Origin of the sequence: Methanobrevibacter intestini, assembly GCF_047402955.1 — an archaeon.
Classification (GTDB): Archaea; Methanobacteriota; Methanobacteria; order Methanobacteriales; family Methanobacteriaceae; genus Methanocatella; species Methanocatella intestini.
Window position 1 is genome coordinate 461,371 of the sequence record NZ_CP187956.1, and the last position, 57,671, is coordinate 519,041.

Below are 57,671 nucleotides of genomic sequence, written 5' to 3' on the forward strand. Positions count from 1 at the left end.
TTTAATTCATCAAAAATAGAATCAATATAATCCCCATATCTTGTAGTTTCAACAACAAAATCTGGTTTAATTAATTTTAAGCTATTTTTAAGACTCTTATTAGAGGATATTACATTATATCCCCAGTAAATGTCATCTGGTTTATCAGGTGTGACTATTACTTCTTTCTTAGCAATTTTTGTAATCTTAAAGTTAAAAATTTTCTTAACAGTAAGTTGCTCTTTGCAGAATGCAAGTTTATCCATACCTATATCCACAAAAGTTCCTTTCTTATTTCTTTTAACAGTAAATCCCTGTCTATAGTCGCCCACGTCTGGTTGACTATTAACTGGATGATGAGGAGCTCTAAGTGGTGGAAGAATACCTACATGCTTAAGTTCTGGCCTTATAGGAAATGCACTTTTCCTCAAATACTGAGGAGTATTCATATAATTTAAAACTTCAGCAATAAATTCTCCATCTTCTTCCCCATTTTCATTTTTAATGTGGTCATCATTATAAATAACAACATTATCAATCTGAAATACTGCTAAAGCTCTACCTAAAACTCCCACTTTAAAAGTACGAACTTTAAGATCTTTAGATTCAGATAGAAAAGAATTCGGAATAAATACAGATAGCTCATCTTTATACATTATTTTAATATTAGTAAAATAAAGTATATAAAGATTTCCCTACATTTACATAGCTATCACTAATAGACTTATACATTTTATAAATATTATATCAATTATAATATCTGTAGCCATCTTATTATGCTACCAACTTTTATACTCATAAGGAATATATTAATATAATATATAGATTATGTAGTATATAAAGGTATTGTTTTTCTATTTAAAATAAGTAAAATTTAAAGTAAAGCTCGAATTACTATTATTTCAACATTTGCAGATTCCTTTGTATGAAATTCATAAATTTTAGGAATGGGAAAATTATATCTGAAAATATGGGTAATTTCCAAATCATTTTTTTCAAAATAGCTAATTAAAAACTCCTCAGTTGATGCCATATGAAAGGAATACAAAACTTTTGGAGACAGTTCAATAGCCTTACTGATAAATTTTAAATCAGACCCCTTTTTTGCATTTTTTTGTGATCCGAATGGTGGATTTTGAAAAATAGTATCAACATCAAAGTCATTTTCCAAATCACAAACATCACCACATATAAATTCAACATCACCACAGTAACTGCTGGCTAAATCAATGGATTCTTTATCAATATCAACACCAACAGCAGAAGTAGCACCTAATAACATAGATGCAATTGCAAATATTCCAGTTCCACAGCCCAAATCCATTACTTTTTTATCTACTATATCATCTAAAGAATATGCATTCCATAACAAATCTGATGCAATAACAGCAGGAGTAGAATACTGTTCAAGGTCTACTTTCGGATTTGGATGACTGGGAACATTTTGTATAGCCATTTCCAAATGTTTCTTTTTAGTAATTTTTTTCATCTAAACAACATATTTAATTATTATTTCTTATATAATTATATTATTAATAAAAATTAAAAAGAGGTTTCGAATGTTTGAAAAGATATTAATTGCAAATAGAGGAGAAATTGCAATAAGAGTTATGCGTGCCTGTCGTGAGCTTGATATCCAAAGCGTAGCTATATACTCTGATGCAGATACAACATCCCTTTATACAAACTATGCTGATGAAAGCTACCCTTTAGGTAATCCTTCCCCAGCCAAGTCTTATTTAAATATAGAAAAAATCATAGATATTGCACTTGAATCTGGAGCCGATGCTATTCACCCAGGATACGGATTTTTAGCTGAAAACCCTAAATTTGGTGAAGCATGTGAAAAAAATGGAATTAAACTTATAGGACCTACCGGTGACGTAATCCATCAAATGGGAGATAAAATAACTTCAAAAGCTCTTATGAAAAAAGCTGGAGTTCCTGTTATCGAAGGTACTCCTGAAGGAGTTACAGACATTGAAGAAGCTAAAGAAATAGCTAGACAAATTGGATATCCTGTAATTGTAAAAGCTTCTGCAGGTGGTGGAGGAATTGGTATGCGTGCTGTTTATGAAGAAGACGAATTAGTGCGTGCAATTGAATCTACACAATCTGTTGCTTCTACAAACTTTGGAGATTCAACTGTATTTATTGAAAAATACCTTGAAAAACCTAGACATATTGAATTCCAGTTATTAGCTGATGAACATGGAAATGTTATTCATGTAGCTGATAGGGAATGTTCTATCCAAAGAAGACATCAGAAATTACTTGAAGAAGCACCTTCCCCAATTATGACTGAAGAACTTAGAGCTGAAATGGGAGCAAGTGCAGTAAAAGCTGCTGAATATATCGGTTATACCAGTGCAGGTACTGTTGAATTCTTATATGACAATGGCCAATATTACTTCCTTGAAATGAACACCCGTATTCAAGTAGAACACCCAATTACCGAACTTGTTACAAATACCGATTTGATTAAAGAACAAATCAGAATAGCTAATGGTGATGAACTCAGTTACGAACAGAAAGATATACAAGTATCAGGTCATGCAATCGAATGTCGTATTAATGCAGAAGATCCGTTAAACGATTTTGCACCAAATCCTGGTAAAATTACCGGTTACAGATCTCCTGGAGGACCTGGTGTACGTTTAGATAGTGGAGTTTATATGAATTATACCATTCCTACTTTCTATGATTCCATGATTTCAAAACTAGTAACCTGGGGAAGAACTAGAGATGACTCCATAGCCAGAATGAAAAGAGCATTAAGCGAATACATTATTTTAGGAGTTAAAACTACAATTCCGTTCCATAAAGCTATTTTAAGAAATCCTAACTTTATTAGTGGTGACTTAAACACTCACTTTATTGACCAATACAAAAACGGTATTGAAAGTGAAATGGTTAATGTGATTGCAGAAGATTTGGAAAATGTAAATAAAATGAAATCCACTTTTATGCCAAGTAAAAAAATAGCTGCAATTTCTGCTGCTGTTGGATCTTATTTAAATACTGCTAAAAACCAACAAATGAATAAAAAATAAATTGGGGATTTAGAAATGCAAAATGAAATAGTAAAGCTATTGAAAAAAGAGGGAAAATTATCTGAAAAAACTATTGATGAAATAAGCAATATTGAGATTGGTGATTTTTCTGATTTAGTCAGAGAACTTGGAAAAGAAGAAACTGAACACATTAAAAGAGATGAAATCTCAAAAAACTTAAACACCAAATACATAGGTAAAGATATCTATATATTTAATGAAGTAATGTCTACAAACACAATAGCTAAATTTTTATCAATGAATGGTGTTGGAAACGGAGCAGTTGTAATTTCTGAAAAGCAAACAAAAGCTAGAGGCAGATCAGGTAAAAACTGGGAATCTCCTCTTGGTGGTGTCTGGTTATCAATTATATTAAATCCAAATGTAAACCACTCCAAAATCCCATTAATTACCCTTGCAACTGGTGTAGCTGTTGAAAATACCTTAAAAAGAATAGGCGTTAAAAATGCCGAAATAAAATGGCCTAATGACATTTTAATTCATGGAAAAAAAGTCTGCGGAATACTGACTGAAGCAATAACCAGCTTTAACACTATTGAAAGTGTTATTATTGGTGTTGGAATTGATGCAAACATAAGCATTGAAAACTTCCCTGAAGAATTACGGGAAAACATGACAACATTAAATGATGAAATTGGTGAAAAAGTCGATGAAAACCTTCTAATTAAATTATTCTTAGAAGAATTTGAAAAAATCAGCGAACAGTTCATAAATGAAGAATACGAAACTATCTTAAAAGAATGGAGAAAAAACTCCTACACTATTGGAAAAATCGTAGAAGTACACGAACCATTCAGCAAACCTTATGACGGTTATGTTTTAGGTATCAGCAGAGACGGATCATTAGTTGTGGAAAAAATTGATGGAACTTTAGAAAAAGTAATATCTGGAGAATGTATAATTAAGAAGTAAATACAATCTCCCTGCATTTATCTTCATTTGTAACTACTTCCTGTAGCTTATTAAATGAAGATTCTATTTTTTTATTTAAATCATTTAAATCTAAATTAAATGCATCTTTTGTAGATAAATCAAATCTTATTGTTGTAGATGCACCGGGCATTGAAACTGGAGGAATTGTAATAATTCCATGGTCTTTTAATAATATAAATGCAAAAATAAATGCCAAATCATTATCAGATAAATTATGTGAAACTTTAACTTCACTAGCCAAATCATGAGATGAAATCATGACTCCTGTTGGAGTTTCACTAAAAGCATTAAAATTCTTACTTAATAATTTAAACAGTTCTTCCTTTCTTGAAAATCCTTTAATTAAATTTTCACCCTTAAAATTTTTAATACCATTAATCATAGCTAAAATAGCTGGAGGCTGTGCTTCAAGACCAAATTGATTAGCTTTAACTTTGATTTTATCAACTAAATCTTCACGACCTGCCATTAATCCGCCTCTAGGACCCGGCATTAATTTATCAGTACTGGTAATTGCAATATCTGCACCTAAATCACAGGCTTTTTTCTGTTTAAATACAACAGTTCTAAGTCTGGCTCCTGATGCATCATCAACCATAACAGGAATATTCTGTTTGTGAGCCATTTCAATGACTTTTTTAAAAATATCTTCATCAATGACTTTATGATCCATTGTTGAACCTGTTACAACAACTAAAGAAGTATTTTCAGGTATTTCAAATTTATCAAAATCATCAGTTTCAAAATAATTAGCTCCAACCAATTCACAGCTTCTCGGAATGGAAGGATGGGCAGGTAATTGGGCAAGGTAATGCACAACATTAGACCCTTTATCAACTAATGAAAGAACAGTAGCTAAAATACCTGAAGAGGTTCTGTTAAGTGGAAGAATTTTTTCCCCACCTAAATGTCTTTTTCCAACTTCCTGAATTTCATCTTCAAAAATAGCTGGTCCTACATAAGTTTCAAGTAAACTTAATTGGGATGATGAAGCAATAAATCCTCCAGCCAAACCAGTTAAATCATATAATCCACTGCGACCTTCAGTTTCAATGATGTTTTTTATAATAGATAAAGCATTTTCTCTTTTTTTAACTTCATCTAAAGAATTGTTAACTATCATCTAATCAGAGTCAAATTCTAATTTAAAGTCTTTGAAAGCTTCAACAAATGCTTTTAAATCTTTTTCAGGTACTGGCATTTGAACAACTGTTCATTTTCAGGTTCTTCATAAGAATATTCTGCATCAGTAATTTTACCTTCAGGAGTTGTCCATAAAATTAAACTGTCACTTAATTCTTCAGGTTTTTTATTAGGGAAAAATATTTCCACAGAAGCTCCTAACTGTACAAAAAACTTTTCTTTTTCTTCATCACTTTTATTTACTTTTTTAATTTTTCTTACTCTGGATTTCAATTTTTTTTCAGCAAGTTCATTTATATCTGGCATTTATAACACATCCTGAAACTTTATTTATATATAATCTAAATTATAGTTAAAATTCACATATTATATAAGCATTCTTATTTGATTTAAAAATTAGTCGTATAAACTGTTACCATCACTGTCCATAGCTACTATAAGTGGTCCAAAATCTTTAACTTTTAAATTCCACATAGCTTCAGGCATTCCTAAATCCAGCCAGTCAACACTTTCAATTTCTTCAACTGCATCAACATAAAGTGCTGCGCATCCGCCAGTAGCTACAACATATAATGCATTGTTTTTAACTAAAGCTTTTCTTACTGTATCATCCATTCCTCCTTTACCTATTACTATTTTAGGACCCATATCAATAACATCACTTTGATAAGGATTCATTCTCATAGAAGTAGTCGGACCTACAGCTACCATTTTATATCCGTTTTCATCTTTGGATATAATTGGTCCTGCATGAAATATAGCTGCACCTTCAATATCTAATGGGGCACCCTGTTCTAAAATTCTTTTATGCGCCTGATCTCTTGCAGTTATAATGTTTCCAGTTAATGTAATTACATCTCCAATTTTCAAATCAGTCAAATCTTCGTTTTTAACCGGCACTTTAATATTTTTTTCCATTTGGTCACCTTGTAAATTATTATAAATATATAAAATTTTTAGCTTTTATAAATTTAATGGGTAGACACCTATGCTCTTTTCAAAAACTTTGTTGATTTAAAATTTTCTGATGAAAATTAGTTTAAAATTTTTAATTCTGTTTAAAAAACTTGAAATAATCAGAATTATTGGCATATTATGTTTCAAATCAATTTTTTAAGAAAAAATTTCCTAGTTTTTCTTCATTTATTTTATAATTATCAATAATTTTTCCGTCTTCCATATGCAAAACATGGGAACACACTTCCATTATTAATTCAAAATCATGAGTAATGATAAATGAAGTAATGCCTAATTTTTGAAGATAAACTAAATTTTCACTAACTTTCATCATATTCTTCAAATCAAGCCCACTTGTCGGTTCATCAAAAATCAGAAATTCCTTATCTGAAGCAATAGCTGATGCAATAGCAACTCTTTGTTTTTCACCGCCAGACAATGCCATAGGGTGCACTTCTTTTAGATGAATCAGATTTAAGTTTGTTAATATTTCCTCAGCACGACCTGTATTTTCATCATCCATACTCAGCAATACTTCATCAAGTACACTTTCAGTGAATAATTGATGATTAACATCCTGCATCACCATATATGTCTTTTTAAGCAAGTTTTTTCTTTTCAAATGATTATCTCCCCAAATAATTTCCCCTTTACAAGACTTTTTAAGTCCGCATAAGCAATTTGCAAAAGTAGATTTTCCAGCACCATTTTTTCCGATGACTGCAATTATTTCATTTTTTGGGATTTTAACTCCATCAATACTTAATACCTGATTTTTACCATATTTAAAATTAAAATTTTTAAGTTCAATCATTTCATGATTATTTGAATAATACTCACTATGATTAACATCCAATTTTTTCAAATTTATTTGTCTTAAACCGTAATCCCTATGGTCAATATGTCTGAACTGGTCAATAGACCATTCATTAGTAATTTGCCCTTTTTCCATAAATATAACTCTATCAACAACATTACTTAAAAAGAACAGTTTATGTTCAGCTATAATAACCGTTTTTCCGGATTCTTTCCATTTCTTAATAATGTCCTCCAAATCCCAGCTAGATTCCGAATCTAAATTTGATGAAGGTTCATCAAGAACAAATATGTCTGGGAAAACTGCAGATACTGATGCTCCTGCAATTTTTTGCTTTTCACCACCAGATAATTTAAAAATATTTTTATCAAGAAGATGCTGTAATCTAAAGTCGTTTACAACATGCCTCAATCTATTTTTTATTTCATCAGTATTCATTGCAAGATTTTCGCACCCAAAAACTATTTCACTTGTTGTATCCACATTGAAGAATTGTGTTTTTGGGTTTTGAAAAACGGAACCTATGTATCTTGATATTTCATAAATTGGCATTTCGCTTATTAAATTACCATTCAAATATACATTTCCATGTCTTGTTCCCTCGAAAAAGTTGGGAATAATTCCGTTTATTATGCGTGTTAATGTTGTTTTTCCACAACCTGATTCACCACAAAGCAGAATGACTTCACCTTTTTCAATATTCTGATTAATATCTTCCAGATTACAGTTATCCTTACTGTTGTCATATGAAAATGAAACATTATCTATTTTAAGCAATAAATACACCACCTAAAAAATAATACACATAAACTCCTAAACCGATTAATGAAACCGCCAGTAATGCATAATCTATTTTATTTAATTTAACTTCCATAAAATGAGTTCTGGCTTCAGGATTACTTAATCCCCTTGTTAAAGAAGCTGCAGATAGTTCATCTGCTGTTTTAATAGCACTGACCAGAATAGGAATCATATAAAATTCCACCAGTTTTAAAGGATTTTTCAATGATTTAACATTCAAACCAAAGCCTCTCATTTTCATTGCATTAGTTATTGATTTAATTTCTTCATAAACTGACGGAATATACCTAAAGATAACTGAAAGCGGAATAGTAACCTCTTTCGGAATATTGCTTTTTTCCATGGAAGCTATAAATTCACTTACTTTTGTTGTTGTGACTGTATAATATCCCATCATCAAAATAGGCAACATTCTAGTAGTTGTATAACTAAACATTATCATCAATATTGCAATTATGCCTGTTGCAGTTGGAAGAAGATAAATCTGAATATATTTTGCAACAATATAAATTAAAATATAACTTAAAGCAAGCTTCATACGATTTGAAAAAAATAAACAAATAAAGGGAATTAAAACTAAAATTCCACTAATGTATAATGGCACTTCATTAAAAACCATGAAACTTATCAAAATCAAAATTATAATTTTAGTTCTTGGATCCAATTTAAAATTTAGTTTTAATCCCATAATATCACCTTAGGCCACACCCGCTTTTTCAAAATGTTTTTTCAAAACAATTTTTCCAATATATGCACTGAATAAAGCGACAACAAATGTTGCAATTATCAAAATAATCAGCATTTCATTTGTTAAAAACGGTAAAATTACATTTACATAGTCAGTTCCCATTGATGCACGAATTGACTCAACAAAATAATCTCTTAAAATGTAAAACGGCAGCATATTACCAAATATTCCTAATGAGAAAAATCCATAACTGATAATTGAATTTTTAATAGAAGAATAATCTCCAATTTTTAAAACTACATCCGCCATCAATCCACAAAGTGTATAGACTACAATTGGAATCCATGTGTGACCGCTTAAAAACATTACAATTCCCAAAACCAAACCCAACAATGAAGTCATTCCAAATTTATCAACTCTTGTTAAAAACAGCATATATGGAATTCCTGCAATTAACGCTACAATGACCGGCAATGCAATCATCAGTATTGGGATATAACCCAGCATTCCAAAAATAAAAATTGAAACTGTCAATATCACTGCAAAAATACCTACAGTGATTAAATCTTTTACATTTAACATTTTACTCATTAATATTACCTCCTATTTTATATTATACTAATGAAAATAATTCGGAGAACCTAAATTTGCCATTCTCCACTTAAGTTCTGTAAATCAACCATCTTTTTAAACAAACCATCACCTGCAATTAGTTTTTCAGGCTTTCCCTGCTCCACAATTTTGCCGCCATCTAAAACGACAATTTTATTAGCATTGGCTATTGTTCTCATCCTATGGGCAATGATGATGACTGTTTTGTTTTTAATCAATTCAGACAATGCCTTTTGGATTTTAGATTCATTTTCAACATCTAAAAATGAAGTTGCTTCATCCAATAAAATTACATTTGCATCTTTTAGAAGTGCCCTTGCAATTGAAATTCTTTGTCTTTGACCGCCTGAGAGCAACTCACCGTTTTCACCAATTACAGTATCATATCCATTTGGAAGTTTAAAGACAAACTCTTCACATTCTGCAAGACGGGCTGCTTCAATCACTTCTTCATCAGTTGCATCTTTTCTTCCAACACGAATATTTTCCAAAATTGAATTGTTGAACAATATTACATCCTGAAAAACAATTGAAAAGTTTTCCAGAAGCTTTTCTGAGTCCAATTTGGATAAATCCTGACCTCCAAGTGATACTATACCTGATACAGGATCCCAAAATCTTGCTGCAAGCTTTGAAACTGTACTTTTACCTCCGCCGGACGGCCCTACAAGAGCTGTAACTTCACCCTGCTTTGCAGTAAATGAAATATCAGTTAAAACATCCTTCAAATCATCGTAATTGAAACTGACATTTTCAAATTCGACATCATAACCGTCCAAAGAATAATCATCCGAACCCCCTTCAACTACAAGACTTTCAATTTCCTGAGCCCTTGTGATTTTATTGTCCATCATAAATATTTCTGCCAAAAACATCAATCCGTTTTCCAGTGGAGAATAAACTGATGCAGAAGCTATCAAAAATATTAAAAAGGTAAAAATTGATATTTGAGAATTTATTATTAAATACGAACCTAAAATGATTACAGATACAATTCCTAAATTTAATACAACTTTTCCAACTATTACTCCTGAAGCGGCCATTAATTCAGCATTAATTCTTGATTTTTCAATTGTTGAAGTTAAACTGCTAATTTTTCCATAATATTCATCTTCACAATTGTAGGATTTCAAATCCTCAATTGATTCAATACATTCCTGCACTGCATCTCCACAATTAAGCAAATCAGCCATTACCCTATTTCCACCAGTATAAATAAGTCTTTTGGAAATAAATAAGATTATGAATGCAACAGGGACTACCCATAAAAGTGCAATAGCCAATCTCCAGTCAAATAGGAACATCCCCACTGAAACAATACATAGTGAAATGATTGAACCCAGCAATTGCGGAACCGCATGTGAGAAAACATGCTCCAAATCAGTACAATCATTCATTATTGTTGCAGTCAAATCAGCCAAATCCCTATTTTCAAAAAAGGATAATGGAAGTTTCCTTAAATTCTCACCAAGGTTGATTCTTCTGTTTCCACTTTCAACATATGTTGTATTGAATACAAAGTGATACTGCTTCCATGCAAAGGCAAAAATAATTCCTAAAACAATCAGTATCAATAAAATAAATATTCCAAGGTTTGGATCAATTATTTCACCACCTGTTAATTGTTCCACCCACAGATAAATAAGTAATGCATATAAAGAAACGGGAAACATAAATGATATATTCAAAAGTGCAGTATAGAAAATTCCTTTAATCAAATTGTCGGAACCCTCTTTTGTAAGTCCAAATCTTTTAGTAAAAAACTCAGATAACATCATATCACCTCACTTTTAACTTTCCACTGAATTGATTGGTTAAATTCAACCCACATTCTAGAGTAAATGCCTTCACTATCAACCAGTGTATGGTGGTTGCCCTCTTCAACAATTCTTCCATTTTCAACCACATAAATTTTGTCTACATTTTTAACTGAAGACAATCTGTGTGCAATCATAATGACTGTTTTGTCTTTAGTAATTTCTGAAATTGCTTTTTGAATCAGGTATTCATTTTCTGGATCTGCAAGTGCAGTTGCCTCATCCAAAATAATTATTGGAGCATCCTTAAGAACCGCTCTTGCAAGTGCAATCCTTTGCTGTTGACCTCCTGAAAGATATGTTCCTTCACTTCCTATTACAGTATCTATTCCATCTGGAAGCTCATCAATAATATCATCACATTGGGTTAAGCTCAATGCTTTTTTAACATCCTCTCTTGATGCTCCCTTACGACCAATTGCGACATTATTGTAAATTGAATCTTTAAATAATGTTGTATTCTGGAATACGAAAGAAATATTTTCCATCAATTCCTTTGTTGAAATATCTCTTACATCAACATCCCCAACTTTAATTGAACCCTGATTAACATCCCAAAATCTTGGAATTAATGATGCAATTGTGGTTTTGCCCCCTCCAGAAGGGCCAACTAATGCAACAGTTTCATTTTCATTAATTTTTAAATTCACATCATTTAAAATATGTTCATCACCATCAACATTTTCATAATCAAAATAAACCCCTTCAAACTCTATTGAATGATTTTTAGGTTTTTGAGGATTTATTGGGTCAACTAAAGGGCATTCATTTAGAATAGCTTCTATACTGTCTAAAGCACAACTTGCCAACATCCAATCCTGTGAAACTGTCATTATTTTCATCATCATTACAGCGCAGATTGGTGTGAAAATAATGTAAAACATGAAGTTTGCAAAGAATTTTACATCTACAACTGATCCTGCAAGCAGTATTCCTGCAGGAATTAACAATGCAAAAAATCCGTTGATGGATACTGTAAATGCAGTCATCGGAATGTGAGTTGACATAGAATATTCTGCCGAAAATTTCCCGTAGTTTTTAATGGCATTGATAAAGTTTTTAAATGAGTAAATACTTTGTTGAAATGCTTTTGTAACTGGAATTCCTCTTACATATTCTACTGCTTCCCCGTTCATTTCCTCCAAATATTTCTCGTATTTTTCCATACTATTTCGGGATTCTTTTGAAAACATAGGATACATAAATACAAAACACAATATGATTGGAATCAAACAGATTAACCCTAAAAGCCAATCAAAACTAAATAACAAAATTAAAAATACTATTGGAGTTACGATAGCTCCTGTTAAATCAAACAATTGATGGGCAAGGAATACTTCAGTTTTTGCAGTACTGTAATCAATTATCTTTCTAAGACCTCCACTTGTATGGTTTGAAAAATAACCTAAAGGTAGCTTAAGTAAATGGTTTATAGCTGCATCTTTCATGTTTTTCTCATTTTTAAATGCAGACAAGTGCGTACCCATCAGACCAAAAAAGTTTAAAGTTATCCCCAGTATTGCAAATGTAAATGCATTTATCGCATAAACATCCAAGTTTTGGGCTTTTGTAAAATCAGGGGCAACCGCCAATAGGGCATTGACCACATCCCATATATAAATAAACGGAACCAATAAACATATTGCACTTAAAGCTGATAAAAACATACCTATAATTGTCAAATATTTATAATTACCCGAGTAATTCAATAATCTAATAAATTTATTTTTATTTTGAGTTTCTGGCATTGTTATCGCCTCAAATAATAATTTAGGTTTACCTAAAAATTTAAAATTAATCTGAAAGGACAAAACACTAAAAATATTCTAAAAAAACAATTAAGAAATAATTTAATGTATTTTAATTAAAAATAACTAGATAACCTAATATTTACTATAAAGTATTATTTAATTAAATATATAAATATTTTTGAACTAAAAAGACAATAAATATACCAAAAAGACAAAATCTATTTTTTATACTCTGACGGAGTGCAACCGATATATTCTTTAAATGCCTGAGTGAATTTCGAAGGTGATGAATAACCCACCATTTTTGATATATCCGAAATTGTATATGAACCCTCTTCGATTAGTTTGCAGGCATATCCCAGTTTATATTCCTTTCTCCATTTAAAAATAGGTTTGCCGTGAACTTTTTTAAAACAATTTTTTAAAGTCGTTTTGCTGATGCCATAATTATCTGCAAGTTCATCTATAGTAATTTTACTTTCCAAATCATTAATCAGCTCATTTTTTACATCATCAACAATTTTAACCTGCTGCTTGGTAAGTGAAATATTTTCATGAACATCAAAGTTTGTAATCGAAAAAAACAATAACAATTCAAGACATTTTAATTTAAAATAAGATAATTTAATTCTATTGTCAACATGGTACAATTCACCGATAACATGGTCAATTTTATTATTTGAACGAAGCAATACATATCCATGAGATTTTTTCAGAATTTCATAAAATTCAATCAAGTCAAAATCAGGAATATACTGCTTAACATAATCATTAGCCATATCAACATCAATGAAAATCTCCAAACCATTATAAAATTCTAATGGAAAGTCAGAACATGTTTTTGTCATATCATAAACATTAATGCACAAATCTCCTTTTCCAAAATAAATTATTTCATTATCACCAACACTATAAGCATATCTACCGTCCAAACAATGATTTATCATAAGCAATCTTGAAGAAATTTTTTCTTCAACATATATTTTTTCATGATTTTGCAAATTAATGTCAATAAATGCTAAAACGATTCCTGGAAATAATGAATATGTTTCAAACTGCCCATATTCACCCAAATCAATGATTCTTTTATAGTCGTCTCCAGTTATAGAAAAGTCAGTGACAAACACATCACCAAATAATTCAAAAAGATTTTCATTCATGCCTTTAATTATATCTGCCCTGATATAAAACATTTCAACATACACCACATTAACTAATCAATGTTAAATTTAATATACTGCCGTAACAAAATTTTAATTAAATAAAATATGCTCTGGTCGATTAGTAAAATGTTTTCTATTTTGACAAATTTAATATATTTGTTAGGACCAACTTTTATATGAGTATAAAACAAAAAAAATAGGATAAATTACCATGTCAAGTATGAGTAGTGTTGCCGGACTATCTAAATATATTACAACCTTGCCCAAAACTGAAAAATCAATAATGGCTATGTTTATTATAAGCTTCATATCAGGAGCAGTCTACTTTATAATTAATCCAAGTCCAGAACTTGGTATAATAGAGAATATTATTTTAGGAGGATTATTCAGCTTAATAATACTTGGAATCAGTTCAATAATTGGTGGAGGAGTTAATCAGCAAATTGTAAGTGGCTTACATGGTATTAACTTAAAAATCAAACATTCCATGTTTTTATCAGCACTTTCTATGACTATTATCTGCATTCTTTTAATAATTGGTGGAATTCTTACACACTTTTTTGAAACAGACCTCTTTTTGAATTCATTATTATTCGGATGTGTTCTGATTTACGGAGTCAATACTTTAGTATTTTGGACAACGTCCAAAATCAGTTTTACAAAAGCAGCAACTGTCGGAATAATCCAACCATTGATTATATTGGCCATGTATGTTTTAATTACTTTTTTAGTAACTGACACTAGCTTTTTAGGTTCTGATTTAATTCAAATGACAATAAAAGTAATAATAGCAAGTATTATTTTCATATTAGCTATTTACTCATTTATTACAATAGCCGGATCTCCTTTAAAGAAAAATCTTGGTATTGGAATGCTGGATTTGCTTAGTCTGTTTATTGCTCATATGAATGAAGGATCCAACTCTCTTGAATCATTATTTGAAAACATGAGTGAAACTGTTGAAACAATGGTTACATTTATTAGTTTCAAAGGGAAAAATGGGATAAAATCATTATTTGTTTCACCGTTTGTTCATCCGGGACCTCTAGGAGATTTAGGTGGTTCAAATATGCCAACAATACTTGCAAATAAGTTTGACCATTTTACTATGGTAGCTCACGGACCTTCAACTCATGACTTCAATCCAGTTAGAACAACTGAAATTGACAAAATAGAAAATGCAATAAAAGAAGGATTGGAAGAAATTGAATACACAAAAGATGCAAGTATTTTTACCAGATACAACTCAGAAAAAGCAAACATCGGAGTGCAATTCTTTAATAAAGGTATGGTTATTTTAAGTACATTTGCACCAAATGACAGTGATGATATTGAATTTGGTGTAGGTCTTACAATGATGACTCAAAGTAAAAGCAAATGTAATGTTAAAGATTCTGTCATTGTAGACTGTCACAATTCCTTTGCTCCAGAAAGTGGAGAAGTTCTGCCTGGAAATGAAGAAGTATTCCAATTAATTGATGTTATTGATAAAATTCAATGTAATCAGCAAAGAGACAATCTGAAAATAGGATGTTATGAAGACACAATGAGTGATTTAAATAAAAATGAGGGTGTTGGTGAAAGCGGTATTAAAACCATGATTGTAGAAGTGGCTAATCAGAGAACTGCATATGTCCTATTTGATTCAAACAATATGGAAATTGGATTTAGACAAGAAATAATTGAAGCTACAAAAGATTTGGATATTGATGAAATAGAAGTAATGACAACTGATACCCATACAGTTAACACAATATCAAGAGGATATAATCCAATTGGAATTGTAAAAAGAGATGAAATTATTGAATATGTAAAAACCAGTATTAATGAAGCTATAAAAGATTTAGAAGAAGTTGAAGTTGGAACTGGAACAAAAAGAATTAAAAACCTTAATACATTCGGCCCCAATAATTCAACAGAGTTAATATCAACAATCAGTTCAATTGTTGCAGTTAGTAAAATTATAGCTCCAGTTTTATTAATTACTGCATTAGTAATTGTATTTATTTGGATATTTTATGGTGGTTTATAAATATGCCACCAATAAAGTATATGTCATAATCCATCCAACAAGGAAAGGCATTATTCCATCCCATAACCATTGGGAAAAACCGGAGATTTCATCTCCAAATTGTTTTTGAGCAAATTGCCCAACAAAATATAATATAATAAATGCAAGTGCTGTTGCAAAAACATCATTTTTAATTCCAAACCAGCTTAATGTAAATCCAGTAGAGATAATACCTGTAATGATACCAACTACTAAATGAAGACTTGTTATTTTAATTGTAGTGTCCATTTATTTCCTCCGAAAAAATTAAATAAATATAATTATTATTAATTATACTATATTAAACTATTGATATTTATAATAAAAGGTGTAAACAATGAAACCTATGTCTAATGTAGACATTTTTACAATAACTGATGAATTAAATAATTTATTAACCGGTGCAAGAGTAGACAAATCATTTCAACCAACTAAAGATATTGTTGTAATGAGATTTCATGTAGCAGGAACCGGAAGGATTGATCTTGTAATGGAATGCGGTAAAAGAATTCATACAAGTAAATATCCTCTTGAAAATCCTATCAATCCTCCTGTTTTCCCTATGCTTTTAAGAAAAAGGATAAAAGGAGCTAATGTAGTTAGTATAACTCAGCACAATTTTGATAGAATTATTGAAATTAAAGTTAAAAAAGACAAATATTATACAATTGTTGTTGAATTATTTGATAAAGGAAATATTATTCTTTTAGACGAAGATGCAAACATTATATTGCCTCTTAAAAGAAAACGTTTCAGTGATAGGGACATCAGTTCTAAAAAAGAATACCAGTTTCCTGAAAAAAGAGGAATTGACCCTATCCATACAAGTGAAAGTGAATTAAAAGAATTGTTTGCTAATTCTGACAAAGATTTAGTTAGAACATTAGCTATGAACAATTTAGGAAGCTTATATGCTGAAGAAATTATTAAAAGGGCTAATGAATTTGAGGAAATTGACAAACACACTCCTTCAGCTGATTTAAGTGAAAGTCAAATAGCTAACTTAAATAAAGCAATTCATTTATTGTTTGATAACCTGCAAGAAGAACATTTCAAACCCCAAATTGTTAAAAAAGACAATAACGAAGATGTAGTTGCTTTTGATTTGATAAACTATGACGGATTTGAAAAAACATACTTCGATAACTTTAATGAAGCCTGTGATGAATTTTATTCCAAAAAGGTAAATAATGATATTAAAAATATTAAAGAAGCTGCATGGAATAAAAAGGTAAACAAATTCGAAAAAAGGTTGAAGCTACAGGAAGAAACACTTGATAATTTCCATAAAACAATTGAAACTAGCCAACATAAAGGAGAAGTAATTTATTCTAATTATACTGCCATAGAAAATTTAGTAAAAGTAGTGAATGATGCTATAAGTAAAGATTATTCTTACAAAGAAATTGGAAAAACTCTGAAAGAAGCTAAAAAAAATGGTTTGAAAGAAGCAGAAATCTTTGAATCCATTGATAAAATGGGTGTTTTAACACTTAAACTAAATGAAACTTCAATAAACATTGATCCAAAATTAACTATTCCTGAAAATGCTGAAATTTACTATGAAAAAGCTAAAAAAGCTAAAAAGAAAACAAAAGGTGCTGAAATAGCTATTGAAAATACTAAAAAGCAACTTGAAAAAATCAAAGCTAAAAAAGAAGTAGCTATGGAACACATATCAATTCCTAAAAAGAGAGTTAAGAAAAATCTTAAATGGTATGAGAAATTAAGATGGTTTGTAACTTCAGACAATGTTTTAGTAATCGGAGGAAGAGATGCAGGCACTAATGAAGCTGTTGTAAAAAAATATATGGACAATAACGACATATATTTACATGCAGATATACATGGAGCAACATCAACAGTGATAAAACTAGATGGCAGTAAAATAAATGACAGTATCCTTAAAGAATCTGGAGAGTTTGCAGCATCATTTTCAACTGCTTGGTCAAAAGGTTTCACAACACAGGATGTATTTTGGGTTAACCCAGAGCAGGTTACAAAAACACCAGAAACCGGAGAATTTCTGCCTAAAGGATCATTTGTAATAAGAGGAAATCGTAATTATATCCGCAGTGCAAAAGTAAGAATTGCTATTGGAATCGTTGATTATGAAGGAAAAAGATTAATGGCAGGTCCTGTTGATGCTTTAGAAGCACATTGTGACAACTTTATTGTGTTAAAACCAGGATATACTAAAAAAACAGCAATAGCTAAAAAAATACTTCATGAAATAAACGAAGATGACTTAATAACTTTAGATGATATAATCAGAGTGTTGCCATCTGGAAAATGCGATATTGACGAAGAATATCACTTAAGAAAAAAATATGAAAAAAATTAATCCTGATAATTTTCAGGATTATATTCAAAATATTCACCAGGATTTAAAATAACCACATCAATATTCGGATTTAACTGACTAACAAAGTTAGCATAAATAGATGGGTCCTGTTCAATTGGTGGAAATGTATTATAATGCATTGGAAGAGCTACTTTTGGATCAATCCATCTTGTAGCTAATGCTGCTTCAAAAGGACCCATTGTAAACTTATCCCCAATTGGAAGCAATGCAATATCCGGTTTATAAATTTCACCAATAATTGTTTTCATATCCCCAAATAATCCAGTATCTCCTGCATGGAAGAGTTTAGTTCCGTCTTCAAGAGTTATTAAAAAACTGGCTGCATCTCCAGCAGGAAGCGGTTCTTCAACAATGTCCAATACTGAAGAATGTTTAGCATCAAGCATAGTGAATTTAACTCCTCGATATATGAATGATCCCCCAATATTTACACCAATATTGTTAATTCCCTGTTTTGATAAAAATAAAGAAATTTCATGAATTGCTGCTACAGGAACATTATTTTTATTGGACAGTTCCATTGCATCACCTAAATGATCAGAATGACCATGAGTAACCAATATAATATCCGGATTAAATTCTTCAACAGGTATTTGACAAGCAGGATTGTTACTAATAAAAGGGTCAATTAAAATATTTAAACCCTCATCAGTTATTATTTCAAAAGCTGAATGACCTAACCATCTAATTTCCATTTGAATCAACCTCTATTTCATATAATCTGCAACTAAATTTTCATCTAAATTTGCTGCAATATCCCATGTTTTCTCAAAGCTATTTCTAATTTCTGAAATAGATTTCCTATCTTCATAAATAGCACCATATTCCACATCACTGTTACCACTACCTTTAGAAATAATCATAGCATAATCATCATCAGTAATCAAGTTAATTGAATGTACTTGAGGAACTGTTTTAATTTGTACTCCTTGTTTAAGAAGTGAAGAAACTAAAATCATATAAGACATATCCGATACATCAAAATCATTGATAATTACTCTTGAATAAATTGTTGGAACATGTGATAAAAACCTGTCAGACAAATCATTTAAAGATGGGATTTCCAGCATTATCTCTTTATTTACATCAGTAGCCAGTTTATCAAATGCTTCACTGGAAGTTATTAAGCCATCCCCATAAACAACAAAGCTTCTAAGCAACTTAGGAACAGGCAAACTTTCAGGATGATTAACATCTATTTTAATATTTCTTGGTTCAGTAATTTTTCTAGGTTTAGGTGGAACGAATGTATCATTTTTTATATAATCATCATCTTGACGTAGTGCCCTTTTAATTTCTTCAGACTTATCATATCCATTTTGAGCGTAATTATGGGAACGTTTTTTAGGTTTTCTAGTGATTTTTAAAGGTTTATCATAATTTGGAGTGAATTTAAGATTATTACCGAAATTAGTTGTGGATTTATCATTATGAACTCTTAAAACTGCTTTAGAGTTATCTTCCTGATTAAAATCAAAGTATTCGTCAGGAGTTTCTTCATAGTACTCTTCTTCATATTCTGGAAGGTCATCTTCATAATAATTATCAAAAGTATCTCTAATTTTTAAAGGACCATTAAATGTATCAGAATTTTTATTAAATGATGGAGCTCTAATATCATTAGATTCTAAAAATTCTTTAACGATAGAAGATGTTCTATCAGCATTAGCATCAACAAAATAACTGATAATCATGATTATACCAACTATTGCAATAATAAAACCAACAACTAGCAGAATGTCTATCAAATTATAAACATTTGCCTCATATATTATGAGAACCCCAACTACAAATAAAATAAAACCTGAAATTAATTTCAATGTGTTTCCCACTATCTCACCTATTAATAATTATAACCATTCTATTAATTAAACTTTGTATAATAGAGTTAATAAAGATGTTGATAAAAATGCTGTTTTTTAAGAGAAATATAGAAAAAAAGATAGGATAATAATTTTTATAAAAATAGTAATATTAATATAATATGAAAAATAAGTATTACTACTGGTGAAAATATGAAAATTTTAAAAAAAATCAACAATGAAAAATCAGGACAAGGCGCAGCAGAATACATATTACTGTTTGGAGGAGTGATAGTTATAGCTATTTTTGCTTTAACCATATACAAATCATATATGCAAACAAGTGATAACAATTTAAAAGTAAAAGATGATATATCCGAGGTTAGAACAACAGTTCGTGAAAACAACAGCATATTAGGATAAAAAATGAAAACAGACAACAAAGGACAAAGTAGTGCCGAATTAATTTTAATTGTTGGAGGTTTAATTATAATAATACTATTCATTGGAACTTATATCTCCAACATAACAAGTACTACTCAAAATAAACTAAAAACAGTAATAACAAAAGAACGAAACTTTTTAATAAATAAAATTTAGAAAAGAGAGTATGAAATCTCTCTTTCTAACTTAAAAGATTAGAAGTTAAAATATCTTTCCAAGACTCTGAATTGATATTATCTAATTTCATTGAAGTTCTTGTAACTTCTCTAATGTTTTGTGGACATGCATTGACACAAGCACCACATAAATTACAGTAATCTAAATTAGTAACCGCTTTATTGTCAATAATTTCTACTGCATCACATGGACAAACATCTTGACATGCGTGACAAGCATCCCCTTTACATATTGCTTCTTCTGTTTCAACTAATTTTAAAGTTCCTTCAAATGGTTTAGTTACATTAATTGTATCAACAGGACAAACTTCCTTACACCAGGAACAGTTTACACAGTCATCTTTAAGAATGGATGCTGTACCATTAATTTCAGGAGCTTTAATTTGATCTTGGAACATACATGTTGAACATACTGCTTTAATTGCATCTTGAGGACAAGCTCTCTTACAAACACCACAGTAAATACATTTAGAAGTATCTATCTCAATAGTGTTGTTAAGACAATCATTAGAGAACTCTGGATTATTAGTTAAACTAATAGCTCCTGCAGGACACATTTCTGAACAGATACTGCAGTAAACACATTTATCCTCATCGACACTAATTTCACCAATAACTAAATCTTCTCTAGATGGCAACTCTCTTTTAAACAATATAGTGTCTCTAGGACAAACAGAATAACATCTTCCACAATATATACAATCATCATCATTAATTTCTGATTCAACTTCCCATACCGGATAATTTCCTGTTTCTTTAATATCTTCACCATTAATGGTTAATGATAAAGCATCAAATGGACATGCAACAGAACATAATCCGCATAAAACACAAGTATTAGGAGTTACAGAAACTAAATCCATTTCAATTAAACCACGTGCAATTGGTACAATAGGTCCTAACCTTAAAGAAGATGTTGGACACACATCAGTACAAATTCCACAACCTACACACCTATCATTGTTATGTGATAACTTACGGGTTTCTTCCCCGCTCCTCTCAACATTAAACATTAAAATCCCTCATGCTTTAGATATAGCTTGATTAGGACAGTTTTGAATACAAAGGTCACAGTCATCACATTTTTCAGGGACAACAGTTACATCGCCATCTTCTTCGATGAGAGCACCTTGTTCACAAATCTTTACACATAAACCTTGTACTGGACAATTTTCAATGTGACCACAGAGATCTGAATCTATTTTTACTGCCATATAACCACCTCAAATTTGATATGAAAATTATTTTATGAAAAAATAATATTTTAATATCAATTAATACATTGTCGAAATGCATATATAAACATGTCGATTTAATTTAATAATAAAATACTATCTTAAAATATTTCCTTTTTTATTAATTTCACCACTCCTAATTCGTGTAGACGAAATAGGATGACCATCATCTGCTAAAACAAAGCTAACAACAACAATATCTAATGGAGACATTCCTTTAGAATCTCTAATTTCATTAATTTCAACTGCTACTGGTTCAGTTTCTTCACTAACTACAATTGCATCAAATTCCTCATCAAAAACAGTAGTTCCATATGCATCATCCAAAACCATGACAGTATAATTTAATTTATCATCAAAAAATTCTTTAAGACATTTCATCCGATCTTCACAAGAGTCAATATCCCCCTTAAGACCACCAAAAGCATTAGAAGTTACACCAATTTCAACTTTTTCACCTAACTCAAAAGCAGTTGTAAGTAACTTTTTATGACCATCATGAAACTTATCAAAAGTTCCTCCAACAGCTATTTTCTTATATTTTTTATGATCCATAATATTGTCCTAAATTAGTTTGCTAATATAATTTTATATAAACTATTATAAAATATTAGCGATTAAAAAATTAGTTATAACTAAAAAAAAGAATATAAAGAAAAATAAAAAAAAGAAATAGTAAAAATTAGAATGGTAAAGAAATATAATAATTCTTAAAAGTAAATGTATTAATATTCCAATTATTTACTACTCCTAATGAGTTTCTAGAACTTACTGGATCAGCAACTACCCAAGTACCATCAATTAAAACTTGTGCCCAAACATGACCTATAGGTCCGCTTGAAAAAGTACATGTTCCATGAACATATCTTGCTGGAAGATCTGCTGCTCTAAATAATGCTATAACTAAATGAGCCTGGTCACAGCAGTTACCTCTTTTATCAGTTAAAGTTTTTTTAGCACCACGGCTAGTATCATAATAACTAGAATATGCTATATTATCAATAACATAATCAAGTATTGCACTAGCTTTTTGTGTTGGTGTTGATAGTCCTGCAGTTAATTTTTGAGCTAAAGCAACAATTGTAGGGTCATCAACTTGACAATTAGCAGTAGCCTGCAAATATTTATCAATATTCGCTAATTCACTTTCAGTAGCTTTTACATTGACTCTATTGATTACAAATTGAGAAGAGTCAGAATCTATTGACTTAATAGCAACATAAGCAGGTAACTGTTGATTATTACCATAAAACGCAACAACACGAGCAAATGCATATACCAAACCATCAAAAGTTACAGTTCCTACACTAGAGGATATGGATTCTGGAGCTTTACCATTAGCATTTACATAATCTATAATAGCTTGTGCAACACTAATATAATCTACCAAATTACCTAAATTAGCACACTTGGTGTAGTTAGACGGGTTAGTTGCATCTTTAGAATTTAAATCGCTTAAATCACCATTATTTATATTTACAGTTGCTATAGCTGCAAGATATAAAAATTGAGCCAAAGTATAACTTTCACCATTAATTAAAACAGAATCTGGTAATTTACCCTCTGATTCAATAAATGATTTTACAACTTTAGATGCATCAATTATATTTACAATTGAGATATTTCCAAACACATGAATATATGCTTGTCCACTGTTTGAGTAATTACCTCCAATTGTAGGATAATAATAATAAGCTATTGGATAATCACCTTTTTCTAAAGAATCAATAGTTATTGTAGCTATACCTCCACTGTTAGTAATTGCAGTTTTAGTAATACCATTATAATAGAACTTAATAGTTGCTCCATTAATTGGATTATTTTTAGCATCAGTTAATTTAACATTGAAATTTCCACTAGTTCCTACATTCATGTTAATATCATCTGCAGCAAGTATAGTTCCGTTAACCAAAATCATATTTGAACCAGACCCTTTACAGAGAGTATCATTTATTGCATATGAAATCTTGTAATAACCTACATTAAGATTAATGTTTAATTTAGCAATACCTGATTGATCAGTATATTTAGTATATGTAACTCCAGAGACTGTAAATAGAACAGCAATGTCTTTAACGGGGTTTTTATCTTTATCAGTGATTGCAACTTCAAAAGCAGAACCGTCGTTTGGTAACATCACCAAATCATTTCCTTTAATATTTAAAGTTTGTTTAGCAACAACAACATTGTTTGATCCATCATTATAATCTAAAGCACCTTTATTAGAATAATAATAAGAAATTACATAATTTCCAGGATATAATCTAATATCTATACTTGCTACACCATTTGAATCAGTTGTACGATTATAAGCAACACCATTAATTAAGAAAGTAATGATTTTATTAGCTAAAGGTTTACCATTTAAATCTGTTAATGTAACTCTAAATTTAGAACCATCATTATAAACCATGCTTACATCATTACCAGTTAATATAGTAGTTGAATTTATAACATGAAGTATGCTACTTGACTTAGAAGGATAATAACCTATAACTCCATTAAAGCCATAAGTTACATTATAATCACCTTTTTCTAAATTAGAAATAGTGATAGTAGCATTACCATTTTCATCAGTAGTGGCAGTTACTTCTTTATTATTATATTTAAAGTAAACTGTTTGATTTTCAATTGGATTTCCTTTTATATCAACTAATGTTACAGTATAATTACTATTAATACTATTTATAATAATATATGCATCTTTACCAATTATAGTAGTATTTGAACTGCTAACACCAATATTATTAGATACCTCAAGACCATTATAACTACTTGTAATAATATAATTATTTGGATAAAGTCTGATACCTAACTTTGCAATACCATTTTCATCAGTAACCTTATCATAGAACACACCATTAATATTAAACCTAACAGTAGTATTTGCTAAAGGTTTACCTTGACCATCAATGACCTTAATAGTAAATGCAGTACCATCCCTATAATACATAGTAATATTATTATTATCTATCAAAGTAGATAATACATTAATATTATAACCATGTGATTCACCATTAGGATGATAAGCAGTTAATATATAACTACCCGGATAAAGTGAAATAGTTAAATTTGCAGTACCCTTATTATTTGTTCTTTTTTCATAGATAACACCATTAATATTAAACCTAACAGTTTCATTAATTAATGGATTACCCATAGCATCATAAAAAGTTGCATAAAATTGAGTACCATTCCTAAAGTATTTAGTTATATCACTACCATTAATAGTAGATAAAACAGTAATATTATTAGCAGACATTTCACCATTAGGATGGATTGCTGTCAATATATATTTATTAGGATTTAAAGCTATGCTTAAATTAGCTATACCACTATTATTAGTATTACGAGTATAAAAAACACCATTAATATTAAATCTAACTTCTGTATTAATTAATGGGTTTCCATTTCCGTCAACAAATTTTGCATAATATTGAGTACCATTTCTATAGAACTTCACAACATCATTTGCAGATATTGTAGATAATACTTCAACTAAATTTGTAACTGAAGAACCTCCATACAATGAAGAACCTGCATAACTTGCTGTAATATTATACTTACCAACAGCCAAGTTAATATTCATAGATGCAACACCATCACTACCAGTAGTACGATTATAAAGTTTACCATTTATTAAAAATGATACAGTTTGATTAGATAATGCTTTACCAGTAATATCAGTTAATTTTACATCATAAGTAGTGCCATTTTTAAAGTACAAAGTTGTATTATGACCACTTAAAGTAGTATTTGAAAGAGAACTTTGAGCTTCAGAAATAACACTATTATCTGAAATCTGTTGTAATTCTATAACATTATTATTCTCATAATTAGATCGAATTACTCCACTATTGGAATAATCAATATTAGAGTTATAAGAATAATTATCTGAGATAGATCCATTACTAGAAACTTCTAAATTTTGATAAGATAATTGATTATCATCTTGTATCAAGTTTGAATTTTCGATATCAGAAACATTGTTTAAATCCACAGCACATACAGATCCTAACATCAGGAAGAATGCACATATAACTGAAATAAACAATGCTTTATTTATCTTTGAAATTTTTCCACCTCTTAGTTCTCATTACGAAAATTTTAATAAAAATATTATATTATACTAACATATAGTATTCATAATGAGTAATTATAGATTTAGAATCTATTATTATATAAATGTTTTTACAACTTCATTGATAAAAAAACCCATTTAAATTAGCTAAATCCGTGAAAAAATAATTAAAAGTTTTATAAAATTTAAATTAAAAACAAATAATATTGAAATAAGTAAAAAAAGGATAAACTATCTTCAATTTAAATTCAAAAATTAAACACACAATGAAAAATAAATCTTACATATAACCAAGTAGCATATTTAAAATCTAATTCAATTGAAGTTTTAAATAGAAAATACATTGAAAATTTATTTTTATAATGAAAAATACAACGATACAATCCAATAATTATAAAATAATGAATTTAAGTCAAATATTTAAAAAATAAGTAAATTTTCCAAAAAAACCTAAAAATTTCATAGTTGATTCCATGATTTATGAAAAAAATATTTTCCAAAAAAACCATAAAAACATAGATTTAAGATTTGGACTTGCATATCCGAACATCTATAAAACAGCTATGTCATCATTAGGCTATAATATATTATATAATTTAATTAATGAAAGGCAAGACACATGGTGTGAACGAATCATTTATCCCAATACTAAATCTATTGAGTCAAATACTCCTATGAAACACTTTGATATAATCAGTTTTTCCCTGCAATTTGAAGAAGATTATTTTAATGTTTTGGAAATGATTAAACAATCTGAAATTCCCCTTAAAAGAAAAGACAGAAGTGAAAATGATCCTTTAATAATAGCTGGAGGTCCTTGTGCAACTGCAAATCCAATGCCATTATCAGATTATATTGATGTGTTTATAATTGGCGAAGGAGAAGTTACTATAAATAAATTTTTAGATAAATACCTGGAAAATAAAAATTTAGATAATTTTTTAGATATTCCCGGAGTATACATCCCCAAATTTAACAACAATACAAAAATAGCTCTCATAGATGATATGAAAAATGCATACCATATAACACATCCAATCATTACTAAAACTGATGAAGAAGCTTATAAAACTGTGTTTAGTGATTCAATTATGCTAAATGTTTCAAGAGGATGTACAAGAGGTTGTAGATTCTGCATGTCCAGCTATCTTTACAGACCATTAAGAGAAACTAAAATAGAAGAATTAGTTAACATAGCAATAAAAACACGAGAAAATACTAATTTAAATAAAATAACATTAATTGGAGCTGCTGTTGGAGATTATTATGATTTAGAAGGTCTTACAAAAGCTCTTGAAAGTGAAGACTTTCAAATAGCCACACCATCTCTACGTATAGACTCACTTAGTAGAAAAACTTTAGAAACTTTAAAAAAAAGTGGTTTAAAAAGCATTACAATTGCTCCAGAGTCTATTTCAAAACTACGTGAAAGGATTAATAAAAATATTTCTGATGAAAAAATATTTTCCGTAATAAAAAATGCAGTTGAACTTGATTTTAATATTAAATTATACTTTTTAATTGGAATTCCCTATGAAAGTAAAGAAGATATAGAAGAGTTAGCTAACTATATTGAAAAAATAGCAAATATGCATAAAAATAGAAAATACATGAAATTTAGTATCAATCCAATTATTCCAAAACCTCAAACTCCATTACAATGGGAATTTTATAATTTTAAAGACATTAAATCAAAAACAAGATATTTAAAAAAGAAATTAAGGAAATATAATGTTAAATTCGAAAGTCCGAAAAAAGGGTTGATTCAATATATATTATCTTGTGGAAATAGGGAAGTTGGTGCACTTATTGAAAAATCTTTAACAGAAGAGGTAACATTGAAAGAATGGCAGAGTTACTTGCCAAATTATAATATCAATGATGAACTACCTTGGTCTAAAATTGATATTGGAATTAAATCTAATTTTTTAAAAACAGAAAACAGAAGATTAAAAACAAAAAAGCAAACCCCATGGTGTGGAGATTCTCCATGTTATAACTGTGGACCATGCAACCAGAAAAAATTTTTAAATTAAAAATAATATAATAAATAATAATACTTAGTGAGGAAAAAATATGATAAATCCTGCAAAAAGAACCAGTACAATTGAATTATCCCAGATAAGAAAAATGTTTGAAGTTACAAATCCTACTGCTATAAATTTAGGAATCGGAGAACCTGACTTTGACGTTCCTGAAAACATTAAATTAGCTATGGAACAATCAATAAAAAATAATGAAACACATTATACTCCAAATAAAGGTTATATTGAATTAAGAGAAGCCATCACTCAAAAATTCAAAAAGGACAACAATATAAATACAAATCCTGAAAACATAATAGTTACTGCAGGAGCTAGTGAAGCATTATATATGTGTGCACAGGCATTTATTGATAAAAATGATGAGGTAATTTTACCAGACCCAAGTTTCCTGTCATATGAAGCCTGTATAAAGTTAGCTGATGGAAAAGTTGTTGGAGTTAATTGTGAAATGGAAAATGAATTTAAATTAAAAGCAAGCGATGTTCAGGAAAAAATAAACAAAAATACTAAAGCTATAATTTTAAATTCACCCTCAAACCCAACTGGAGCAGTGATGGATAAAGAAGATATTAAAGCTATTGCAGATTTATCTATAGACCACGATTTCTTAATTATATCTGATGAAATCTATGAAAAAATCATCTATGATAAAAAACACTATTCCCCTGCAGCATATAGTGATAATGTAATAACCATAAACGGATTTTCAAAAACATATGCAATGACTGGCCTTAGAATAGGTTATTTAAATGCAAAAGAAGAATATTTGGAAGAACTGCTTAAAATTCACCAATATAATATGGCATGTGCTAACTCAACAGCCCAAAGAGGAGCTTATGAAGCATTAACAGGACCTCAAGATACAGTTAACAAAATGGTTAATGAATTTAAAAAGAGAAGAGACTTGATTGTATCCAGATTAAATAAAATGGGATATAAAACTGTAAATGCACAAGGTGCTTTTTATGTATTTCCAAAAATTGAAAATCCTGAAGAATTTGTTAAAAAATCCGCTGAAAATGGAGTTATAACCGTTCCAGGTGTTGCATTTGGACAAAATGGTAAAAATCATGTGAGAATGTCTTATGCAAACTCTTATGAAAATATAGTTAAAGCTATGGATATTTTAGAAAAAGGTGTTAATTAATGGATGAATTTAGAACCAAAGGCGGAACAAAAGCAGCGATTGTCGGAATAGGATCAAATACTTTTCTTACTATTTTTAATATTGCAATTGGAATAATGTCTGGAAGTTATGCATTAATCTCTGAAGGAGCACATACTTTATCAGATGTTGCAACTTCCATAATTGCATATCTTGGATTTAGAATAGGTCAAAAACCGGCTGATGAAGAACATCCTTTAGGACATGGTCGTGCTGAAGCTATTGCAGGACTTATAATTGTATTATTTTTAACTATGGTAGCTTATGAAATCATGACTGGAGCTATAACCAAAATATTCCACCCTGAACTTATAACAACCCCAAGTTATCTTGCTGCAATTATGGCATTAATTGGAATTGGAGTTAATCTTTGTATAAGCAGATATATTATTGCACTTGGAAAAAAAATAAGAAGCCCTGCTATTGTGGCAGATGGAAATCACCAAAAAGTAGACATCTTCTCATCAATAGCTATTTTAGTTGGAGTTTTTGCATCAAATAGTGGATACCCAATAATTGATCCGATTATAGGTCTTATTATAGGATTATTTATTTTAAAAACTGCATATACTATTGGAAAAGAGAATATAGACAATATCATGGGAAAAATACCTTCTAAAAAATTAATTAAAGATATTGAAAAAGCAGCTATTAAAACTCCTCAAGTACAGGGAGCACATAATATCAAAGTAGAATATTTAGGGTCATATTCCGTTGTTTCATTGCATATTGAACTTGATGAAAATATGACATTAAAAGAATCCCATAAAATAGTCCATAGAGCTCAAAACAATGTGCTTAAAAAAGTTCCATTAGTAAAATCAGTAACAATACATGCCTGTCCTGCAGGAATAAAATATGATCATAAGCAAGAAATAGATAAATAAATTAAAAACGCCGGGAACGGGATTTGAACCCGTGTGATCATAAGATCATCGGATTAGCAGTCCGACGCCGTACCAGGCTGGGCCATCCCGACAATATATAAAAAACAAAGTAATATATAATCTGTTTAAACTTATTAATAAAGTTAATTGTTTTTATAAAAATGGCACGTTCAAAAGTGGACTAATCTCAAAACTATAAGTTATCTAAAAAACCCAACTCCACCCCGTGGTTCTACAAGCATCAACTGTTAATAGTAGAGCTGCTCCCTTCCGGGCCTGACACGTTCCCATATTTAAGATAATTAACTTTTACCCTCCAGTAAAAGTCCTATCACCATCAATCCTGTAGGACGAAGTTTCTATGTCGTTTTTCTTAGGCTCATAATTCCTTAAAAAGCCGCCTTTTGAACTTCAACTGCACCAAAGGGGGTGTGTGCTTACAGAGGACCCCTAACCCTCCAGTCTAGCCATATACATATATGAGACTAATATTATATAAAGGTTAGGTAAAAAATTCCAATTCTAGAAAAAACGCCCATTACTAGAACAAACATATAACACTCTTTAATCTCTAAAAATAGCTATAAATTGATTATATTAAACAATAATAATTTAAATTTGATTAAACTAAATACAAAAGTATTTTAAAATAAACAACTTAAAAATCAAAATTTAGATTATTTTAAAAATAATAACTTGAAAAACAGAATACTGGAAAAAAAACTTATTCCAATAAACCATGGAAATTTATTAAAATAAGAAAAAAATAGAAATTATGAAAGAATTTAGAAAATTAACTTAATTATGTCTCCATCTGAAATAATCCCTACCAATTTACCATTTTCAACAACAGGCAACTGATTTAATATGTTTGAATCAGGAGCATTAGCTTTCATAGTTTCAATAGCTTCAGAAATAGTGTTTTCAGGTGAAACAGTTACAACATCTTTAATCATAATAGATTTAACATCAGTTCCTAACTCATATTTATCCAATATTAAATTATGGCCCAAATCAGTTGCAGTAATAATACCTACTAATTTACCATCATCAACAACAGGCATTGCACTTATTTTATGTTCCATAAGTTCTTCAAATGCATTAACTACATCCACATTAGAAGTTGTAGTAATTACATCAGTTGTCATTATTTCTTTTACTTTCTTGTTTAACATCATAACTTCCTCCATATTTTTCAATAATATCATTAACCATTATATCAATCGTATATGTAACATCAACATTATCAATAATTTTTGAATTATGTTTTATTGCTTGGTCAATCATAAAAGACTGAGTTTTTCTAATTAAATGAAAATTGCTTAAATAATTATCAAGTGACCTCTTAACCCACGGTTGCCTACACCTTGAATAAAACCTGGATTTATGAGTATTTTCATCTCTAACAATTAATGTAAATAAAATAACATTACTTTTACGAATAAGGTCTTCTTTTATGAATCCCGGCACTATATGAACGCCCTCAATAATTATGCTGATTCCTTCTTTTAATGCTCTTTCAATAACCGCTTCCACACCTACATTCACAACATCCACATGACTAATAAAACCTTCAACAACTGGATCCGGACCTAAAAGTGGTGTTCTAATACTTTCATATGCATTAAAACTAGATTTATGAATAACAGGACTTAATTCTTGAGAAACTATTTTACGCATAACTTCACGTATCATATCTGTGCTAATTAAATTCTTTAATCCCAAACGACTAGCTAATTCAAATGCCATAGATGAAGTTCCAACTCCTGAAGCTCCACCAATTAAAATAATAAGTGGTTCTTTTGATTTTCTAACATTTCTCCATTTAATATATTTCTCTGCAAGAACAGGATCAACATAATTTTTCAGATAATTAGTTACAAAGATAGCTAAATCTTCAATAGAAATTTCAGAAATATTTTCTTCAAGAAGTTTATTTTCAATACAAGTAGCTATTTCATAAGATTTATCGTAGCCTAAATCAGTGATGTATAAAGAACGAGCCATTATGCCCTTTGAAAAAGGCTCTTTGTACTTCTTTTTACCAACAGCACCTTTAATCATAATCATAATAATCACAAACTAATTATTTTAATTTTAGGAATATAAATAGATATCTTAAATTAATATTAAATAAAATTTGTGATTTGATTTTTGCTACTGAAAAAAGAATAAAAAAAGAATAAAAAGAGATAAATAAACTATTTATCCATCTAAAGAAATCATATTAATTGTATAATCAGAACCTTCACCAATATCAATTAAAACTGCACCATTATCCTTAAGCATTCCAGGATTAGCTACATCAGTAGTAGTTCCAATTTTACTAATGGATTTTGCTTCGTGAATATGGCCACAAATATTAATTTGAGGTTGGAACTCATGAATAGATTTTAATATTCCTTGACTACCCACATGGTCTCCGCTTTCAGTTAAATCTGCACCAGTATTATAAGGAGGAGCATGAGTAACTAATATTTTTACTTTAGGTACTTCATCATTAGCTACAAAATCATAATTAGCTAACAATTCATAAACATCCCCATAAATTTTATTATCTTGAATTTCACCAGGAGTATCAAATGGTGTAGGATTGGAACCACCATATCCAAATAAAACAACATTATCAAAAGATAAAATGTTATTGTGTAAGCATATTGCATCTGATTCTCTAATTGCTTTACATATTCCTGCAGGATCACAATTACCTGGAACAGCCATTACTTCACAGTCACAGTCAAGTATTTTGCTAATAAATTCATCAACAAATTCCAATGGACCAAAATTAGTAATATCTCCAGTAATAATAACAATGTCAATGTCATTATTATTAAGATATTTGTATAAATTCTCGTTGTCCTCTCCGTGAACGTCACTTATTGCTAAAATTTTCATAAATACCACTTAATTATTCTAAAAAGAAAGACCCCATTTCTTTCAAACCTGTTTTAAGATCTTCTTTATCCCCATGAAGATCAACAGTAACATCATCTTCAAATTCGATTATAAGGCCATTCCATTCAGCTATTTCTTGAACTCTTTCTTCAGCCAATGCTTTTTTCAATGTTATTCTTCCAGTTGTTAATCCCGGAGGAGTGTTAACAATGAATGTTGAACGAGATTTAGGAAATTCAAAAACTTCTTTACCATGCATTGCATCTTTGAATAAACCTAACCATTTATCCACATATTCTTCACTTTCCTGTGAAGCTAATTCCAAGAGTGTTTCTTGAATATTATTTAAAGACATTTCAGCTTTAGCTAAACTATTAATTAAATCAGGATGAGATGGATCTTTTTTATATGAGCTTATTGAAGATCTGATTAAACCTAATTCAGGACTAATTCCCTTAGGAATATCATAACCTTTTTTATTTAAATCAGTTAAAAGATTAAAAACAATTAACCAATTTTGCTCAGAAGGCAAACTCATAAGTGTCCACCTATGATTTTTAAGGTTGTGTGATTGATTTTAGCATCCGCATCTTTTAATTCTTTTTCAATTTCTCTAATATTATTATAAGAATCTAAAAATAATACATGGTGGCTATCAGTACCTGAAATACTTAATATAGCTAAATCATCACCATCTTTTACTTCTCTTTTTTCAATAGTTGCTTTGAATTGTACGTATGGTTCGTACTCTTCAGGAATATCTGGATATTTAAATATACCATCTAATGTTGCTACAAACATATTATCACCTTAAAATATATTTAATTTAAATCATTGAATTTAACAATCATATCTTTTATACTAATAATATATAAAGTTAATTACGAACTATTCGTAAAATATAAAACTAAAATTTAAAATTGTAAAATGCAAATGATAAAAAACAATAAAACTAAAAAAAATCTACAAAAAAATGAATGAAAAAATAATTTCATTCAATGATTAAAACCAAAGTGTGTTTTCAATGTCTAAAAAAATGAAAAAATTGAAAGGAAATTAATCCTTACAATTATTTAGCGTTTTCACCTAATGCTTTAGCTAAAGCAGGAGCTGCATCAATAGCTTGTGCATCTAAAGTTAAATCATCAGCTGTTAATCCCATAGCTAATCCGTATAATTGAGCTAAGTGGAAAACAGGTAATGCGTAGTCAGTTCCGTATTTATCATTTACTTCAGTTTGACCTTGGTCAAATTGTAAGTGACAGAATGGACATACGTTAACAATAGCATCTACACCAGCTTCAGTCATGTGTTCGAGTTTTTCTTTAGTGTAGCTTAAAGTTACATCTAAATCTCTGGATCTTAATCCTCCACCTGCACCACAGCACATCATTTTGTCTTCATAAGGTACGGATTTAGCACCAGTGATTTCAACTAAATCATCTAAGATAGATGGATCTTCTGCTTGGTCTTCAATACCGATTTCAGCAGTTGGTTTTAAGAAGTGGCATCCATAGTGAACAGCAACATTTAAGTCTAAAGGTTTTTCAATAAGGGATGCTAATTTTTCGTATCCTACATCATCTCTTAAGATTTGTGCAAAGTGTTTTACTTCAGTAGTTCCTTTGAATTCTTTACCTACTTCAGATAAAACTTCATTAATTTCTGCTTTTTTATCTTCACTTTCTTTTAACATGTGATTACATTCAGTTAAAGAACCAAAACAACCATTACATTCAGTCATAATATCCATTCCCATATCTTCTGCAATGGATAAGTTACGAGCTGCAATGGAAGCCCATGTTTTTTCATCAAAAGAACCAAATACACCAGGAGCAGGACAACAAGATGCTCCTTCCATGTCTTTTAATTCAATATCTAATGCGTCAAATAATTGTCTGGTTGCTTTTTCAATACCAGGGTAACGGTTGTTCATAATACAACCTAAGAAGTATGCAATTTCCATATTAATACTCTCCTCAATTAATTTATTCTTTTAAATCTCCGGTTGCTTTATCATAACCAATTAATTCATCAAAAGCAGTGATTTCGCATATTTTTTGTACTTCTTCTAAAGCTTCTGGGAATGAATGAGTGGTTGCAGGTAATTCTGAAAGACCAATTTTAGATCTTAAAGCTTTAGTTGCATCATTAATAGGTACTCCGTGACCAGTTTTAATTACAAATAAACCAGTTTTTTTGTGAGCAAGAGCCATGTAACCTGCATGAGCAGCAACGTTACGTGCTTTTTTAATGATTTCAACGATTTTAACACTTCTAGGACATCTTTCTTGACAAGTGTAACAGGTAGTACACATCCATAAAGCGTCATCGGAAATTACTTCTTCTTTTAATCCAAGTAAACATTTCCTTACTATTTGTCTTACTTTATAAGGAGTTCTTCTTCCAGAAGGACAACTTCCACCACAGGTACCACATTGGAAACAATGTTTAACTGTTTCAATTCCAGCATCAATGAATTCTGCTGTAAATTCTTTATCACGATTTGCATCGGTTAATAATTCTTTATCAGTCAATAAAGTCATATTATCTCTCTTTTTATCATTATCTTTTGAAACTTCGTTTTCAACTTTTTCGTCGTTAACTACTTCTTCAGACTCATCAATTGATTCATCTTCAGTTTCAGTGGTGTCATTTTCATCTTCAGAAACTTCATCATCCTCATTTGAATCATCAGTCAAAATATCCAGTTCGTCAAGAACTTCAGTTTTTTCCTCTACATCATCAATTTTAGGAGCAATTTCTTCGTTTTCTTTAACATCACTAGTTTCAGAAGTTTTAACGTCTTTTTTAAAAGTCATATCCTCATCATCATCTGAACTAATATTAATCTTAACCATAGGTTCAGTAGTTTTAGTTCCAGAAACAATACTTTTATCAAAATTATTGGAAGATGTAACTTTGGTATCTTCAGATTTTAAATCATCAATACCTTTTTCTTCATTATCTTTACCTCTTTTAAATAGAGATTTTAGATTATCAATAATAGACATTGAAAACACACCTTGGATAATCATAGGAATATAATCCTCAAATCCATACTAATATTCTATCAAAAAACCATATATAAAGGTTACTAAAATTTCCAAAAGTGTAACCTAAAAGATTACACTAATGATTATATTTTGGATAACCTTAAAATAGAAAGTAAAACCATATATAATGTTAAGAAAATAAATGGAATGTTTAAATTGATTGAAAAATTTGAAATAAAATCACATGATGGACCTGGAAGAGTTGGAAAAATAAATGATACAATTACTCCTAAATTATTTTTTAAAAATGACATTAAAATAGCACCTTACGAAGGATCTGCATATAATATTGACCGTGAAATTGCACAATTTAATGTTAAAGAAACATTAAGACTAGCTAAAGAAAATGCAGATAAATGTAACATAGCTACAATACAAGGTTCAAAATACATTGATTTAAGAGTTGAATGCTTAAAAGAATTAGAAAAGATAGGTTACAATGGATTTATAATAGCTAATAGTGACGAATTATTATTACATCCAAGAGACCTCAGCAATATGATTGTTAATTTAAGAAAAAATATGCATCCAACCAGCTATTTAATATTTTCATTTGCTGAACCATCATTTATGCCGCTATTAGCTTATATGGGTGTTGATGGATTTTTAGCAGATTCCGGCAATTATTACAGTTATTTAAATGTTCTATTAACTCCAACTAAAACATATGACTTGGAAACTTATCCGATTTATGAAAATATAACAAGAGACGAACTTGAAGAAAAAAACATTGAAACTCTTAATTTTGTAATTAAAGAAATTCAGACTCATATGAAAAATAGTTCATTAAGAAATTTAGTTGAAGAAAGGTCACTTACCAATCCCCAAAATGTTTCTGCTTTAAAAATATTAGACAAAGAGCATAAAAATTATCTTTTAGAATATAGTCAGCTATTTTAATATTAAAGTATTAATCATATCTTTAAATTCTGTAACTGGTTCTAAGGAAGCTTCAACAGTTCTTAATTCAAAGATATAAATATTTCCATTTTCTATAAACACATAATTGTGAATATCAAAGTTGATATCAGGAGTATCCATATTTGCATGTGTTTTAATAGCAGGTTTTCCAGCTATTTCAACAAAATCTGATTCTAAAATAACCCCCCCATCATCACTAATAGCATCTTCCATAAATAACTTATAATCTTCAATATTTGTCCTTGTTGGAAACATTACCACATTAAGTAAATTTTCTTCCCCTTTAGACAAAGTAGCTACACAATCAGGATTATTATAAGTATCTGCTTTTTCTTTTTCCCATGTGACAGGATATTTAAAAGTTAAATTTGGAGTGTTTACACTTCTAAATTCCATGATTTAATCTCCTTTTTTGTGTTTAACATCAATAGGTGCTATTTCATCTTCCACATCATCTAATGTGTCAATATATTTGGAAAATGGTTCTGGAAGTTTAGGCATTACTTCTTTTAGAATTTCAGATGCATCAAGTTCCAGTGCCTGACCTGATAAAAATTGTTCAACACTGAAATCAAACTCAAAAGGCTTAAGCAAATCATCAGTAGGTACTCTTAAATTAATCTTATTTTTATTTAATAGCATTTTAATCATACTTGTCTCACGAATTTGCTCATTCATGTCATCAATAGTACTATTTATCTCAAATGCTATAGCTTTATTCTTCTCATTTACATCATGTTTAGCTTTAGAGATGGAATTTTCCAAATCTTCAACCAATTGGGCATTTCTCTTATTAATATTATCTCTTGCTTCATCAATGACAACATTAATTGCATTAAGAATAGATTTGTTCAATTCTACATTGTAAGCTAAAATCATCTTATTTTTATAATCCAGTTCTTTAAAAATAGCTACTCTTTCTTCATCCACTTTATTAAGTTTTTTATTAAGTTCCTGAATTTCATCTTTTGCTTTAATTAATTCATCCTTATCCTTAATTTGTTCTTTTAAATCATCCACATCATCAAAAAATGAATTTTTAAGTATATTTATCTGATTATTTAAATCAGCAATCTGATTATCTTTTTTATTAATAATTTCCTCATAATCATCTAATTTTTCTTGAGAAAACTGATTATCAACTAATTCTTCATATTCTTCACTTGAAAGAACACGAACAAGATCATTATCTTCAAAAGGGTCTTCTTTTTTAAGGCTAACCTGTTTTTGTTTTGATTCCTTTTCAATAACATTACCATCTTTGTCTTTACTAGTGTACTTTTTAGTATAGACCCTAACAGTCCTATAATCATCATTTTCCATTTTGAACACCTATTAATAATAAATACAATTTATTAATTTAAATAGTTTATCCAAAAAAGTAAGAGATTAATTAAAATCCATTATGCAATTACAATTTTCTTTCCAGTTTGTAAACAAATAAAATAAGATATTGTTAAATTGCCCTGTAGAAATTAGCTGTACTTAAACAAATCAAGAAAATACAATCCAATTAACTTCAAAAATAAAAAAAATAAAAAAATAAAAATTTAAAGAGTTTCATTTTCAATCCACAACTCAATTGCCTCTTCAACAGCTTTAGAATACCACCCTGTTTCAAAAAGCATCTTAGAAGAAGCCAGTTTACGAAAATGCAAGTCCAAATCATTATTGATAGTAATGGTTACACGTTTGTTTTTTGTCATGTATAATACTACTGTAACTTATTATACATAAATTAGCAAGTGTTTTTTCACATAAATTCGCTAAACAAAAAACAAAAATTACATTAATTTTCTAAAAAATTAAATAAAAACATTTATATATCATGAAAATAAAGTATAATACGATGTGAAGTAAAATTCATGTCAGACAATGAACATCAGTCAACCATTTTATAATCTCCAAAAATATATTAAGATATGTTTCATTGAATTTAAGAAGTAGAAAATCCAAAAAACACGTTCTACTTCTCTCCCCTTATTTTAATTTAAATTTCATCAAGAATTTCACGGTTAGCTCCAGCTATCTCAACTAAATATTCTGCTTCAACAATGTGAAGTTTGGAAGGAATTACAATACAGTGAAGAGGCCCTCCAAAATCATAATCAATTAACTGGCTGATTTTACCTGCTTTTACAACAACATCTTTAGAACCTACTCTTGCAATACCAACAGCCAAAGTATCCTCAGTAATTGCGCCATCATAATCCAAAGTATTTTTAATATTCATCAGATATTCCAAACCCTGATTAACAGTCATGTAACGGTCATTATGAGCTTGAATATCAAGCAAAACTAAAGTATGCAAATCCATAGCTAAATTTTCTTCAATAGCTATGTATGGAGATTTTGGATAGAAATTATGGTCCGGGAAAGGAATGGTTGTAACTTTACCAAACTTATAACCCTGAAGTCCGGAAATAGCTGGTGCAGAAGATAAAATAGATGATCCATGAATTACTTCATAAGCAATGCCTTTTTTAGAACATTGAACCAAAAAATCACTATGAGTAGTAGCTATTAAAGGATCCCCACCTGTAATCAAAGCTACATCTGAATCAATAGCTTCATCTAAAAATTTACTTTCTTCTTCAACTTCATTTCTAACTAAAACTTCAATTTTTTTACCAATCTGAGCTTCAATCTCATCAAAACTTGAACCAAATAACCTGGAAGTGAAAAATTCCGCATAAATTTTATCGACACTTTTTAAACATTCCAAACCTTTAAGACTAATATCCTTTGCATCAAATAATCCTAATCCAACTAAATAAAACATATTATAAGATTTTAAAAACATAGTATAAAAGTGTTGTTTTAGAAAATATTATAATAACATTAAAACAAAAATTAGTGTATTAGAGGTATTTAATATGAAATCAGTTAAAGTTCCATTAAAAGAATTAAATAACACCAGAAAAAAGTTAATGGAAAAACAGTTAATGAATATGGATTATAAAATAAAAACACAAGATGACTATGGTTTCATACCAATAAATACCCCGGATTTTAAGTGTGATTATGAAATTGTTGATGTTGAATTAGAAGCAATGAAAAGATATCCTAAAAATATAAGTGAATTGCTTAAAGATGATTTGACTTCTAAAGAAATTGAAGATTTAAAAACATCATTTGACATAATCGGAGACATTGTAATTGTAGAAATTCCTGAAAATTTAGAAGAAAAAAAATCAAAAATCGGAAAAGCTACTTTAGAATTTACAAAAAGAAAATCAGTTTATATGAAAAAAAGTGCAATCCATGGAACAATACGAATTAGAGATTTAGAACTTATTGCCGGTGAAAACAATCCTGTAACAATCCATAAAGAACATGGAACAAGATTAAAGCTAAATGTTGAGGAAGTTTATTTCTCACCAAGACTAGCTACTGAACGAAAAAGAGTAAGCGATAGTGTAAAAGAAAATGAAAATATTTTAGATATGTTTTGTGGAATCGGTCCGTTTCCAACAGTAATAGCTAAAAACAATAATGTAAAAATTACTGCTGTTGACATTAATGAAAATGCAATAAAATACTTAAATGAAAATATCCGCTTAAACAAGTTACATAATATTAAATCCATTTGTGGAGATATCAGAGAAGTCAGCAAAAATCTAAACAAAAATTATGACAGAATTATAATGAATTTACCTGGACTTGCCTATGACTTTTTAGATTTGGCTATGACCCTAATAGCAAACAATGGAATTATAAACTATTATGAATTTTCTGACTCCTATGGGCAGGGAATAGAACGCCTGCAAAAAGCTGCAAAAAAAGAAAATAAAAAAGTTGAGATTTTAAATACCCGCAAAGTTAAATCCAGCAGTCCAGGAATGTGGCATGTTGCAATTGATGCTAAGGTAACTTTTTAGTTATATCATCAATTAAAACATAAGTTTCAATAACCCAAAGACAGACAAATGCAAATATTGACAATATAAATGTTAGGGGATTCATAGATTGGAAATTTGGCATGACATATGGCATTGTATAAGCTGTCAAATTCAATATGAAATGAAGAACAATAGTGGAAGCCAAACTTTTTGTTTTAATATAAATAACACCAAATAATAACCCCATAAATGATGCATAAACTATTTGAATAGTTGTATTAGTCCAGTCCCCACCAAAACCAGTAATAACATGAGCAGTACCAAATATAAATGCAGATAAAATTACTGATTTAATTATGCCGTTCTTAGAGTTGCCCCATTTTTTAAGCATATTTGTAAGAATAACTCCACGACAAAGGAATTCTTCCCATAAAGCTATTGCAACACAGTAAATTAAAGCAGCTACCACCCCAAATACATTAATTACAATACTGTAATCATAAGTTGATTCCAAAATTCCAGACAATTGAACTAAACAGAACAATAAAACTGGAATTCCTAAAAGCAACCCTTTAAAAACTCCTTTTACATTCCATGGAATATCATCAAACAATCCGATTTTTTTAGCTATAATTATTAAAACAACAAAGGCAACAAGATTGTTAACTGAAGATAAAACATAATCCATTGCAGGCAAACTAAGTATTTCTGGAGGTAGTATAAATATTAAAGCAATAGTTACTGCTCCAAATCCAAAAATCACAACAAAAATCAATGCTAAAAGTATGCTGAACAGAATAACATGTTTTTGTGAAAATTTTTCATTAATATTATCACCTAAATTGGGTCAATAATTCCATTTTCAGTTATAATACCTGTAATAAGCTCTTTTGGTACAATATCAAATGCCGGATTAATAACTTCAGTTCCCTTAGGACAGATTCTGCATCCCCCATAATATCTTACTTCATCACCGTCTCTTTCTTCAATTTCAGTATCAAATACAGAGGCATTCATGTCAAAAGTAGATAATGGAGCAGCTACATAAAATGGAACATGGAAATGATTAGCTGCTAAAGCAACCATTAAAGAACCGATTTTATTTACAACACCACCTTTAGCTATTCTATCTGCACCAATTACAACTTTATTGATTTTGTATTGAGACATTAAAAAACCGGAAGCCACATCAGAAATCAATTTAACAGGAATGTTTTCCTGCTGCATTTCCCAAACACTTAATCTGGCCCCCTGACCTCTCGGACGTGTTTCATCACAAATTACATCAATATTTTTTCCCTGATGGAATGCAGAACGAATAACGCCTAGAGCAGTACCATAATCAACACAGGCCAGTGCTCCTGCATTACAATGTGTTAAAATAGTATCCCCATCTTCAATTATCTCAGCACCATGTCTTCCGATAGCTAAATTAGTATCAATATCTTCTTTATACATAGTTAAAGCTTCTTTTAATGGATCATCACTATTTAAAACTCTGTCAACTGCCCAAAATAAATTGATAGCTGTTGGTCTTGCTGCTTTAATTTCATCTGCAGCTTTATCTAAATCTTCACCATGTAAATCAGCTAATGCCATCCCAAAAGCAGCTGCAACTCCAATAGCTGGAGCACCTCTAACAATCATATCCTTAATAGCTACAATAACTTCCCTATAATCATTACAATAAACATAAGTCAATTCATCTGGAAGTTTTGTTTGATCAATAAGCTTTAATTTATTATCTTCCCACTCAAGTGTTTTCATAAATAATACCTTCTGTTAATTAGAAATAATAAATCTTTAAAAAAAGGAAAAGCATAATTCCCCGTTAGTTTCTAATTTAAATCTATTAAATAAAATATAATTAATAGTTTTTTTAATTTTAAAATTATGCTTTTCTTCCTAATGAACTATCCATATATTGGAAATTGATTAGAGATGTAAAACTACATCTACTTATATTTTATATTTGAAATATTATATAAATTTTAAGATTTTATTGAAGAAATTGAAAAAAATATTAACAAATATTAGTGAATTAATTTAATTAATCCTAAATTTTATAAAAATTAAAAAAAAGATACAGGATAAAATCCTGTATATCAATTAATCATAGAATTTTCCTAAAAATTCTTTCATTCTTGGATTATCAGAAGCAAAGACTTCTTCAGGACTTCCATTTTCAACTATGAAACCGTCATCCATAAATATAATTGTATCTGCAACTTTTTTAGCAAAACTCATTTCATGTGTAACAATAACCATAGTCATCTTTTCAGCTGCTAAATCCTTTATTACTTTTAAAATTTCACCAGTTAACTCCGGATCAAGAGCTGATGTTGGTTCATCAAAAAATAAAATATCCGGATTCATTGCTAAAGCTCTTGCAATAGAAACCCTTTGCTGTTGACCACCAGACAATTCACATGGATAAGAATCTTCCTTATCACTTAAATCTAATTTTTTAAGTAAATTTCTAGCATCCCTATAAACATCATCTTTATTTCTTTTTTGAACTTTAATAGGTGCATTAGTAATGTTTTTCATAACTGAATGATGAGGGAATAAATTGAAATCCTGAAAAACTAAACCAAAGGTTCCATCAAAATCAATGATTCCACTATCCTGAGTTTCCAAATTAGTTATACATCTAAGTAATGTAGATTTACCTGAACCTGATGGTCCAATTATACATAAAACTTCACCCTTATCCACTTTAAGAGAAATATCTTTCAATACTTCATTTTTACCGAAACTTTTTTTAAGATTTTTAATTTCTAATAAACTCATGATATTTCCCCCTTAATCATAATAATCTAATTTTTCTTCGATATATTCCATTACAAATGCAACAATTACATTGAATATATAATAAAATACACCTGCTATAAGCAATGCCATAATTGAAGCTTCTGAAGCAGCAATTTGTTTAGCTACTGTGAACATTTCTGGAATAGCTATTACAAAAGACAAAGATGTATCCTTTACAAGAGTAATTACTTCATTTGTTATTGAAGGCAGAACTATTTTAATGACCTGAGGTAAAATAATTATGAAAAATGTTTCTATTTTACTATAACCTAATACCTGTGCAGCTTCATATTGTCCTTTAGGAATAGCTTCAATTCCGCCTCTGTAAATTTCAGCAAAGTATGCTGCATAATTAATTGAAAAAGCAATAATCACAGATATCATCCTATAATCAGGAGATAAAGAAGCACCAAAAATATAATATGGTGCAAAGAATACCACAATTAATTGTAACATTAATGGTGTGCCTCTCATAATTGAGATATACACTTTCATTAACCATCTTAATGGTTTGAACTTACTCATTCTTCCCCAAGCCACTACAAGACCAAGAGGAAGTGAAAATAATAACGTAAGTAAAAAAATTTCTATGGAGGTAATCATACCTCCACACAATTCTGTTATTACAGTACTTAATAACATATATTATTCGCCTGACTTATTTTCTTATAAGAGAATCTTTAATATCATATTCACTGTATTTATCAGCAATTTTATCAACAGTACCGTCTTTGAACATTTCATCTAAAGTAGACTGTACTTGATCTCTCAATTCAGTATTGCCTTCTTTAAATCCAATACCATACTGCTCTGAAGATATATTGTCATTCAATATTACAAAATCATCAGTGTTATTTTTTGAATTTAATTGGTAATGTGCAACACCAATATCAACTGCAACAGCATCACAAGCTCCAGATTCCAAATCCATAAATGCAGTATTATAATCAGCTACTTCAACTAAGTTTCCAAATGTATCTGCCAATGATTTTTGATCTCCTTGAAGTGCAGCTAATGCAGAGGAATCTTTTTGAGTTTCTACATTTTTACCTTTTAAGTCACTTAAAGAATTAATACCTGAACCATTTTTAACAACAATAACCTGTTTGTTATCAAAGTAAGGGTCAGACCATGTGTATTGATCTTCTCTGCCATCCATGGTAAATCCATTCCATATACAATCAATACTGCCTGAATCTAATTCACTGTCTTTAGCATCCCAGTCAATAGGTTGTTTAACTAAAGTCCAATTGTTTCTATCACAAACTTCTTGTGCTAAATCTAAATCAAAACCTACATAATCCCCATTGTCATCTTTGTAACCATATGGTGGAAATTCTGCATCAAATCCAACAACTAATGTCTTATCATCGTTAACTACTTTACTTTCCCCATCAAATACGCCAGAGTATGCCGCCACACCAACAATTGCGAGTATGACTATTATACAAGCGATAATTCCAATTTTCTTATCCATATTTTAACACCAAAATATCTATTAAACATATCTTAAATTCTTAAATTAAGTAAAAAATCTAAGCTATATAATAACTTTTATTTCTTTAAATATTTATTATTTTACACAATTACTGCTGAAAAAATAAATAAAAACAATAAAAAAAATTGAAAAAAAGAAAAATTAGTAATGACTTTGAGGAGTCATTCCTAAATGATGGTCTTCACTTTTTTTACCAGGAATCCCATAAGCATCTGCCCTACATTGAGTACATGCTCTAAATACCGGAATAATTTCTTCAACTTCTTCACGAACCTTTTCCATCATAGAACATCCCGGACGTTTATAAATTTTCATTTTATTTAATGGAATAAGTGGCAAAACATTCATTAAAGAAGCTCCGCGTTTTTTAACTTCTTTAGCTATCTCAACAATATGTTCATCATTTAATCCTGGAATTAAAACAGAATTAACTTTAACAACCATGCCATTTTTAGCTGCTTTTTCAACACCTTCAAGCTGATTTTTAATTAATATTTCAGCAGCTTCGTAGCCTTTGTAAACTTTCCCTTCATATTTAATAAATGAGTAAATATCCATTGCTATATCTGGATCAATTGCATTAATTGTTACAGTAACAGAATTTACTCCAAGTTCAGCCAATCTATCTGCATATTTAGGAAGTAAAAGACCATTAGTACTCATACATTTTATTAAATCAGGATGAGTTTTACCTAGCTTTTCAAAAAACTCAAAAGTTTCCTCATTAGCCAGAGAATCTCCAGGTCCAGCTACACCAACTACAGAAATTGGTCCTTCTGCAGTTACATCATCAATATGACTAATAGCATCATCTGGTTTCATTATACAGCTAGTAACCCCCGGCCTATTTTCTTCATCATTTATATTCCTAGTACAGAAATTACAATAAATATTACATTTTGGTGCTACAGGTACATGAGCTCTACCTACTTTATCATGCACTTTTTCATTAAAACATGGATGTGCTTTAGTTATGTGTGCAAATCTAGAACCATTATGTTCATTCATATAACATCACTCCCCTACTTGTAATTATGTTTGTATATAATCGAACTATATTATAAAGTTATCTATAAACCTTTATTTAATTCTGCAATATAGTCATTAGCTTTATCAATCCAATCATCTTTAATTAATTCATCAGTAGCTATTACAGCCACAATATCCCCAACAGAAACATCTTTAATTATTTTAAACCCTTCCGGCAAAATTCTAAAGATTGCATCATAAATTCTTCTTTGAAGATTTGAATGAGGATCATCAACAACCAAATCTTCCAGATCCATTTGATTTCCTTCAAGATCAATATTATACCTGGTCGGCTGATAAAGCTCATCTCTAGAAAATCTCCTCCACAATAACTTCAAAATATTTGGGAGATAATTTTCATTTTCAATAAATATTTTAGTAACATCATTGCTTTTATCATAAGTGAAATTAGCCACATCACCAAATTTAATAACACCAGAAGTCTTTTTCATTTTAATAGCTAAAATAAAAACTGCTTCATCAGGGTTAGCAAAAGCTTTTAAATCTTCAACAGCAGGACCAAGAACCAAATCCTGAAAAATCTGTTTAATAATCATTTCATAGACTTCTGCGCCTTTTTCATCATAGCATTCTACTAACATCAAATCAACTCTTGACTATTTATTATCTTGCCTATGACCCATTCCAGATACTAAAAGAGCAGCACCTACCGCTCCAATATGTTGAGAATATTGAGGTACAATAACATCAATACCACCTAACATTTCACTAACAGCTTCAACAAGTCCAGAAATTAATGATGTTCCACCTACCTGTATGAGAGGTTCCCTTAAATCTATTTCCTGAAGTTGCTGTTCATAAACTTGTTCAGCTACAGAATGACAGGTTGCGGCAGCAGCATCAGCTTTGGAACCACCTGCTGCAAGAGTAGTAACTAAATCCTGAATACCGAAAACAATACAGTAACTGTTAAGTAATGCTTTTCTGTAATCCCCTTGTAAAGCAAGAGGTCCTAATTCTTCAATAGAAACATCTAAACGACGGGAAGCCATATCTAAAAATCTTCCAGATGCTCCTGCACAGATTCCCCCCATAGTAAAGTTATCAGGAATACCATCATTAACAGTGATTACTTTGTTATCCATACCCCCAATATCCAATACAGTAGCTTCCCCTTTTTGATGATCAGCTAAATATACTGCACCTTTTGCATTAACAGACAATTCTTCCTGAACTAATTCTGCATTTAATTGTTTACCAATATTAATACGACCATAACCAGTTGTACCAATTCCATCAACATCATCAATTGTATATTCAGTATCAGCAAAAGCTTCTTCAACACCTTTATAAACAGAACCCATAATATCTTTTGTTTCTGTCCAGCCAGTACCGATAACTTTATTATTTTCCATAGCTACAACTTTTGTAGTTGTTGAACCAGAATCAATACCTAATGTAAGACCTTCCTGTTTTTCACGAGCAAGAATACTTCTACGTGTTACAGTAGTAGCTAATGCTTCCATACGAATAAATAATTCATCTGCTTTTGTTCTTTCTGTAAATGAATATGTAACTACAGGAATACGAGTATTATCCTGCAGGAATTTACGCACTGCATTTCTTACAAGAGCTCCTTCTGCACATCTAAAACAAGAAGCAATGAATACTGCATCAGGTTTACATCTTCCTTCAACAATTGCCATTGCTCTTGCAATCATTAACTTTAAACTTGAACTTTGAGCAGAAAATCCAAATTTGGCATAAGATTCATCAATATAATCCAAATCAATTTCCGGAAGAATAATTTCTGCACCAAAAGTATTGGCTGCTTTTTCAATTTCCTTTTGAATTCCACTATATTCAGTTCCACATGAAACTAAAGCAATTTTAACCATTATTATTCCTCCTTAAGAGAGTCTAAAAACTCATTAATTTGATTTACCATTAAAAATGTCCCATCCCTATTTTTTGGATATGTAACTTCAAGTATAGGAATATCCCTTTGCCTAAGCAGGAATATGGACAGTTCATTTGTTCTAGCGCAACCTACACAACCAAAACCAAATGGAGCACCATCAACTAAAATAGCTGCTTCAGCTTCATCTATTAAAGGACCTATAATAGACATTCTTCCACGAACACCTGAAGGAACTTCAATAGCTGCATATTTAAGACCTTTAATTGGGTCTTCTTCAGTAATATTCATAGGAGGAGAATCAATTTCAGGATCTTTAATTTTTTGTCTTATTTGTTTTTGAAGAACTAAAGGAGTGTGACCTTTCCTTTCAATTAAATCTGCTAAGATTAATGAATTTGGAGGATAAATAGCTACTTTCACCATGTTTTTTCACCTATCATTATTATTTTCTAAACATTCATTCATAATTTTTTTAAATTTATCAACATCAATTGGTTTTTCAACCGCAACTTTTACATCACGAGGATTTTCCAAAGCATCTGCCACATCACCAAGCAATCTGTATTCATTTTCCATCTGGTGGAAACCTTCCCTTGGTCCAAATCTGTGGCCCCTGCATCTTCTAGGATCCCCAGGAGCAAAACCTCTCTCTTTTGTGAAAATGTGATTCGGATCCAATTTTCTTATTTCACGAATCGCTTCAAAAACATCCTTTGTTTTTCCACTTACCATAGAACCATAACAGGTATTTTTTATTGTAAGAGGTAAATCAAGCATATGTAACTCATTAACAATTTCACTTTCACTAACATGAGCTCCAGGAGCAATTATAATCATACGAGTAATTACATCAGGATCCCAATCTTCTTTATCCAATTCAGGACTAATCGTTAAATTCCTTAACATAAACTATCTCTCCATCTTTAAATTTTTCAAGTTTGGAATAATCAGAAACAACATTACCAACAATGTTAGTTGAACTAAATGATTCTGCAGTTGGTCCAAATTCCTTATTATCTTCAAATCTTACTCCAATTAAACCAACATTTTTTGCAGACATATTAGTTACACCAATTTCACATGCTTTTACAATATTTTCAGGAGTATTTTCTGGAACAAGTCCTTTTGAAATATTTGAATCTCCTTCAAATATTAATATATGCATCCCAGGTACTGAAAAATGAACTTTAATTTTACCAATTGGCTCTTCTAAAAGACCTGACACTAATTTAAAGTATTTTACAGTTCTTGAAGCATTTTCAGTAAAGTCAATTTCACATAAATCATCTTTATGAATGGATTTGGTTGTTACTTTTCCTTCATTTAAAATATCAATCGTGTATTTTGGAGTTTGCTCTACAATTAAAGCATCTTCTCCAGTCACTCCCTCTTTAACATGTTCAATATTTAAACTGGCTAATTTTTCATCAATTTCATTTTGATTATGACCAAGTAACATCAGTCTATCCTGATTAGATTTAACAGTTATAAACTCTCCTTTTTTAGCTATATCAATAATTTCCATACCATTTATGATTTTACCTACATTGGTGTGATTTGGACTTAAAACTCTACTTTCCCTATAAATATATAATTTTCCAACACCTACACCACTGTTTCTAACAGTTATGCTTCCTCTTGTTCTGGAAGCAACATTTTCTTTAGGTTTATCTATCCCTTTCAAATCATAAAATCCTAAAAATGATTCTGATTCAAAATCAACTTTAATTCTGCCGTCTTTAATAATTGAAAACAGATGCTCAACAGAAACTGGAGAATTATTATCCACTTCCAGTGAAACATAAGTAAATAATTCATTGCCCTCTTTTAAAACAGTGTCTAAATCAGATACAGCAGATGAATCTGTAGTTGTACTTCTTTCAATAATAGGGTCAATAGCTTTTACTTCATCATCATCTGTTAGTAAGTTTAAAGTTTTTTTACCACCAATTACCTTTGCAAATATTCCTTTATTAAATGGAGGAACACTGTAAACATTAGTGGTGTTTTCCTTAATAAGAATTAAATGTGTTGACTCATTACTAAAACTAGATAAACTTAAAACAACATCCCCCTCATAATATTTATATTCATCAGAAGTAGGTTTCAAATCAGTGACAACAGGACCAATAGCTACTTCATTTGAAGTTGACCATCTAACAGATAAGTTTTCAAAATCTTTATACTGTTTTTTCCAGACATCAACTAAAGGCTGTGCTTCTTTAGTATCAAGAAGTTCTAAAATAACAGATCCTTGTGTTGTTTTAATTCTAAACTTGCTAACATTTTTTTCAAGCTCTTTTTTACCCTTAATTAAACAGATAATACTGCCGGGAGTGTATGGAGCATTAGATTCATCAATAACATCCTGAATTGTAGAACCTTCTGCCACATTCATTTCTTTTCCATTAATTTTTATTAACATATAATCTCCCAAAAAGAATTTTTTAATTAATATATAAATTTTAAAGCTTATAAAAATAATTACTCTTTTTTAAACTTGAAAACTGGATTTGTTTTTTGATTAAAAACTTCCAATTTTTCACCATCACCATTAACTAAATACAAAGAACAGTCACCAGTAATTTCGCCAACAACATTAGCTTCAATAGAATAATCCTTCAAATACTCTTTAATAAAATCACAATTTTCCTCATCAGCAGTAAATACAAAACCAGAACCCGGATATGATTTTAACCAATTTTCCCATCCAATATTTTTATTTCTTGGAATATCCATTAAATTTACTATTGCTCCTTTAACAGATGTTTCAAGTAACATTTCCAAAGTTCCTAAAATACCAGGGTTACTGATATCTTTTCCAGATTTAATATAATCTTTTTCAGCTAAATATTGAACTGCTGTAATTTGATCTTGAACTAATTGTTTGTCCTTATCATATGTAGTATCCCAATTTAGTGCAAACATTTCATGAGGTTTACCATCTAAATCAATAGCAACAATGATTTTATCACCTACTTCTGCCCCAAAACTAGTGATTAATTTATCTTTCTTTGCAATTCCCACAATAGCTACTCCCAAAGAATCAACTTCACCATCAGGATGTAGATGACCTCCAACCATAGGTACACCAAACTTCAAACAACCATCTTTAATACCTGCCAATAATTCTTCATAAATTTCATCATGTTTTATTGACATTATATTAACCATAGCCAATGGTTTTCCACCCATAGCTGCAATATCATTTACATTAACAAGAACAGAACAATAACCTGCCCAATATGGGTTAACATTCATTATTTGACCCCATATACCATCTGCAGCTACTAAAACTACTTGATTATTTCCAATATCAATAGCTGAAGCATCATCACCAATATCAATTACAACATCACCTGAAACATTATAAGATTCAGTTAAAAGAGATGTTACAGTATCAATAGAAGCTTTACGAGTTACTCCTTCAAATTCCTGAATTGCCTTTACAAGGTTTTTAAAATCTGAAATAAAAACACCTTCCTCATTCTTTTTTAGATAGTTATAATATTATATTTACAATTTAAAAGATTTGTTATTTTAATGATTTCACCATGAATTTCATCAATATTTTTAGAGTTTCTAGGCCTGATTAAAATCTTTTCATTTTTAAAAATCAATCCATGTATTTTTTTACCGACAATATCATCAGTTCCACTTTCAAATTCAAATATTATGGAATTTTTAGCTTTGAAACCATCTTCAACAACTTTATCCAAATCCCCATCAGTAATGCCAATAATTGGAATATTAAATCTGTACAAAATATCCGAAGCTATTAATGTAGTATCATCTCCAACAGTAACAACCAAATCAGCATCTTTAAATTGATAAACATCTTCTCCAGCATGGTCTAAAAAAGCTATTTTAAAAATATCTGCTGATTTGTTTTTTTCTACAACTCTGGGTTTTACTTTAGACTTTCTTAAAAGCCCTGTTTTTACAATAGCATCTTCCAAATCAACTTTTCCTAATTTTTCAACACCATGCTCTTTTATAGTTCCGCCAATAATATCTGTAATATAACCATCTTTAGCTATTAATGTAACTTTATCACTCTTAGATTTACCAATGACCATACTGTTAACCATTATATTCTCATCAGGACTAACACCATGCACAATTCTTTGAATTTTACCATCATCTATTTTATCCTGCTTAAAATGATTATCATAAATTTCTTCAGGAGTAACAATATTCAAATCCAGTTTTTGAGACAGATCTTTGATTAAATCATTATTATCTCCATTCCAAGAGATTATACTGCCATCAATTTCACCTGGCCTTTCAATTTGAATTAGTGGAATGTTGTTTTCAGCTACTTTTAATAAATAATGATTATAAACTTTATAACCAAAAACCTGGCCTGTCACTCTGGATTTTCCATAGTTTATTAAAAATATAACATCCTCATTTGCATCATTAAATAATTTTAAAGAGTCACTTGGAACTAATTTTTTAGATATGTCAATAATATCTTCTAAAGACTTGTCAATAACTGCAGTTCTTCCCATAGTTCCACCTAATCTAGCTGAAACCTCACCATATCCAGACAATAAATCAATTAACTTTAAAGCCCAATTCGAATCAATAATATTAGGTCCATGAACTACTACACCAATTTTCATAAAAACACCAATTATAATTTTATTCTTTTTTTAAATATTCTAGATCCACAAACATCACAATCATCAAAAGGATAATTCTCATCAAATTCTTTTTTACAACCTTCACAAATCTTTTTCCAATTGTAAACACCTTTAATCCCTTCAGTTATGATTCCGGAATAAGGAATATTAATAATTTTTAAAGTATTCTGTATAGTGTAATCATCACTTATAACTTTAATGTTTTTACCCGCATCTTTAAGCATTAAAGCTAAAGCTATTAATTTTTTATCTGGAGCAGACAAACGTAGAACATCACCAGATTCTGATATAATTTCATTAACCTCATCAATATATTTTTCATCAACATCCCGAATAATTAATTTTCCATCTCTAATAGCCATATCTAATGTTAATTTTGACTCAAAATCTTTAACTTCCGGAGTAATCTCCGGAGCAGTATAATTATTATCTGATTCCAAGTCAAAACCATTGATAAAAGCAGATGCATCTAAAACAAAATAAATTTCCATGATTTTTATTATGATTTTAAAAATTAATAAATATTGTCAAATCTGATTAAATCATTGAAAAATAGTTATAATTAAGTTATTAACTAATTAACAAAATAATTAAAATTTACATCAAAGTGTACAAAAAATTCTTAAAAATAGCTTAAAAAAGATATAAGTGTTCAAAAATTTTATTAAAGAATTGGAGGAAAATTGGGAACAAATTGGAGGAAAATTTGATGAAAATTTGAAAAATCTATTTAAATCTGTATAAGAAACTTGATATTATACAATTATTGTACAAAAATTGAAAATTGAAGTACAAATTGAAAATTAAAGGAGACAAAAATGATGTCAACAAAATTAGAAAACATGAATCAAAAAATACAATTTTTAACAAAGTCTGGAATAAGACTCCATATATTAAACGTACTGAATAAAAATCCTAAAAATATAAAAGAATTAGTCAATACAACACAAATAACTTATAGCACCCTATCAAGTAATCTCCACAAATTACAGCAAGAAAAATATATCCAAAAAATAAAAAACAAATATTATTTAACTCAAACAACAAAAATGTACTTGAATATAATATTGGAGTTTAAAAATGCAATAAAATTAATAGATCAATTTGATGAATTTTGGGATAAACATGATGTGAAACAGATTAATTTAGACTCATTGAAAAATATAACCAGTTTACATGATTCCCAATTAATTAAAACAACCCCAATTGACATTTATAAAACTCACAATACAATAAAAGGGCAGCTATTAATGTCATATAACATTAAAGCAATATTCCCATATTTACATCCCGATTATCCTGTTATTATTGAACAGGTACTACAAAAAGGAGGTAATGTTGAATTAATAATAAATGATGAAATTTTTGAAAGTTTAATAGACAGTATAGACCCGGAAATTAAAAAGAGAAGTATTGAAAACGGATGTTTAAAAGTACATGAGTTAAAAGATAATTTAAACTTATATTTGATTATATCTGATAAAAATACTAATTTAGGACTTTTTAAAAATGACGGTAGCTTTGATCAAAATAGACTTTTAACATCTGAAAACCAACAAGCCATAAAATGGGCGAATAATCTCTTTGAAAACGTGAAAGCAAACTGGTGATTATTATGGCAACAAAAATTAAAAATGAGTTGAAAGAAGAATATCAAGGTATCAAATACATACTTACATCAACTATGCGGACAAAATTATTGTTAAGTATTTATAATGAATCAAAAAATTTAGATGATTTACGAATAGAACTAGAAAAGCCATCAGCAACAATACTGCATGGTTTAAAGGAATTGGAAAATTTAAATTTTGTTAAAAAAGTTCAAAAATATTATCAATTAACATCAAACGGTTATCTGTTAACCACAAACATGATTAAATTAATTGATAATTGGTATGCAACTAACAAAAATGAAGATTTTTGGAATATCCATGATTTAACAGCCATTCCCCAAGAAAATCTCAAAAACATTTATCTTTTAAGAAATGCAGCATGCATAACTTCTACAACAAGCAATCTATCAAAAGCTTACAATAGCTACAGCAAATTAATTGAAAATGCCGAAGAATTAAAAATAACTTTACCTATTTTTTCAGAAAACCATTTGAGGAACATTGTTCAATTAATACAAGAAAAAACACTGCATAAACTTGAATTAATCACCCACCAAGAAATACTAGCATTAATTCATAGAAATCCGTTATTTGAAAAATGGCTAATTAATAATGAAAATGTGAAAATAATTAGCATAAAAAATCCTTTAAAAAGCTTTTTAACATTGGGAGAAGAGTTTATGTCACTTACATTATTTTTTAAAGATGGTCACTACGATGACTCACAAATTCTGATTGATAAAAGTCAAGACGGATTAAAATGGGGAAAATTACTATACAATCAGATAAAAGAGTGGAGATGAAAAACAATGACAATCAACAAGCTACTTCATCAAATCTTTTTAAAAAGAAAAGGAGGGAAAACTTCTGCAAAAATTGTTGATTTACTGCTTGTACGTCCATATAATGGAAGTCAAATAGCAAAAATCATAGATATGGATTACAATACCATTGAATACCATTTAGAGATTTTATGCAAAAGTAAATTAGTTATGTGTGAATCTGACAGTTATGGCTCATTATACTACCCTACAGATTTACTATTAAAAAATCATGAAGAATACGAAAAAATAAAAGAGATGATGACAATAACTGCATAATACAGGGGGATTAATTATGAAAAGTGAAACAACCGAAAAACATAAAAAATTATCATCTAATGATATTGCCTGTGGTGTAATAACATTAAGTGACAGCATCACTACGGATAAGGATGATCTATCAGGACAATATCTTGCAGATGAAATATCAAAAAGATACACATTAAAATCCAAAACAATAATACCTGATGATAAAGAATCATTAATTAAAACCATTAAAGAAATGATTAATAAAAATATTGATGTTATCTTAACAACAGGTGGAACAGGACTAGACAGTAGAGATATAACTGTTGAAACTGTAGAGGAACTTTTTGATAAAAAAATTGAAGGTTTTGGTGAAATTTTTAGACATCAATCTTTTTTAGAAATCGGTTCAGGAGCACTTATTTCAAGAGCAACTGCAGGAGTATATAAAAAAACAGTAATCTTTTCCATGCCCGGCTCTCCTAATGCAGTTAAAACAGCATCTAACATCATAATAGATGAATTCCCTCATCTAGTATTCCACGCAAAAAAATAAAAATTTGAAAATGATGAACTTAATCATTCATCATCTTTTTTTAATTAAAAAAATTCATCAACAGTTATTAAAGGTTCTAATTTAATACCTTCACTATCAAAAGCTTCAATAGCTCCTTCCTGCCTATCAACAACAACAAAAGCTCTTTTTACATTTCCTCCATTGTCTTGAATAGCTTTAATAGCTTTAAGCAATGATCCTCCAGTAGTTGTAACATCTTCTACAACAATAACATCATCACCTTCGTTTAATTCACCTTCAATAAGTTTAGAAGTCCCATAACCTTTTTTCTCTTTTCTAATCATCAACAATGGAATGTTAGATTCAAGAGAAACTGCAGTAGCTATTGGAACAGCTCCAAGTGCAGGACCTGCTACTTTATCAATATTATCTTCACTAATGGATTTTGTGATTAATTTAGCTATTGTTGATAATATTTCAGGGTCAGTAATAGCTTTTTTCATGTTTATGTAATAATCACTTTTCTTACCTGAAGATAATGTGAAATCCCCTTTTAAGAAAACACCATTTTCTTTTAACAAATTAATTAAATATTCCTTAGTAATCATCTAAATAACCGAAATTTTAAATATCATCATCACTTTTAAGTAAAATTTTATCCCCGATAACTTTTACAAGTTCACTAGGAACAACATTTTCCCCGCCAGCTTTAATTTGATCTGCAATACCTGTTTTTTTAATAACCAAATCAGTTACTTCAAATGTATCCTTATCCATTACAACATCAATAACTTTACCAATTAAATCAGCACCGCCGTCAAGCACTTCTTTGTTAATTAAATCTTCTTTAATCCTCATAAATAATCACCTTAATTTTTAATATGTTTTATTATAATCTTTGACATATATTAAATTTTTCTAAATTTTATTTATTATCCATAATACAAATACTCTCATCATTTTTCATGTCATGATAAAACTCAAGCTTGTTTTTACTGAATTCAAAAATTTTAACCATATCATACAATTCTTTATCAAATTCCGGAATGAATTCACATAATTTATTCGGATAATCTTTAAATAAATTTTTATTGAAATCCAATCTGTTGCTGTTTTCAAAAATAGCTCCATAATAAATATCCGCTTCAACTAAATCCTGAAACATATGACTTCCAAAGGACAATTCAGGAACATAACCCACTTCACTATATGACTCTTCCAAAATAGCTGAAAATTTGCTGATATCTGCAAATACTACTGGAATTCCAAGTTCCGGTGAAGAAGTACCTAACCTTCCAGGAACAATTAACATAGCTTCCTTATTATGATTTTTACAATAACTGTTAATGGCACCTATTAATTTAGCCAATGAAGCTTTTTTAGTAAAAGGATATTCATAATACTTATGCGGGTCAACATAAACTAAAATATCAAAGTCCTGTTTTCTTGATCTTCCCATTGAAGAATTTTTAATATGGAAAAATACTTCTCCTTTATCCTGAGGAATTTCAATAGCTTCTTTAGTAGTTGCAACCTGCAGCGGCCTGCACTGCAATAAATTAATAACAAAAGAACCTTCCTGACCTACATTTACTGTATATTCAATGTCAACAGGGTATTCATAAGCTGCCTCTAAAGTTTGAAGTAATTCCCTCATCAGTGACGTAAATCTGTCATTGTTAACTAAACCATTACAGTTTACAAAAGTAACCTCCCTTCTTTGACCTCTTTCACGGAATCTGCGCTCTGCATCAGTATCATGTTCCACCACAGCTCTTTTTGCATAAACTGGAACTACATCAATCCCTTCATCAACAGAAATTTCACTTACCTTAATGTTTTTTAAATCCAAAACATCCAAATAATGCTGGGAATGTTTATGTCTCTCAACAACACTTGGTAC

Annotated in this window: 60 protein-coding genes, 1 tRNA gene, 1 other RNA gene and 1 pseudogene (2 of these 63 only partly in view); 15 read left to right on the forward strand and 48 right to left on the reverse strand. The window is 29.7% G+C overall.

Translation table 11 applies throughout. The annotated features are described in order from the left end of the window. Both ACMC9J_RS02050 and ACMC9J_RS02055 read right to left on the reverse strand, forming a co-directional pair. Positions 1-635: the 5' portion of a putative RNA uridine N3 methyltransferase gene (locus ACMC9J_RS02050; RefSeq protein WP_019264657.1), read on the reverse strand. 193 nt of this gene lie to the left of the window's left edge; only the first 635 of its 828 coding nucleotides appear in the window; the start codon lies at positions 633-635; its stop codon lies beyond the left edge, outside the window. A 218-nt stretch (positions 636-853) separates the two neighbouring features. Then, positions 854-1,468: an METTL5 family protein gene (locus ACMC9J_RS02055; RefSeq protein ID WP_427003470.1), complete on the reverse strand. Its 615-nt coding sequence runs from the start codon at positions 1,466-1,468 to the stop codon at positions 854-856. Positions 1,469-1,538: 70 nt separating this feature from the next. Here ACMC9J_RS02055 and ACMC9J_RS02060 point away from each other — a divergent pair, with 70 nt between their 5' ends. Further along, positions 1,539-3,032 carry an acetyl-CoA carboxylase biotin carboxylase subunit gene (locus tag ACMC9J_RS02060; protein WP_019267791.1) on the forward strand — a complete coding sequence of 498 codons (1,494 nt, stop codon included), beginning with the start codon at positions 1,539-1,541 and terminating at the stop codon, positions 3,030-3,032. A 15-nt stretch (positions 3,033-3,047) separates the two neighbouring features. Beyond that, on the forward strand, positions 3,048-3,965 hold the full coding sequence (locus ACMC9J_RS02065) for a biotin--[acetyl-CoA-carboxylase] ligase (protein ID WP_019264660.1): 918 nt from the start codon (positions 3,048-3,050) through the stop codon (positions 3,963-3,965). Here the strand turns inward: ACMC9J_RS02065 and ACMC9J_RS02070 are convergent. The 9 genes and pseudogenes from ACMC9J_RS02070 to ACMC9J_RS02110 form a co-directional block, all read right to left on the reverse strand. After that, positions 3,955-5,109: a TIGR03576 family pyridoxal phosphate-dependent enzyme gene (locus ACMC9J_RS02070; protein ID WP_019264661.1), complete on the reverse strand. Its 1,155-nt coding sequence runs from the start codon at positions 5,107-5,109 to the stop codon at positions 3,955-3,957. The two genes, ACMC9J_RS02065 and ACMC9J_RS02070, sit on opposite strands and share 11 nt — an antisense overlap. Continuing rightward, positions 5,110-5,435: pseudogene (locus ACMC9J_RS02075) on the reverse strand (hypothetical protein). Between the two features lie 90 nt (positions 5,436-5,525). Next, complete coding sequence (locus ACMC9J_RS02080; protein WP_019264663.1) at positions 5,526-6,047, reverse strand: FumA C-terminus/TtdB family hydratase beta subunit; 522 nt, start codon at positions 6,045-6,047, stop codon at positions 5,526-5,528. Positions 6,048-6,234: 187 nt separating this feature from the next. Next, on the reverse strand, positions 6,235-7,680 hold the full coding sequence (locus ACMC9J_RS02085) for an ABC transporter ATP-binding protein (protein WP_427003471.1): 1,446 nt from the start codon (positions 7,678-7,680) through the stop codon (positions 6,235-6,237). Beyond that, complete coding sequence (locus tag ACMC9J_RS02090; protein ID WP_019264665.1) at positions 7,673-8,392, reverse strand: energy-coupling factor transporter transmembrane component T; 720 nt, start codon at positions 8,390-8,392, stop codon at positions 7,673-7,675. Before ACMC9J_RS02090 ends, ACMC9J_RS02085 begins: the two co-directional genes overlap by 8 nt. Positions 8,393-8,401: 9 nt before the next feature. Continuing rightward, positions 8,402-8,983 (reverse strand): MptD family putative ECF transporter S component, encoded by a 582-nt coding sequence (locus tag ACMC9J_RS02095; RefSeq protein ID WP_019266559.1) that lies wholly within the window; start codon positions 8,981-8,983, stop codon positions 8,402-8,404. Positions 8,984-9,033: 50 nt separating this feature from the next. Then, positions 9,034-10,779, reverse strand: a complete 1,746-nt coding sequence (locus tag ACMC9J_RS02100; protein WP_427003472.1) for an ABC transporter ATP-binding protein — start codon at positions 10,777-10,779, stop codon at positions 9,034-9,036. Continuing rightward, complete coding sequence (locus tag ACMC9J_RS02105; protein ID WP_427003473.1) at positions 10,779-12,569, reverse strand: ABC transporter ATP-binding protein; 1,791 nt, start codon at positions 12,567-12,569, stop codon at positions 10,779-10,781. Before ACMC9J_RS02105 ends, ACMC9J_RS02100 begins: the two co-directional genes overlap by 1 nt. A 221-nt stretch (positions 12,570-12,790) precedes the next feature. Further along, positions 12,791-13,765 (reverse strand): helix-turn-helix domain-containing protein, encoded by a 975-nt coding sequence (locus ACMC9J_RS02110; RefSeq protein WP_427003474.1) that lies wholly within the window; start codon positions 13,763-13,765, stop codon positions 12,791-12,793. Between the two features lie 181 nt (positions 13,766-13,946). On the opposite strand from ACMC9J_RS02110, the gene ACMC9J_RS02115 reads away from it, so the two are divergent. Then, positions 13,947-15,767: a DUF2070 family protein gene (locus ACMC9J_RS02115; protein ID WP_427003475.1), complete on the forward strand. Its 1,821-nt coding sequence runs from the start codon at positions 13,947-13,949 to the stop codon at positions 15,765-15,767. Here ACMC9J_RS02115 and ACMC9J_RS02120 read toward each other — a convergent pair. Further along, complete coding sequence (locus tag ACMC9J_RS02120) at positions 15,762-16,034, reverse strand: hypothetical protein (protein WP_019264671.1); 273 nt, start codon at positions 16,032-16,034, stop codon at positions 15,762-15,764. The genes ACMC9J_RS02115 and ACMC9J_RS02120 overlap by 6 nt on opposite strands. Positions 16,035-16,122: 88 nt before the next feature. Here ACMC9J_RS02120 and rqcH point away from each other — a divergent pair, with 88 nt between their 5' ends. After that, complete coding sequence (gene rqcH / locus ACMC9J_RS02125; protein ID WP_427003476.1) at positions 16,123-18,129, forward strand: ribosome rescue protein RqcH; 2,007 nt, start codon at positions 16,123-16,125, stop codon at positions 18,127-18,129. On the opposite strand, the gene ACMC9J_RS02130 is transcribed toward rqcH, so the two are convergent. Both ACMC9J_RS02130 and ACMC9J_RS02135 read right to left on the reverse strand, forming a co-directional pair. Then, a complete protein-coding gene (locus ACMC9J_RS02130; protein WP_019264673.1) occupies positions 18,126-18,845 on the reverse strand; it encodes a metal-dependent hydrolase in 720 nt (239 codons plus the stop codon). The two genes, rqcH and ACMC9J_RS02130, sit on opposite strands and share 4 nt — an antisense overlap. A 12-nt stretch (positions 18,846-18,857) precedes the next feature. Continuing rightward, the gene (locus tag ACMC9J_RS02135) at positions 18,858-19,982 is read right to left on the reverse strand and encodes a hypothetical protein (RefSeq protein ID WP_427003477.1); all 1,125 of its coding nucleotides are present in this window, start codon (positions 19,980-19,982) and stop codon (positions 18,858-18,860) included. Positions 19,983-20,165: 183 nt separating this feature from the next. Between ACMC9J_RS02135 and ACMC9J_RS02140 the strand changes: the two genes are divergently transcribed. After that, the gene (locus ACMC9J_RS02140; RefSeq protein ID WP_019266565.1) at positions 20,166-20,375 is read left to right on the forward strand and encodes a class III signal peptide-containing protein; all 210 of its coding nucleotides are present in this window, start codon (positions 20,166-20,168) and stop codon (positions 20,373-20,375) included. Positions 20,376-20,378: 3 nt separating this feature from the next. Continuing rightward, the gene (locus tag ACMC9J_RS02145; protein ID WP_019266566.1) at positions 20,379-20,552 is read left to right on the forward strand and encodes a class III signal peptide-containing protein; all 174 of its coding nucleotides are present in this window, start codon (positions 20,379-20,381) and stop codon (positions 20,550-20,552) included. Positions 20,553-20,577: 25 nt separating this feature from the next. On the opposite strand, the gene fwdF is transcribed toward ACMC9J_RS02145, so the two are convergent. From fwdF to ACMC9J_RS02165, 4 genes are all read right to left on the reverse strand, one after another. Continuing rightward, positions 20,578-21,585 carry a tungsten-dependent formylmethanofuran dehydrogenase subunit FwdF gene (fwdF, locus tag ACMC9J_RS02150; RefSeq protein WP_427003478.1) on the reverse strand — a complete coding sequence of 336 codons (1,008 nt, stop codon included), beginning with the start codon at positions 21,583-21,585 and terminating at the stop codon, positions 20,578-20,580. Between the two features lie 9 nt (positions 21,586-21,594). Beyond that, positions 21,595-21,786 (reverse strand): 4Fe-4S binding protein, encoded by a 192-nt coding sequence (locus tag ACMC9J_RS02155; RefSeq protein ID WP_250415905.1) that lies wholly within the window; start codon positions 21,784-21,786, stop codon positions 21,595-21,597. 117 nt (positions 21,787-21,903) lie between these two features. Further along, positions 21,904-22,362: a phosphopantetheine adenylyltransferase gene (locus ACMC9J_RS02160; protein WP_250415904.1), complete on the reverse strand. Its 459-nt coding sequence runs from the start codon at positions 22,360-22,362 to the stop codon at positions 21,904-21,906. A gap of 127 nt (positions 22,363-22,489) precedes the next feature. Further along, positions 22,490-25,828, reverse strand: a complete 3,339-nt coding sequence (locus tag ACMC9J_RS02165) for an Ig-like domain-containing protein (RefSeq protein WP_427003479.1) — start codon at positions 25,826-25,828, stop codon at positions 22,490-22,492. Positions 25,829-26,361: 533 nt separating this feature from the next. Between ACMC9J_RS02165 and ACMC9J_RS02170 the strand changes: the two genes are divergently transcribed. Genes ACMC9J_RS02170 through ACMC9J_RS02180 form a run of 3 tightly spaced genes read left to right on the forward strand, consistent with a single transcriptional unit; the run spans position 26,362 to position 29,985 of the window. Further along, on the forward strand, positions 26,362-27,924 hold the full coding sequence (locus tag ACMC9J_RS02170; protein ID WP_427003480.1) for a radical SAM protein: 1,563 nt from the start codon (positions 26,362-26,364) through the stop codon (positions 27,922-27,924). Between the two features lie 40 nt (positions 27,925-27,964). Further along, the gene (locus ACMC9J_RS02175; RefSeq protein ID WP_427003481.1) at positions 27,965-29,080 is read left to right on the forward strand and encodes a pyridoxal phosphate-dependent aminotransferase; all 1,116 of its coding nucleotides are present in this window, start codon (positions 27,965-27,967) and stop codon (positions 29,078-29,080) included. After that, positions 29,080-29,985: a cation diffusion facilitator family transporter gene (locus ACMC9J_RS02180; protein WP_019264680.1), complete on the forward strand. Its 906-nt coding sequence runs from the start codon at positions 29,080-29,082 to the stop codon at positions 29,983-29,985. The genes ACMC9J_RS02175 and ACMC9J_RS02180 overlap by 1 nt, the downstream gene beginning before the upstream one ends. Before the next feature lie 8 nt (positions 29,986-29,993). Here the strand turns inward: ACMC9J_RS02180 and ACMC9J_RS02185 are convergent. The 9 genes from ACMC9J_RS02185 to hdrC all read right to left on the reverse strand — a co-directional run bounded on the left by ACMC9J_RS02185 (position 29,994) and on the right by hdrC (position 35,894). After that, positions 29,994-30,077: transfer RNA gene (locus ACMC9J_RS02185), tRNA-Ser, on the reverse strand. Between the two features lie 66 nt (positions 30,078-30,143). Continuing rightward, positions 30,144-30,459, reverse strand: an RNA gene (gene ffs / locus ACMC9J_RS02190) — signal recognition particle sRNA. 311 nt (positions 30,460-30,770) lie between these two features. Further along, a complete protein-coding gene (locus ACMC9J_RS02195; protein ID WP_019264681.1) occupies positions 30,771-31,163 on the reverse strand; it encodes a CBS domain-containing protein in 393 nt (130 codons plus the stop codon). Continuing rightward, positions 31,123-32,055: a 2-phosphoglycerate kinase gene (locus tag ACMC9J_RS02200; RefSeq protein ID WP_019264682.1), complete on the reverse strand. Its 933-nt coding sequence runs from the start codon at positions 32,053-32,055 to the stop codon at positions 31,123-31,125. Before ACMC9J_RS02200 ends, ACMC9J_RS02195 begins: the two co-directional genes overlap by 41 nt. 135 nt (positions 32,056-32,190) lie before the next feature. Next, positions 32,191-32,880, reverse strand: a complete 690-nt coding sequence (locus ACMC9J_RS02205) for a metallophosphoesterase family protein (RefSeq protein ID WP_094516406.1) — start codon at positions 32,878-32,880, stop codon at positions 32,191-32,193. A gap of 13 nt (positions 32,881-32,893) precedes the next feature. After that, entirely contained in the window at positions 32,894-33,418 is a 525-nt protein-coding gene (locus ACMC9J_RS02210; RefSeq protein WP_019266573.1) for a DUF2096 domain-containing protein, read from the reverse strand. Further along, positions 33,415-33,681, reverse strand: coding sequence for a DUF749 domain-containing protein (locus ACMC9J_RS02215; RefSeq protein ID WP_004033134.1), 267 nt, complete (start codon positions 33,679-33,681; stop codon positions 33,415-33,417). The genes ACMC9J_RS02210 and ACMC9J_RS02215 overlap by 4 nt, the downstream gene beginning before the upstream one ends. A gap of 268 nt (positions 33,682-33,949) precedes the next feature. Continuing rightward, a complete protein-coding gene (hdrB, locus tag ACMC9J_RS02220; protein WP_019264685.1) occupies positions 33,950-34,846 on the reverse strand; it encodes a CoB--CoM heterodisulfide reductase subunit B in 897 nt (298 codons plus the stop codon). Positions 34,847-34,868: 22 nt separating this feature from the next. Then, complete coding sequence (hdrC, locus tag ACMC9J_RS02225) at positions 34,869-35,894, reverse strand: CoB--CoM heterodisulfide reductase subunit C (RefSeq protein WP_019264686.1); 1,026 nt, start codon at positions 35,892-35,894, stop codon at positions 34,869-34,871. A 189-nt stretch (positions 35,895-36,083) separates the two neighbouring features. Here hdrC and ACMC9J_RS02230 point away from each other — a divergent pair, with 189 nt between their 5' ends. Then, positions 36,084-36,836 (forward strand): archaeosine tRNA-ribosyltransferase, encoded by a 753-nt coding sequence (locus tag ACMC9J_RS02230; RefSeq protein ID WP_427003624.1) that lies wholly within the window; start codon positions 36,084-36,086, stop codon positions 36,834-36,836. Here ACMC9J_RS02230 and ACMC9J_RS02235 read toward each other — a convergent pair. From ACMC9J_RS02235 to dph5, 4 genes are all read right to left on the reverse strand, one after another. After that, the gene (locus ACMC9J_RS02235; protein WP_019264688.1) at positions 36,828-37,253 is read right to left on the reverse strand and encodes a hypothetical protein; all 426 of its coding nucleotides are present in this window, start codon (positions 37,251-37,253) and stop codon (positions 36,828-36,830) included. The two genes, ACMC9J_RS02230 and ACMC9J_RS02235, sit on opposite strands and share 9 nt — an antisense overlap. Positions 37,254-37,256: 3 nt before the next feature. Continuing rightward, positions 37,257-38,180 (reverse strand): coiled-coil domain-containing protein, encoded by a 924-nt coding sequence (locus ACMC9J_RS02240; protein WP_019266577.1) that lies wholly within the window; start codon positions 38,178-38,180, stop codon positions 37,257-37,259. 227 nt (positions 38,181-38,407) lie between these two features. Continuing rightward, positions 38,408-38,563 carry a hypothetical protein gene (locus ACMC9J_RS02245; protein ID WP_019264690.1) on the reverse strand — a complete coding sequence of 52 codons (156 nt, stop codon included), beginning with the start codon at positions 38,561-38,563 and terminating at the stop codon, positions 38,408-38,410. Positions 38,564-38,847: 284 nt separating this feature from the next. After that, complete coding sequence (dph5, locus tag ACMC9J_RS02250; RefSeq protein ID WP_019266578.1) at positions 38,848-39,660, reverse strand: diphthine synthase; 813 nt, start codon at positions 39,658-39,660, stop codon at positions 38,848-38,850. Positions 39,661-39,733: 73 nt separating this feature from the next. Here dph5 and ACMC9J_RS02255 point away from each other — a divergent pair, with 73 nt between their 5' ends. Beyond that, positions 39,734-40,738, forward strand: coding sequence for a class I SAM-dependent methyltransferase (locus tag ACMC9J_RS02255; protein WP_427003482.1), 1,005 nt, complete (start codon positions 39,734-39,736; stop codon positions 40,736-40,738). Here ACMC9J_RS02255 and ACMC9J_RS02260 read toward each other — a convergent pair. The 14 genes from ACMC9J_RS02260 to ACMC9J_RS02325 form a co-directional block, all read right to left on the reverse strand. After that, on the reverse strand, positions 40,722-41,495 hold the full coding sequence (locus ACMC9J_RS02260; RefSeq protein WP_427003625.1) for a CPBP family intramembrane glutamic endopeptidase: 774 nt from the start codon (positions 41,493-41,495) through the stop codon (positions 40,722-40,724). The two genes, ACMC9J_RS02255 and ACMC9J_RS02260, sit on opposite strands and share 17 nt — an antisense overlap. Before the next feature lie 41 nt (positions 41,496-41,536). Continuing rightward, positions 41,537-42,466 (reverse strand): S-methyl-5-thioribose-1-phosphate isomerase, encoded by a 930-nt coding sequence (gene mtnA / locus ACMC9J_RS02265; RefSeq protein ID WP_019267808.1) that lies wholly within the window; start codon positions 42,464-42,466, stop codon positions 41,537-41,539. 342 nt (positions 42,467-42,808) lie between these two features. After that, positions 42,809-43,492 carry an amino acid ABC transporter ATP-binding protein gene (locus ACMC9J_RS02270; RefSeq protein ID WP_019264696.1) on the reverse strand — a complete coding sequence of 228 codons (684 nt, stop codon included), beginning with the start codon at positions 43,490-43,492 and terminating at the stop codon, positions 42,809-42,811. Between the two features lie 12 nt (positions 43,493-43,504). Continuing rightward, positions 43,505-44,155 carry an amino acid ABC transporter permease gene (locus ACMC9J_RS02275; RefSeq protein ID WP_019264697.1) on the reverse strand — a complete coding sequence of 217 codons (651 nt, stop codon included), beginning with the start codon at positions 44,153-44,155 and terminating at the stop codon, positions 43,505-43,507. 16 nt (positions 44,156-44,171) lie between these two features. Further along, positions 44,172-44,990 (reverse strand): amino acid ABC transporter substrate-binding protein, encoded by an 819-nt coding sequence (locus ACMC9J_RS02280; protein ID WP_019264698.1) that lies wholly within the window; start codon positions 44,988-44,990, stop codon positions 44,172-44,174. A gap of 162 nt (positions 44,991-45,152) precedes the next feature. Next, entirely contained in the window at positions 45,153-46,019 is an 867-nt protein-coding gene (locus ACMC9J_RS02285) for a radical SAM protein (protein WP_019264699.1), read from the reverse strand. A gap of 62 nt (positions 46,020-46,081) precedes the next feature. Further along, positions 46,082-46,642, reverse strand: a complete 561-nt coding sequence (locus ACMC9J_RS02290; RefSeq protein WP_019264700.1) for a methanogenesis marker 17 protein — start codon at positions 46,640-46,642, stop codon at positions 46,082-46,084. Positions 46,643-46,657: 15 nt separating this feature from the next. Beyond that, positions 46,658-47,899, reverse strand: coding sequence for a methanogenesis marker 15 protein (locus tag ACMC9J_RS02295; protein WP_019264701.1), 1,242 nt, complete (start codon positions 47,897-47,899; stop codon positions 46,658-46,660). A gap of 2 nt (positions 47,900-47,901) precedes the next feature. After that, positions 47,902-48,345, reverse strand: a complete 444-nt coding sequence (locus ACMC9J_RS02300; RefSeq protein ID WP_019266583.1) for a methanogenesis marker 5 protein — start codon at positions 48,343-48,345, stop codon at positions 47,902-47,904. Positions 48,346-48,351: 6 nt separating this feature from the next. After that, the gene (locus ACMC9J_RS02305; protein ID WP_427003483.1) at positions 48,352-48,828 is read right to left on the reverse strand and encodes a methanogenesis marker 6 protein; all 477 of its coding nucleotides are present in this window, start codon (positions 48,826-48,828) and stop codon (positions 48,352-48,354) included. Continuing rightward, positions 48,806-50,347 (reverse strand): methyl-coenzyme M reductase-associated protein Mmp3, encoded by a 1,542-nt coding sequence (mmp3, locus tag ACMC9J_RS02310; protein ID WP_427003484.1) that lies wholly within the window; start codon positions 50,345-50,347, stop codon positions 48,806-48,808. Before mmp3 ends, ACMC9J_RS02305 begins: the two co-directional genes overlap by 23 nt. Positions 50,348-50,406: 59 nt before the next feature. After that, the gene (locus ACMC9J_RS02315) at positions 50,407-51,393 is read right to left on the reverse strand and encodes a methanogenesis marker 2 protein (protein ID WP_427003626.1); all 987 of its coding nucleotides are present in this window, start codon (positions 51,391-51,393) and stop codon (positions 50,407-50,409) included. A gap of 23 nt (positions 51,394-51,416) precedes the next feature. Beyond that, positions 51,417-52,550, reverse strand: a complete 1,134-nt coding sequence (locus tag ACMC9J_RS02320) for a DUF2117 domain-containing protein (protein ID WP_427003485.1) — start codon at positions 52,548-52,550, stop codon at positions 51,417-51,419. A gap of 11 nt (positions 52,551-52,561) precedes the next feature. Then, positions 52,562-53,062 carry a type II toxin-antitoxin system VapC family toxin gene (locus ACMC9J_RS02325; protein WP_427003486.1) on the reverse strand — a complete coding sequence of 167 codons (501 nt, stop codon included), beginning with the start codon at positions 53,060-53,062 and terminating at the stop codon, positions 52,562-52,564. 327 nt (positions 53,063-53,389) lie between these two features. Here ACMC9J_RS02325 and ACMC9J_RS02330 point away from each other — a divergent pair, with 327 nt between their 5' ends. The 4 genes from ACMC9J_RS02330 to ACMC9J_RS02345 are packed head-to-tail and all read left to right on the forward strand — an operon-like array spanning position 53,390 to position 55,807. Beyond that, the gene (locus tag ACMC9J_RS02330) at positions 53,390-54,181 is read left to right on the forward strand and encodes a helix-turn-helix transcriptional regulator (RefSeq protein WP_019264708.1); all 792 of its coding nucleotides are present in this window, start codon (positions 53,390-53,392) and stop codon (positions 54,179-54,181) included. Positions 54,182-54,186: 5 nt separating this feature from the next. Further along, a complete protein-coding gene (locus ACMC9J_RS02335; RefSeq protein WP_019264709.1) occupies positions 54,187-54,987 on the forward strand; it encodes a helix-turn-helix transcriptional regulator in 801 nt (266 codons plus the stop codon). A gap of 6 nt (positions 54,988-54,993) precedes the next feature. Then, positions 54,994-55,284, forward strand: coding sequence for a winged helix-turn-helix domain-containing protein (locus tag ACMC9J_RS02340; protein WP_019264710.1), 291 nt, complete (start codon positions 54,994-54,996; stop codon positions 55,282-55,284). A 16-nt stretch (positions 55,285-55,300) separates the two neighbouring features. Beyond that, positions 55,301-55,807 (forward strand): MogA/MoaB family molybdenum cofactor biosynthesis protein, encoded by a 507-nt coding sequence (locus ACMC9J_RS02345; protein ID WP_019264711.1) that lies wholly within the window; start codon positions 55,301-55,303, stop codon positions 55,805-55,807. A 44-nt stretch (positions 55,808-55,851) separates the two neighbouring features. On the opposite strand, the gene pyrE is transcribed toward ACMC9J_RS02345, so the two are convergent. The 3 genes from pyrE to ACMC9J_RS02360 all read right to left on the reverse strand — a co-directional run. Beyond that, positions 55,852-56,376, reverse strand: a complete 525-nt coding sequence (gene pyrE / locus ACMC9J_RS02350) for an orotate phosphoribosyltransferase (RefSeq protein ID WP_427003487.1) — start codon at positions 56,374-56,376, stop codon at positions 55,852-55,854. A 16-nt stretch (positions 56,377-56,392) separates the two neighbouring features. Next, positions 56,393-56,626 carry a PRC-barrel domain-containing protein gene (locus ACMC9J_RS02355; RefSeq protein ID WP_019264713.1) on the reverse strand — a complete coding sequence of 78 codons (234 nt, stop codon included), beginning with the start codon at positions 56,624-56,626 and terminating at the stop codon, positions 56,393-56,395. A gap of 67 nt (positions 56,627-56,693) precedes the next feature. Further along, positions 56,694-57,671: the end of a PEP/pyruvate-binding domain-containing protein gene (locus ACMC9J_RS02360; RefSeq protein ID WP_303998767.1), read on the reverse strand. 1,692 nt of this gene lie beyond the right edge of the window; only the last 978 of its 2,670 coding nucleotides appear in the window; its start codon lies off the right edge, out of view — the gene reads right to left on this strand; it ends in the stop codon at positions 56,694-56,696.

What these genes read in the sequence shown, in the direction of transcription:
- ACMC9J_RS02285 (WP_019264699.1), bottom strand. Translation starts at nt 46,019, where the DNA reads ATGAATGAACATAATGGTTCTAGATTTGCACACATAACTAAAGCACAT.
- hdrB (WP_019264685.1), bottom strand. Translation starts at nt 34,846, where the DNA reads ATGGAAATTGCATACTTCTTAGGTTGTATTATGAACAACCGTTACCCT.
- ACMC9J_RS02170 (WP_427003480.1), top strand. Translation starts at nt 26,362, where the DNA reads ATGATTTATGAAAAAAATATTTTCCAAAAAAACCATAAAAACATAGAT.
- ACMC9J_RS02205 (WP_094516406.1), bottom strand. Translation starts at nt 32,880, where the DNA reads ATGAAAATTTTAGCAATAAGTGACGTTCACGGAGAGGACAACGAGAAT.
- ACMC9J_RS02115 (WP_427003475.1), top strand. Translation starts at nt 13,947, where the DNA reads ATGTCAAGTATGAGTAGTGTTGCCGGACTATCTAAATATATTACAACC.
- ACMC9J_RS02335 (WP_019264709.1), top strand. Translation starts at nt 54,187, where the DNA reads ATGGCAACAAAAATTAAAAATGAGTTGAAAGAAGAATATCAAGGTATC.
- ACMC9J_RS02140 (WP_019266565.1), top strand. Translation starts at nt 20,166, where the DNA reads ATGAAAATTTTAAAAAAAATCAACAATGAAAAATCAGGACAAGGCGCA.
- ACMC9J_RS02165 (WP_427003479.1), bottom strand. Translation starts at nt 25,828, where the DNA reads ATGTTAGGATCTGTATGTGCTGTGGATTTAAACAATGTTTCTGATATC.
- ACMC9J_RS02235 (WP_019264688.1), bottom strand. Translation starts at nt 37,253, where the DNA reads ATGGAATTTAGAAGTGTAAACACTCCAAATTTAACTTTTAAATATCCT.
- ACMC9J_RS02325 (WP_427003486.1), bottom strand. Translation starts at nt 53,062, where the DNA reads ATGGAAATTTATTTTGTTTTAGATGCATCTGCTTTTATCAATGGTTTT.
- ACMC9J_RS02155 (WP_250415905.1), bottom strand. Translation starts at nt 21,786, where the DNA reads ATGGCAGTAAAAATAGATTCAGATCTCTGTGGTCACATTGAAAATTGT.
- rqcH (WP_427003476.1), top strand. Translation starts at nt 16,123, where the DNA reads ATGAAACCTATGTCTAATGTAGACATTTTTACAATAACTGATGAATTA.
- mtnA (WP_019267808.1), bottom strand. Translation starts at nt 42,466, where the DNA reads ATGAAAACACTTGAGTGGGAAGATAATAAATTAAAGCTTATTGATCAA.
- ACMC9J_RS02160 (WP_250415904.1), bottom strand. Translation starts at nt 22,362, where the DNA reads ATGGATCATAAAAAATATAAGAAAATAGCTGTTGGAGGAACTTTTGAT.
- ACMC9J_RS02340 (WP_019264710.1), top strand. Translation starts at nt 54,994, where the DNA reads ATGACAATCAACAAGCTACTTCATCAAATCTTTTTAAAAAGAAAAGGA.
- ACMC9J_RS02100 (WP_427003472.1), bottom strand. Translation starts at nt 10,779, where the DNA reads ATGTTATCTGAGTTTTTTACTAAAAGATTTGGACTTACAAAAGAGGGT.
- ACMC9J_RS02120 (WP_019264671.1), bottom strand. Translation starts at nt 16,034, where the DNA reads ATGGACACTACAATTAAAATAACAAGTCTTCATTTAGTAGTTGGTATC.
- ACMC9J_RS02275 (WP_019264697.1), bottom strand. Translation starts at nt 44,155, where the DNA reads ATGTTATTAAGTACTGTAATAACAGAATTGTGTGGAGGTATGATTACC.
- ACMC9J_RS02095 (WP_019266559.1), bottom strand. Translation starts at nt 8,983, where the DNA reads ATGAGTAAAATGTTAAATGTAAAAGATTTAATCACTGTAGGTATTTTT.
- mmp3 (WP_427003484.1), bottom strand. Translation starts at nt 50,347, where the DNA reads ATGTTAATAAAAATTAATGGAAAAGAAATGAATGTGGCAGAAGGTTCT.
- ACMC9J_RS02090 (WP_019264665.1), bottom strand. Translation starts at nt 8,392, where the DNA reads ATGGGATTAAAACTAAATTTTAAATTGGATCCAAGAACTAAAATTATA.
- ACMC9J_RS02345 (WP_019264711.1), top strand. Translation starts at nt 55,301, where the DNA reads ATGAAAAGTGAAACAACCGAAAAACATAAAAAATTATCATCTAATGAT.
- ACMC9J_RS02305 (WP_427003483.1), bottom strand. Translation starts at nt 48,828, where the DNA reads ATGTTAAGGAATTTAACGATTAGTCCTGAATTGGATAAAGAAGATTGG.
- ACMC9J_RS02240 (WP_019266577.1), bottom strand. Translation starts at nt 38,180, where the DNA reads ATGGAAAATGATGATTATAGGACTGTTAGGGTCTATACTAAAAAGTAC.
- ACMC9J_RS02210 (WP_019266573.1), bottom strand. Translation starts at nt 33,418, where the DNA reads ATGAGTTTGCCTTCTGAGCAAAATTGGTTAATTGTTTTTAATCTTTTA.
- ACMC9J_RS02065 (WP_019264660.1), top strand. Translation starts at nt 3,048, where the DNA reads ATGCAAAATGAAATAGTAAAGCTATTGAAAAAAGAGGGAAAATTATCT.
- ACMC9J_RS02355 (WP_019264713.1), bottom strand. Translation starts at nt 56,626, where the DNA reads ATGAGGATTAAAGAAGATTTAATTAACAAAGAAGTGCTTGACGGCGGT.
- ACMC9J_RS02130 (WP_019264673.1), bottom strand. Translation starts at nt 18,845, where the DNA reads ATGGAAATTAGATGGTTAGGTCATTCAGCTTTTGAAATAATAACTGAT.
- ACMC9J_RS02175 (WP_427003481.1), top strand. Translation starts at nt 27,965, where the DNA reads ATGATAAATCCTGCAAAAAGAACCAGTACAATTGAATTATCCCAGATA.
- hdrC (WP_019264686.1), bottom strand. Translation starts at nt 35,894, where the DNA reads ATGTCTATTATTGATAATCTAAAATCTCTATTTAAAAGAGGTAAAGAT.
- ACMC9J_RS02080 (WP_019264663.1), bottom strand. Translation starts at nt 6,047, where the DNA reads ATGGAAAAAAATATTAAAGTGCCGGTTAAAAACGAAGATTTGACTGAT.
- ACMC9J_RS02200 (WP_019264682.1), bottom strand. Translation starts at nt 32,055, where the DNA reads ATGATTATGATTAAAGGTGCTGTTGGTAAAAAGAAGTACAAAGAGCCT.
- ACMC9J_RS02110 (WP_427003474.1), bottom strand. Translation starts at nt 13,765, where the DNA reads ATGTTTTATATCAGGGCAGATATAATTAAAGGCATGAATGAAAATCTT.
- ACMC9J_RS02300 (WP_019266583.1), bottom strand. Translation starts at nt 48,345, where the DNA reads ATGGTGAAAGTAGCTATTTATCCTCCAAATTCATTAATCTTAGCAGAT.
- ACMC9J_RS02245 (WP_019264690.1), bottom strand. Translation starts at nt 38,563, where the DNA reads ATGACAAAAAACAAACGTGTAACCATTACTATCAATAATGATTTGGAC.
- ACMC9J_RS02270 (WP_019264696.1), bottom strand. Translation starts at nt 43,492, where the DNA reads ATGAGTTTATTAGAAATTAAAAATCTTAAAAAAAGTTTCGGTAAAAAT.
- ACMC9J_RS02290 (WP_019264700.1), bottom strand. Translation starts at nt 46,642, where the DNA reads ATGTTAGTAGAATGCTATGATGAAAAAGGCGCAGAAGTCTATGAAATG.
- pyrE (WP_427003487.1), bottom strand. Translation starts at nt 56,376, where the DNA reads ATGATTACTAAGGAATATTTAATTAATTTGTTAAAAGAAAATGGTGTT.
- ACMC9J_RS02215 (WP_004033134.1), bottom strand. Translation starts at nt 33,681, where the DNA reads ATGTTTGTAGCAACATTAGATGGTATATTTAAATATCCAGATATTCCT.
- ACMC9J_RS02145 (WP_019266566.1), top strand. Translation starts at nt 20,379, where the DNA reads ATGAAAACAGACAACAAAGGACAAAGTAGTGCCGAATTAATTTTAATT.
- ACMC9J_RS02280 (WP_019264698.1), bottom strand. Translation starts at nt 44,990, where the DNA reads ATGGATAAGAAAATTGGAATTATCGCTTGTATAATAGTCATACTCGCA.
- ACMC9J_RS02195 (WP_019264681.1), bottom strand. Translation starts at nt 31,163, where the DNA reads ATGATGTTAAACAAGAAAGTAAAAGAAATAATGACAACTGATGTAATT.
- ACMC9J_RS02320 (WP_427003485.1), bottom strand. Translation starts at nt 52,550, where the DNA reads ATGAAAATTGGTGTAGTAGTTCATGGACCTAATATTATTGATTCGAAT.
- ACMC9J_RS02330 (WP_019264708.1), top strand. Translation starts at nt 53,390, where the DNA reads ATGATGTCAACAAAATTAGAAAACATGAATCAAAAAATACAATTTTTA.
- ACMC9J_RS02295 (WP_019264701.1), bottom strand. Translation starts at nt 47,899, where the DNA reads ATGGTTAAAATTGCTTTAGTTTCATGTGGAACTGAATATAGTGGAATT.
- ACMC9J_RS02230 (WP_427003624.1), top strand. Translation starts at nt 36,084, where the DNA reads ATGTTTAAATTGATTGAAAAATTTGAAATAAAATCACATGATGGACCT.
- ACMC9J_RS02055 (WP_427003470.1), bottom strand. Translation starts at nt 1,468, where the DNA reads ATGAAAAAAATTACTAAAAAGAAACATTTGGAAATGGCTATACAAAAT.
- ACMC9J_RS02180 (WP_019264680.1), top strand. Translation starts at nt 29,080, where the DNA reads ATGGATGAATTTAGAACCAAAGGCGGAACAAAAGCAGCGATTGTCGGA.
- fwdF (WP_427003478.1), bottom strand. Translation starts at nt 21,585, where the DNA reads ATGTTTAATGTTGAGAGGAGCGGGGAAGAAACCCGTAAGTTATCACAT.
- ACMC9J_RS02255 (WP_427003482.1), top strand. Translation starts at nt 39,734, where the DNA reads ATGAAATCAGTTAAAGTTCCATTAAAAGAATTAAATAACACCAGAAAA.
- dph5 (WP_019266578.1), bottom strand. Translation starts at nt 39,660, where the DNA reads ATGTTTTTAAAATCTTATAATATGTTTTATTTAGTTGGATTAGGATTA.
- ACMC9J_RS02070 (WP_019264661.1), bottom strand. Translation starts at nt 5,109, where the DNA reads ATGATAGTTAACAATTCTTTAGATGAAGTTAAAAAAAGAGAAAATGCT.
- ACMC9J_RS02105 (WP_427003473.1), bottom strand. Translation starts at nt 12,569, where the DNA reads ATGCCAGAAACTCAAAATAAAAATAAATTTATTAGATTATTGAATTAC.
- ACMC9J_RS02060 (WP_019267791.1), top strand. Translation starts at nt 1,539, where the DNA reads ATGTTTGAAAAGATATTAATTGCAAATAGAGGAGAAATTGCAATAAGA.